Origin of the sequence: Pseudomonas sp. 2995-1, assembly GCF_002742505.1 — a bacterium.
Lineage (GTDB): Bacteria > Pseudomonadota > Gammaproteobacteria > Pseudomonadales > Pseudomonadaceae > Aquipseudomonas > Aquipseudomonas sivasensis.
Map to the genome: position 1 here is coordinate 113,992 of NZ_LJSA01000354.1, position 57,671 is coordinate 171,662.

At 61.1% G+C, this 57,671-nt stretch carries 48 protein-coding genes (2 of these 48 only partly in view); 15 read left to right on the forward strand and 33 right to left on the reverse strand.

Translation table 11 applies throughout. The features are described from left to right. The 3 genes in view from ureG to ureE are tightly spaced (at most 24 nt apart) and all read right to left on the reverse strand, a layout consistent with a single transcriptional unit that may run on beyond the window. Nucleotides 1–271: the start of an urease accessory protein UreG gene (ureG, locus tag AOA61_RS15310; RefSeq protein ID WP_032890544.1), read on the reverse strand. The gene continues 347 nt to the left of window position 1, outside the view; only the first 271 of its 618 coding nucleotides appear in the window; it begins with the start codon at nt 269–271; its stop codon lies off the left edge, out of view. Between the two features lie 24 nt (nt 272–295). Beyond that, a complete protein-coding gene (locus AOA61_RS15315) occupies nt 296–970 on the reverse strand; it encodes an urease accessory protein UreF (protein ID WP_099602069.1) in 675 nt (224 codons plus the stop codon). Then, nucleotides 967–1,467, reverse strand: coding sequence for an urease accessory protein UreE (gene ureE / locus AOA61_RS15320; RefSeq protein ID WP_032890547.1), 501 nt, complete (start codon nt 1,465–1,467; stop codon nt 967–969). The genes AOA61_RS15315 and ureE overlap by 4 nt, the downstream gene beginning before the upstream one ends. A 341-nt stretch (nt 1,468–1,808) precedes the next feature. Between ureE and AOA61_RS15325 the strand changes: the two genes are divergently transcribed. Continuing rightward, nucleotides 1,809–2,339 carry a C40 family peptidase gene (locus AOA61_RS15325; protein WP_099602070.1) on the forward strand — a complete coding sequence of 177 codons (531 nt, stop codon included), beginning with the start codon at nt 1,809–1,811 and terminating at the stop codon, nt 2,337–2,339. Nucleotides 2,340–2,344: 5 nt separating this feature from the next. Here the strand turns inward: AOA61_RS15325 and AOA61_RS15330 are convergent, their stop codons facing one another. After that, a complete protein-coding gene (locus tag AOA61_RS15330) occupies nt 2,345–2,977 on the reverse strand; it encodes a TetR family transcriptional regulator (protein ID WP_032890551.1) in 633 nt (210 codons plus the stop codon). A gap of 153 nt (nt 2,978–3,130) precedes the next feature. After that, nucleotides 3,131–3,502: a hypothetical protein gene (locus tag AOA61_RS15335; RefSeq protein WP_032890553.1), complete on the reverse strand. Its 372-nt coding sequence runs from the start codon at nt 3,500–3,502 to the stop codon at nt 3,131–3,133. Between the two features lie 345 nt (nt 3,503–3,847). On the opposite strand from AOA61_RS15335, the gene AOA61_RS15340 reads away from it, so the two are divergent. Further along, nucleotides 3,848–5,917, forward strand: a complete 2,070-nt coding sequence (locus AOA61_RS15340; RefSeq protein WP_032890555.1) for an AsmA family protein — start codon at nt 3,848–3,850, stop codon at nt 5,915–5,917. Between the two features lie 109 nt (nt 5,918–6,026). On the opposite strand, the gene AOA61_RS15345 is transcribed toward AOA61_RS15340, so the two are convergent. After that, entirely contained in the window at nt 6,027–6,557 is a 531-nt protein-coding gene (locus AOA61_RS15345) for a bacterioferritin (protein ID WP_032890557.1), read from the reverse strand. A 175-nt stretch (nt 6,558–6,732) separates the two neighbouring features. On the opposite strand from AOA61_RS15345, the gene AOA61_RS15350 reads away from it, so the two are divergent. Further along, complete coding sequence (locus tag AOA61_RS15350; protein WP_099602071.1) at nt 6,733–7,623, forward strand: triacylglycerol lipase; 891 nt, start codon at nt 6,733–6,735, stop codon at nt 7,621–7,623. Here the strand turns inward: AOA61_RS15350 and AOA61_RS15355 are convergent. Next, nucleotides 7,620–8,498: a DMT family transporter gene (locus tag AOA61_RS15355; protein ID WP_099602072.1), complete on the reverse strand. Its 879-nt coding sequence runs from the start codon at nt 8,496–8,498 to the stop codon at nt 7,620–7,622. The genes AOA61_RS15350 and AOA61_RS15355 overlap by 4 nt on opposite strands. A 97-nt stretch (nt 8,499–8,595) precedes the next feature. Here AOA61_RS15355 and AOA61_RS15360 point away from each other — a divergent pair, with 97 nt between their 5' ends. The 3 genes from AOA61_RS15360 (at nt 8,596) to AOA61_RS15370 (ending at nt 10,913) form a co-directional block, all read left to right on the forward strand. After that, on the forward strand, nt 8,596–9,384 hold the full coding sequence (locus AOA61_RS15360) for a helix-turn-helix transcriptional regulator (protein ID WP_032890562.1): 789 nt from the start codon (nt 8,596–8,598) through the stop codon (nt 9,382–9,384). Nucleotides 9,385–9,454: 70 nt separating this feature from the next. Then, on the forward strand, nt 9,455–9,754 hold the full coding sequence (locus tag AOA61_RS15365) for a PsiF family protein (protein ID WP_017849707.1): 300 nt from the start codon (nt 9,455–9,457) through the stop codon (nt 9,752–9,754). 145 nt (nt 9,755–9,899) lie between these two features. Then, the gene (locus AOA61_RS15370) at nt 9,900–10,913 is read left to right on the forward strand and encodes an AI-2E family transporter (protein WP_032890564.1); all 1,014 of its coding nucleotides are present in this window, start codon (nt 9,900–9,902) and stop codon (nt 10,911–10,913) included. Between the two features lie 139 nt (nt 10,914–11,052). Here the strand turns inward: AOA61_RS15370 and AOA61_RS15375 are convergent, their stop codons facing one another. Next, nucleotides 11,053–12,321: an Hsp70 family protein gene (locus tag AOA61_RS15375; RefSeq protein WP_095186047.1), complete on the reverse strand. Its 1,269-nt coding sequence runs from the start codon at nt 12,319–12,321 to the stop codon at nt 11,053–11,055. A gap of 238 nt (nt 12,322–12,559) precedes the next feature. Here AOA61_RS15375 and AOA61_RS15380 point away from each other — a divergent pair, with 238 nt between their 5' ends. Both AOA61_RS15380 and AOA61_RS15385 read left to right on the forward strand, forming a co-directional pair. Continuing rightward, nucleotides 12,560–13,498, forward strand: coding sequence for a DnaJ C-terminal domain-containing protein (locus AOA61_RS15380; RefSeq protein WP_032890568.1), 939 nt, complete (start codon nt 12,560–12,562; stop codon nt 13,496–13,498). A 99-nt stretch (nt 13,499–13,597) separates the two neighbouring features. Continuing rightward, complete coding sequence (locus AOA61_RS15385) at nt 13,598–18,715, forward strand: DUF6543 domain-containing protein (RefSeq protein ID WP_241150103.1); 5,118 nt, start codon at nt 13,598–13,600, stop codon at nt 18,713–18,715. A 20-nt stretch (nt 18,716–18,735) separates the two neighbouring features. On the opposite strand, the gene ureC is transcribed toward AOA61_RS15385, so the two are convergent. The 11 genes from ureC to urtA form a co-directional block, all read right to left on the reverse strand. Further along, nucleotides 18,736–20,436: an urease subunit alpha gene (gene ureC, locus AOA61_RS15390; protein ID WP_032890570.1), complete on the reverse strand. Its 1,701-nt coding sequence runs from the start codon at nt 20,434–20,436 to the stop codon at nt 18,736–18,738. A 117-nt stretch (nt 20,437–20,553) separates the two neighbouring features. Further along, nucleotides 20,554–20,859: an urease subunit beta gene (locus tag AOA61_RS15395; protein WP_032890572.1), complete on the reverse strand. Its 306-nt coding sequence runs from the start codon at nt 20,857–20,859 to the stop codon at nt 20,554–20,556. After that, the gene (locus AOA61_RS15400) at nt 20,856–21,389 is read right to left on the reverse strand and encodes an N-acetyltransferase (RefSeq protein WP_032890574.1); all 534 of its coding nucleotides are present in this window, start codon (nt 21,387–21,389) and stop codon (nt 20,856–20,858) included. Before AOA61_RS15400 ends, AOA61_RS15395 begins: the two co-directional genes overlap by 4 nt. 3 nt (nt 21,390–21,392) lie before the next feature. Further along, nucleotides 21,393–21,905, reverse strand: a complete 513-nt coding sequence (locus AOA61_RS15405) for a GNAT family N-acetyltransferase (RefSeq protein ID WP_095186046.1) — start codon at nt 21,903–21,905, stop codon at nt 21,393–21,395. Between the two features lie 9 nt (nt 21,906–21,914). Then, on the reverse strand, nt 21,915–22,217 hold the full coding sequence (ureA, locus tag AOA61_RS15410; RefSeq protein WP_003171437.1) for an urease subunit gamma: 303 nt from the start codon (nt 22,215–22,217) through the stop codon (nt 21,915–21,917). 144 nt (nt 22,218–22,361) lie between these two features. Beyond that, nucleotides 22,362–23,201 (reverse strand): urease accessory protein UreD, encoded by an 840-nt coding sequence (locus tag AOA61_RS15415; protein WP_032890578.1) that lies wholly within the window; start codon nt 23,199–23,201, stop codon nt 22,362–22,364. A 31-nt stretch (nt 23,202–23,232) separates the two neighbouring features. Further along, a complete protein-coding gene (gene urtE / locus AOA61_RS15420; RefSeq protein WP_032890580.1) occupies nt 23,233–23,931 on the reverse strand; it encodes an urea ABC transporter ATP-binding subunit UrtE in 699 nt (232 codons plus the stop codon). Nucleotides 23,932–24,287: 356 nt separating this feature from the next. After that, complete coding sequence (gene urtD, locus AOA61_RS15425; RefSeq protein WP_095186045.1) at nt 24,288–25,121, reverse strand: urea ABC transporter ATP-binding protein UrtD; 834 nt, start codon at nt 25,119–25,121, stop codon at nt 24,288–24,290. Next, on the reverse strand, nt 25,118–26,185 hold the full coding sequence (gene urtC / locus AOA61_RS15430) for an urea ABC transporter permease subunit UrtC (protein ID WP_032890586.1): 1,068 nt from the start codon (nt 26,183–26,185) through the stop codon (nt 25,118–25,120). The genes urtD and urtC overlap by 4 nt, the downstream gene beginning before the upstream one ends. Next, nucleotides 26,185–27,687 (reverse strand): urea ABC transporter permease subunit UrtB, encoded by a 1,503-nt coding sequence (urtB, locus tag AOA61_RS15435; protein WP_099602073.1) that lies wholly within the window; start codon nt 27,685–27,687, stop codon nt 26,185–26,187. The genes urtC and urtB overlap by 1 nt, the downstream gene beginning before the upstream one ends. A 137-nt stretch (nt 27,688–27,824) precedes the next feature. Then, nucleotides 27,825–29,090, reverse strand: a complete 1,266-nt coding sequence (urtA, locus tag AOA61_RS15440) for an urea ABC transporter substrate-binding protein (protein WP_032890589.1) — start codon at nt 29,088–29,090, stop codon at nt 27,825–27,827. 245 nt (nt 29,091–29,335) lie between these two features. On the opposite strand from urtA, the gene AOA61_RS15445 reads away from it, so the two are divergent. Beyond that, on the forward strand, nt 29,336–36,583 hold the full coding sequence (locus AOA61_RS15445) for a DUF4329 domain-containing protein (protein ID WP_158234806.1): 7,248 nt from the start codon (nt 29,336–29,338) through the stop codon (nt 36,581–36,583). 198 nt (nt 36,584–36,781) lie between these two features. Here AOA61_RS15445 and AOA61_RS15450 read toward each other — a convergent pair whose 3' ends face one another. The 7 genes from AOA61_RS15450 to AOA61_RS15480 form a co-directional block, all read right to left on the reverse strand. Then, nucleotides 36,782–38,164 carry a PepSY domain-containing protein gene (locus AOA61_RS15450; protein WP_099602075.1) on the reverse strand — a complete coding sequence of 461 codons (1,383 nt, stop codon included), beginning with the start codon at nt 38,162–38,164 and terminating at the stop codon, nt 36,782–36,784. An 88-nt stretch (nt 38,165–38,252) separates the two neighbouring features. Further along, nucleotides 38,253–40,319, reverse strand: a complete 2,067-nt coding sequence (locus tag AOA61_RS15455) for a TonB-dependent copper receptor (protein WP_099602076.1) — start codon at nt 40,317–40,319, stop codon at nt 38,253–38,255. Nucleotides 40,320–40,412: 93 nt separating this feature from the next. After that, nucleotides 40,413–40,826 carry a DUF2946 domain-containing protein gene (locus AOA61_RS15460; protein WP_099602077.1) on the reverse strand — a complete coding sequence of 138 codons (414 nt, stop codon included), beginning with the start codon at nt 40,824–40,826 and terminating at the stop codon, nt 40,413–40,415. Nucleotides 40,827–40,837: 11 nt separating this feature from the next. Beyond that, nucleotides 40,838–41,320 carry a copper chaperone PCu(A)C gene (locus AOA61_RS15465; RefSeq protein ID WP_032890598.1) on the reverse strand — a complete coding sequence of 161 codons (483 nt, stop codon included), beginning with the start codon at nt 41,318–41,320 and terminating at the stop codon, nt 40,838–40,840. A 47-nt stretch (nt 41,321–41,367) separates the two neighbouring features. Then, a complete protein-coding gene (locus AOA61_RS15470) occupies nt 41,368–41,763 on the reverse strand; it encodes a DUF2946 domain-containing protein (RefSeq protein WP_095186039.1) in 396 nt (131 codons plus the stop codon). 97 nt (nt 41,764–41,860) lie between these two features. Then, the gene (locus AOA61_RS15475) at nt 41,861–42,151 is read right to left on the reverse strand and encodes an addiction module antidote protein (protein WP_032890601.1); all 291 of its coding nucleotides are present in this window, start codon (nt 42,149–42,151) and stop codon (nt 41,861–41,863) included. Between the two features lie 3 nt (nt 42,152–42,154). Continuing rightward, nucleotides 42,155–42,454, reverse strand: coding sequence for a type II toxin-antitoxin system RelE/ParE family toxin (locus AOA61_RS15480; protein ID WP_032890654.1), 300 nt, complete (start codon nt 42,452–42,454; stop codon nt 42,155–42,157). Nucleotides 42,455–42,979: 525 nt separating this feature from the next. Between AOA61_RS15480 and AOA61_RS15485 the strand changes: the two genes are divergently transcribed. Continuing rightward, a complete protein-coding gene (locus AOA61_RS15485) occupies nt 42,980–43,231 on the forward strand; it encodes a DUF6124 family protein (protein ID WP_099602078.1) in 252 nt (83 codons plus the stop codon). 119 nt (nt 43,232–43,350) lie between these two features. Here AOA61_RS15485 and AOA61_RS15490 read toward each other — a convergent pair whose 3' ends face one another. After that, nucleotides 43,351–44,070, reverse strand: coding sequence for a cobalt-precorrin-6A reductase (locus tag AOA61_RS15490; RefSeq protein ID WP_099602079.1), 720 nt, complete (start codon nt 44,068–44,070; stop codon nt 43,351–43,353). Then, nucleotides 44,067–45,272 carry a precorrin-6y C5,15-methyltransferase (decarboxylating) subunit CbiE gene (cbiE, locus tag AOA61_RS15495; protein ID WP_099602080.1) on the reverse strand — a complete coding sequence of 402 codons (1,206 nt, stop codon included), beginning with the start codon at nt 45,270–45,272 and terminating at the stop codon, nt 44,067–44,069. The genes AOA61_RS15490 and cbiE overlap by 4 nt, the downstream gene beginning before the upstream one ends. Nucleotides 45,273–45,367: 95 nt before the next feature. Between cbiE and cobG the strand changes: the two genes are divergently transcribed. The 5 genes from cobG to AOA61_RS15520 all read left to right on the forward strand — a co-directional run bounded on the left by cobG (nt 45,368) and on the right by AOA61_RS15520 (nt 50,658). Then, nucleotides 45,368–46,657: a precorrin-3B synthase gene (gene cobG / locus AOA61_RS15500; RefSeq protein WP_277422596.1), complete on the forward strand. Its 1,290-nt coding sequence runs from the start codon at nt 45,368–45,370 to the stop codon at nt 46,655–46,657. Then, a complete protein-coding gene (locus AOA61_RS15505) occupies nt 46,650–47,276 on the forward strand; it encodes a precorrin-8X methylmutase (RefSeq protein WP_032890608.1) in 627 nt (208 codons plus the stop codon). Before cobG ends, AOA61_RS15505 begins: the two co-directional genes overlap by 8 nt. After that, entirely contained in the window at nt 47,276–48,007 is a 732-nt protein-coding gene (locus tag AOA61_RS15510) for a precorrin-2 C(20)-methyltransferase (RefSeq protein WP_032890609.1), read from the forward strand. Before AOA61_RS15505 ends, AOA61_RS15510 begins: the two co-directional genes overlap by 1 nt. Then, nucleotides 48,007–49,644 carry a precorrin-3B C(17)-methyltransferase gene (gene cobJ / locus AOA61_RS15515; protein WP_099602082.1) on the forward strand — a complete coding sequence of 546 codons (1,638 nt, stop codon included), beginning with the start codon at nt 48,007–48,009 and terminating at the stop codon, nt 49,642–49,644. Before AOA61_RS15510 ends, cobJ begins: the two co-directional genes overlap by 1 nt. A 234-nt stretch (nt 49,645–49,878) precedes the next feature. Beyond that, nucleotides 49,879–50,658 (forward strand): hypothetical protein, encoded by a 780-nt coding sequence (locus tag AOA61_RS15520; RefSeq protein ID WP_099602083.1) that lies wholly within the window; start codon nt 49,879–49,881, stop codon nt 50,656–50,658. Here the strand turns inward: AOA61_RS15520 and AOA61_RS15525 are convergent. From AOA61_RS15525 to fis, 5 genes are all read right to left on the reverse strand, one after another. Further along, a complete protein-coding gene (locus tag AOA61_RS15525; RefSeq protein WP_032890615.1) occupies nt 50,655–51,251 on the reverse strand; it encodes a MarC family protein in 597 nt (198 codons plus the stop codon). The two genes, AOA61_RS15520 and AOA61_RS15525, sit on opposite strands and share 4 nt — an antisense overlap. 165 nt (nt 51,252–51,416) lie before the next feature. Next, the gene (locus AOA61_RS15530) at nt 51,417–54,191 is read right to left on the reverse strand and encodes a hybrid sensor histidine kinase/response regulator (RefSeq protein ID WP_032890617.1); all 2,775 of its coding nucleotides are present in this window, start codon (nt 54,189–54,191) and stop codon (nt 51,417–51,419) included. A 101-nt stretch (nt 54,192–54,292) separates the two neighbouring features. Beyond that, entirely contained in the window at nt 54,293–55,585 is a 1,293-nt protein-coding gene (gene purD, locus AOA61_RS15535; RefSeq protein WP_095186033.1) for a phosphoribosylamine--glycine ligase, read from the reverse strand. Between the two features lie 177 nt (nt 55,586–55,762). Beyond that, complete coding sequence (gene purH, locus AOA61_RS15540) at nt 55,763–57,370, reverse strand: bifunctional phosphoribosylaminoimidazolecarboxamide formyltransferase/IMP cyclohydrolase (RefSeq protein ID WP_032890621.1); 1,608 nt, start codon at nt 57,368–57,370, stop codon at nt 55,763–55,765. An 81-nt stretch (nt 57,371–57,451) separates the two neighbouring features. Continuing rightward, a protein-coding gene (fis, locus tag AOA61_RS15545) for a DNA-binding transcriptional regulator Fis (protein WP_032890623.1) crosses the window boundary here: on the reverse strand, nt 57,452–57,671 show its 3' portion. 101 nt of this gene lie beyond the right edge of the window; the window shows 220 of its 321 coding nt (coding positions 102–321); the start codon falls outside the window, past its right edge; its stop codon occupies nt 57,452–57,454.

Consider the following 57,671-nt stretch of genomic DNA (forward strand, 5'->3'; position numbering starts at 1 on the left):
GGTTGAGTTGGTCCACCGCTTCCAGGTTGATCGAGGCGTCTTCACGGATGGCCGTATGCGGGCAGCCGCCGGTTTCCACACCGATGATGCGTTCGGGCGCCAGGGCCTCGTTACGTACCAGGAAGTCGGCGTCTTCGCGGGTGTAGATGTCGTTGGTGACCACTGCCAGGTTGTAGCGGTCGCGCAGTGCGAGGCACAGGGCAAGGGTCAGGGCGGTTTTGCCGGAGCCGACCGGGCCGCCGATGCCGACGCGCAGGGGTTGTGTGTTCATTTGCTTCTCCAAAATAAAGAGCTCCTAGGAACGGAACAGGCGGCTGTATTGGCGCTCGTGGGCCATGCACGCCAGTGACAGGCCGAACGCTGCGCTGCCGAAATGGTGGGGGTCGACGCGGCCCGCGTCCTGCTGGGCTTGTTGCAGCAGCGGCAGCAGTTCACTGGTCAGGCGCTGGGCGGCTTGTTGGCCCAAGGGCAGGGTTTTCATCAGCACCGCCAATTGGTTTTCCAACCAGCTCCACAGCCAGGCGGCGAGGGCGTCGTCGGGGTTGATGGTCCAGGCGCGTGCGGCCAGGGCCCAGCCCAGAGCCAGATGAGGTTCGCTGCGTTGCTCAAGAAAGGTGCGGGCCTGGCTGTCCAGTTCCGGCAGACCGTTGAGCAGTTGTTGCAGGGAGTAGCCCATCTGGCGGCTCTCTTGATATAGCTCGCGGGTCTCGCGGCTGGCTTGGTGCTCTTCGCACAGTTGCGAGAGTGTCGGCCAATCCTCTGCAGCAGCGGCGCGGCAATGGGCGAGCAGCAACGGTGCTTCGAAACGTGCCAGGTTCAGCAGCAACTGGTCGCTGATCCAACGGCGGGCGCTGGCCGCATCCTTCACGCGGCCGTTCTCCACGGCCATTTCCAGCCCTTGGGAATAGCTGTAGCCGCCAATCGGCAATTGCGGACTGGCCAGACGCAGCAACGCCCAGGCTGGGTTCATAAACGCACGCCGAACTGGTGCAGCTTGGGCGGGTAGTTGAAATCTTCATCGCCATGGCGCGAATGATGATGGCCGCCGCCATAGGCGCCGTGCTCCGGCTGGAATGGCGCTTCGAGGGTCTGCGTGGTGGCGCCCAGCTGTTCAAGCATGGCCTTGAGCACGTAGTCGTCGAGCAGGCGTAGCCAGCCATCCCCAACCTGCAACGCCACATGGCGGTTGCCGAGGTGATAGGCCGCGCGTGTCAGTTCAAAGGCATTGGCGCAGGTGACGTGCAGCAGTTGTTCAGGCCGTGCGCATACACGTACGACACGTCCGTCTTCAGCCTGTAGGCATTCGCCATCGTGCAACGGCGGCTGGCCGCGCTCCAGGAACAAGCCAACGTCTTCGCCGTCAGTACTGAAACAGCGCAGGCGGCTCTTGCTGCGCGCTTCGAAAGTCAGCAGCAACTCAGCGGCCCAGAGGGCTTGGGGGGCGATTCGGCGGTGGATCACCAGCATCAGGAAGCTTCCAGCTATGAGCGATGAAACAGCTAGAGCAAGTGGCTTGCCAATCACGGGTTGATGTAGGAAATCTCTGTCGGTACGCGGGGGAGTGCTACCGAATAGGGCGTTAGTGCTTGGTGGGAGTGTTTCAAATTGGTGCGTTGACACCTTTATAGCGCCAAAGAGGGGCGTTTTGGCGTCGAGGGCGATGCGGCGTGTATGAAGTTCCTTTCGTCCTTTTCGTTTCTGGGTGTTTTCGGATTAGTCCTACGGGAATTGAGGATTTGGAGTTCGTCGGCTTACGCGCAGGATCTTTAGGATTCGCCGCGTGCTAAACATTCACGACGGGTTCCATCATGTTTCGATCAATTTTGTGTTTATTCGTGTTCAGTCTTTATCTGGTTACGCCCTCATCCTCGGCCAATGTCCAAAAGCGTGCGGTGGCTCCGATGGCGGCCAGCACTCCCCTGCAAGCCCTACAGGCCTTGCCGTCCAAACCGTCCATCAACGATGTGATCGACCGCGCCCATGAGTTGCTGGGCACACCCTATAAGTGGGGAGGGAGCACGGTAGAGCAGGGGTTCGACTGCAGTAGCTTTCTGGTTTATCTGTTCAAGACCCAGGCCAATATCCGTATACCCCGCACCACGGCGGCAATGCACCGTTCAGATGCGATGACGATCAAGCGTCATGCGCTGAAACCTGGGGATGCCGTGTTTTTCAAAGGTAATGGGCGCGGTCAGGTCAGCCATGTCGGCCTCTATATAGGCGAGGGCAAATTCATTCACTCACCCCGTACCGGTAAGACGGTGCGTATCGATTCACTGAGCAATCGCTATTGGAGCAAAAACTACACCACCGCCAAGCGTTTCCATTCGGCCGGGTGACCGGTTTACTCGGTACTGCCCAAGCCCTGCCAGTGCTTGAGGCCGATGAAGATAAAGCGCAGTTGCTGGGTGATTTTCGCCTGGGGCGTGAGGTGAGCCGGCAACGCATGAGCCGGCGGGTCGATGATATCGGGCAGGGTGGCAAACACGCTTTTGACGATAAGGTCTGCCATCACGTGCAGGCCATCGGGGTCCAGGTGCTGCAACTTGGGCATCTGCGTCAGGTCCGCCGCTAGGTCGCGGGTGATGTCTTCGCGCAGGGCGCTGATGGCTTGGCGCACGGCCAGGCAGCCACCGTATTGCTCGCGGGCCAGGAACAAGAATTGCGAACGGTTGGCTGAGACCACATCGAGAAAGATCCGCACCGAGGCGTCGATAATGCCGCCCATCACGAATTCGTTGTGGCGCACCAGGCGGATGGTAGCGCGAAAGGTCTGGCCGACCTCACTCACCAAGACAAGTCCAAGCTGGTCCATATCGGCAAAATGGCGATAGAAACCAGTGGGAACGATGCCGGCCGTCTTGGCTACTTCACGCAGGCTCAGGCTGCCAAACCCACGGCCACACTCCATCAGATGGCGGGCAGCGTCCATCAAGGCAAGGCGGGTCTGTTGCTTCTGTTCGGCGCGGGGCAGCATGGGCGGGGGGCTTTGTCGGCAAGTACAGCGACGCACTCTAGCAAAACAGCTCTGTTGGCGTCGAACTTGGCGGGGGCGCGTTGCGTGACAGGTTCTACAAAAAGTCAAAAAGCCCGGTCGGGTGATCGGGCTTTTTTCTGGGCTACCACAGGGTTAGCTCTGTGCTTGGTTTTGTTCTTTCAGGCGATCAGAACCGTCTTCGGCAACACCTTCAGTGTAAGCGCGCTTGCTGATTTGATCGGCACCGTCTTCAACCAGACCTTTCTCTTGCAGGCGATCGCGACCGTTTTCGGTCAGGCCTTCGGCGTGAGCGCGTTTGCTGATCTGATCCGAACCGTTTTCTGCAACAGCGCCTTTGGCGTAGTCACGGCTATCTTCTTCTTGCGAACCGCTGCGGGCCAGAGTTTGGCTGGCGTGCACGGCGTCGGCTTTGACTTGTGGGGTCACTTGTTCGGCGGCTGGCAGGGCAAAGGCGCTGGAAGCCATGATGGACAACAGGACGGTAGCGAGTACTTGGCGTTTCATGATGGTTGCTCCTTGGGAGGGCGATAAAGTGGGTACAGGGCTAATGCTACTCTCGATATGTCGATATAAAAGTTCATAAACACAATGGTAATAATCAACAGAATTGATTGTTCCTCGCAGAGGCTCTAGACCGGACCTCTCAAGCACGCGGTTTTGCACCGTGGTGGGTATTTTCGACACGAACCTGGGTAACAATGGTGCGCCGTTGATGATTGGATTTGTCTGATCGATCAGGAAAATGGCTTTTTGCGACTAAATTGACCACTGGGTTAAACCCCCGGACGGTTTGCCAGTCGTACTCTTATGAGCTGTAGTTCAGCTATTCGTGTTGAGGAGTCCTGTGCAATGACGCGCACTCGTAAAATCGTCGCTTGGAGCTGCGCCAGCTTCGTTCTGTTAATCGCCGTTGCAGTCCTGGTCCTGGTGTTTTTTGACTGGAATCGCATCAAACCGCCCCTCAATGCCAAAGTCTCCGAAGAACTGCATCGCCCGTTTGCCATCAACGGCAACCTCGCCGTGGTGTGGCAGCGAGAGCCCGATGAAGGCGGCTGGCGTGCCTGGGTGCCATGGCCCCACGTGATTGCCGAAGACTTGACCCTGGGTAACCCGGACTGGTCGAAAAAACCGCAGATGGTTTCGTTGAAGAAAGTCGAGCTGCGTATTTCGCCCCTGGCTCTGCTGGCACAGCGTGTGGTTATCCCGCGTATCGATCTCACCGAACCGAGTGCAGAGTTACAGCGCCTAGCCGATGGTCGCGCCAACTGGACCTTCACGTTCGACCCTAAAGACCCCAATGCCGAACCCTCCAACTGGGTGGTGGACATCGGTGCCATCGGCTTTGACAAAGGCCACGTGACGCTGGATGACCAGACCCTCAAGACCCAGCTCGACGTGATCATTGACCCCTTGGGCAAACCGATTCCCTTTGGTGAAATCGTCGGCGATGCCGATGCCAAGAAGGCTCTGGAGAAAGGCTCGGCGCCCCAGGACTATGCGTTCGCCCTCAAGGTCAAAGGCCAGTATCACGGCCAGAAGCTCGATGGCACCGGCAAGATCGGCGGCCTGCTGGCCCTGCAGGATGCGGCCAAGCCGTTCCCGCTACAGGCCCAAGTCAAGATCGCTGACACCAACATCGCCTTGGCTGGCACCCTGACCGACCCGCTCAACCTCGGCGCTCTTGACCTGCGCCTGAAGCTGTCCGGCAGCAGCCTGGGCAACCTGTATCCACTGACCGGCGTCACGCTGCCGGACTCGCCGGCCTACGCCACCGACGGCCACTTGATCGCCAAGCTGCACGATGCCAGCGGCGCGTCCTTCCGCTACGACAACTTCAACGGCAAGATCGGCAACAGCGACATTCACGGCAACCTCGCTTACGTCGCCAGCCAGCCACGGCCCAAGCTCAGCGGCGCGCTGGTCTCCAACCAGTTGCTGATGACTGACCTTGCACCCTTGATCGGCGCCGACTCCAACGCCAAGCAAAAGGCCCGTGGCGGCGAAAGCAAACAGCCGGCGACCAAAGTGCTGCCGGTGGAAGAGTTCCGCACCGAACGCTGGCGCGACATGGATGCCGATGTGGAATTCACCGGTAAACGTATCGTGCACAGTGCCGAATTACCCTTTACCGATCTTTATACCCATCTGGTGCTCAACGACGGCGAGCTGAGCCTGGAACCACTGCGTTTCGGCGTCGCTGGTGGCAAGCTCGATGCGCAGATTCGCCTGAATGGCCGCATCACACCGATGGAAGGTCGCGCCAAATTGACCGCGCGCAATTTCAAGCTCAAGCAGCTGTTCCCGAGCTTCGAGCCGATGAAAACCAGCTTCGGTGAACTCAACGGCGATGCCGATATTGCCGGGCGAGGTAACTCCGTGGCGGCGCTGCTGGGCAGTTCCAATGGTGACCTGAAGATGCTGATCAACGACGGCGCCATCAGCCGTGGCCTGATGGAAATCGCCGGGCTCAACGTGGGCAACTACGTGGTGGGCCGCTTGTTCGGCGATAAGGAAGTGAAGATCAACTGTGCCGCCGCGGACTTCGGCATCAAGACCGGCTTGGCGACTACGCGGCTGTTTGTGTTCGATACCGAGAACGCCATCATCTACATCGATGGCACCGCGAACATGGCCACTGAGCAGTTGGACCTGACCGTCACCCCGGAATCCAAAGGCTTCCGTCTCTTCTCCCTGCGCTCGCCGCTGTATGTGAACGGGCCGTTTATCAAGCCGAATGCCGGGGTCAAGGCCATTCCATTAGCCCTACGCGGCGCGGGCATGGTGGCGCTGGGCGTGATCGCCGGTCCTGCTGCCGGCTTGCTTGCGTTGGTCGCCCCAAGTGGTGGCGAGCCCAATGAGTGCGCGCCGCTGCTGCAGCAGATGAAAGAAGGCAAGGCGCCGAAGACCGTTAAAGGCTAACCAAATGTGGGAGGGGGCTTGCCCCCGATAACGGTATGTCAGTCTGTACCTCTGAGACTGAATCACCGCTATCGGGAGCAAGCCCCCTCCCACATGGGATTTACGCTATTTAAAGACTTTCGAGGATGTCGGCCATATCGTCCGCATGCTCTTCTTCCTGAGCGAGGATCTCCTCAAACAGGCGGCGAGTGGTCGGGTCTTTGTCGCCGATGTACTGGATGATCTCGCGGTAGCTGTCCACCGCGATGCGCTCGGCGACCAGGTCTTCGTAGACCATTTCCTTCAAGCTGTTACCGGCCACGTACTGCGCGTGGGAGTTCTTCGACAACAGATCGGGGTTGAACTCCGGCTCGCCGCCCAGCTGCACGATTCGCTCGGCCAGTTTGTCGGCATGTTCGGCTTCCTGGGTGGCGTGCTCCAGAAATTCCTCTGCAGCGACGGCTGCTTTAACGCCGCTGGCCATGAAGTAGTGGCGTTTGTAGCGCAGCACGCACACCAGTTCGGTGGCCAGCGACGCGTTGAGCAGGCGGATAATTTCTTCGCGGTCGGCGTCGTAGCCTTCGGTCACGGCACCGTTTTCGACGTTCTGGCGGGCGCGGCTGCGCAGGGTCGCAACGTCGGTCAAGTTTGCTTCAGTCATCTCAATCTCCTGGGGCTAATCCGGGTTACGCCACGCTCTGTCGGCGTGATCGCTCCAAGTTGTGAGTGCCGGGCAGCGCAAAAAGTTTTATCGGATTTACCTCTCGCGTCACGAGCCCGACTTGCAACTGGGCTAGGCTGCATTGCATCAAACGCGCTGCGAGGATATTCGCTTCATGTCACAGTCGTTGGCCACACGCTATCCCCTGGTATTGGTGCCCGGCATGCTCGGATTTGTGCGCATCGGGTTTTTTCCCTACTGGTATGGCATCGTCCCGGCCTTGCGGGCTGGCGGGGCCCTGGTATTCCCGATACAGGTGGCACCGCTGGACTCCAGCGAGGTGCGTGGCGAGCAACTGCTGGTGCAGATCGAGCGCATACGCCGCGAGACTGGGGCGGAAAAGGTCAACTTGATCGGCCATAGCCAAGGCTCACTGACTGCGCGCTATGCAGCAGCCCTGCGCCCGGATTGGGTGGCGTCGGTGACTTCGGTGGCCGGGCCGAACCACGGTTCTGAGCTGGCGGACCATATCCACATCCATTACCCCATCGACGGCGCCAAGGGCCGGATCATGAGCTCGCTGTTTCACCTGGTCGCCTGGGTGATGGGTGTGCTGGAAACCGGTTATCGCGGGCCGCGCTTCAAGGCGGATCTGCAGGCGTCTCACCATTCCCTCACCAGTGAAGGTGTGGCTTTGTTCAATCGCCGGTATCCCCAAGGCTTACCCGAGACATGGGGCGGGCAGGGTGCGGAGGTGGTCAACGGCGTGCGCTATTACTCGTGGTCCGGCACGTTGCAGCCGGGCATCACGGATCGGGGCCGTAATTTGTTTGATGGTACCCACCGCAGTTGCCGCTTGTTCGCCCGCAGCTTTGTGCGGGAAAAGGGCCAGTGTGATGGCATGGTCGGGCGCTACAGCTCACACCTGGGCACGGTGATTGGTGATGATTTTGCCCTGGACCATTTTGATATCGTCAATCAGTCCATGGGGCTGGTGGGCAAGGGCGCCGAGCCGATCCGATTGTTTGTGGAGCATGCCCTGCGCTTGAAAGCGGCGGGTGTTTAAGCCCGTCGGCGCACCGGTGTGGTCCAGCGCTCCGACAAGATCACCCCGCCCAAGGTCAGCAAACCGCCCACCAGGTGATACAACGCCAGCTCCTCCTTCAATACCACCGCCGCAATCAACGCGGTAATCAACGGCAGCAGGTTGAAAAACAGCGTGGTACGGCTTGGTCCCAAGGTCTTCACCGAGTGCATCCACGCCAACGGCGCGAGCATCGACGCCAGTAAACACGCGTACAGCACCAGTGGGATATTTGCCCAGCTCAGGCCGGTTTTGGCCGAGAACAGGAACAGCGGAAACACCACCACCACCGCCACCAGTATCTGCAAATACAGCAACACCAACGGCGGCAGGCGCAGCTGCCATTTTTTCAGCAAGGTGCTGTAGACCGCGTAGGCCAGGGTGGCGACCAGCATCATGGCGTCGCCCAGGTTGACCCCGTGTTGCAACAGCGCGCCCAGGCTGCCGGACGACACCACCACGACCACACCGGCAAACGACAGCACAGCCCCGGTGAGTGCGCCGAAGGTCAGGCGTTGGCCGAGGCTGATGATCGCTGCTGTCAGGGCCATCAACGGCATCAGCGACAGGATGATGCCCATGTTGGTGGCGGTGGTCAGGGAGGCGGCGTAATACGCCAGGCTTTGGTACACGGCCATGCCCAGCACGCCGAGGATGACGATCTTGCCCAGATTCGGGCGGATCTGCGCCCAGTGAGCGATCACCGGCTTGAGCATGAACGGCGTGAACAGTAGCGCCGCCAGCAGCCAGCGGTAAAAACCGATCTCCGACGGGAAAATCGAGCCCACGGCCAGTTTGTTGACCACGGTGTTGCCGGCCCAGATAAAAATGGCCAGCAGGGGATACGCGTACTGCATCGAAAGAAACCAAGTGCGTTGATGAAGGGGGATTATCCCCTGTCTGGATCGAAGCCTATACTTCGATCCAGACAACTCACCTTTGCATCCAGACAATATGGCCCGACACACCGTACGCCTCGCCGATTTCCGTAGCTTGCCCAGCCCGGTCTACTTCCGTTATTCCGACTTTGCCCCTGACACCGAGTGCACGCCGCACCAGCACTTCTGGGGCTCGCTGGATTACTCCGCCAGCGGTGTGATGCGCATGGAAGTGGCCGGTAACCGCTTTATGTCGCCGCCGCAGTACGCGGTCTGGATCCCACCCAATACTGAGCACAGCTCCTACAACGCCCAGGCGATTGTCTATCACTCGGTCGGCCTGGCCCCCGAGCTCTGCGAGCAACTGCCACAACAGCCTTGCACACTGGCGATCAGCGACATTCTCAAGGCGATCCTGCGCGACTTCGCCCGGCGTGACGTGAATATTCCGCATTCCGAAGCCGATATCCGCCTGGCCCAAGTGTTGGTGGATCAACTGCGGCAGGCACCGATCCACGACGGTTTCCTGCCCTACGCCCGCCGCCCAGGGCTGCTTGGCGTCCTGGAAGGCATGCAGGCCGACCCCGGCGATAACCGCCCGCTGGCGCAATGGGCTGAACAGGTGCATGTGAGCGAACGCACCCTGGCGCGCCAGTTTGTGCGCGAGTTGGGCATGAGCTTCGGTGAATGGCGCCAGCGTCTGCGCTACCTGGCGGCCATCGAAGCCCTCGACAGCGAACGCAGCGTGCAGCAGGTGGCGTTCGACCTCGGCTACAGCACCGCCTCGGCGTTTATCGCGATGTTTCAGCGCCATGCTGGCTGCACGCCGGAGCAGTACCGCCGGACGAATATTCGCTGTGGATGAAGATGTAACAGGCTTTGACTACACTGCGGATAGGCCATGCCCATCGGCGTGGTAACAGGGAGAAAACTCCATGAAGATGCTGCGTATTCCGTTATTGATGATGGGCTTGCTGCTGTGTTCCCAAGGCTTTGCCGCCACTGCCCAGCAAAACAAAATGACCACCTGCAATGCTGAGGCCACCACCAAGACGCTCAAGGGCGACGAGCGCAAGGCGTTCATGAAAACCTGCCTGTCGGCCCCGGCTGCCAATGACGCCAAGACCCTGACGCCGCAGCAGCAGAAGATGAAGGATTGCAATGCGTCGGCGAAAACCAAAGCGCTGACCGGCGATGCGCGCAAGACGTTCATGAGCACCTGCCTCAAAGGTTGATCACGATTTCGTAGGTGCTGAAGATTAAATGTGGGAGGGGAGGTGCCCCTCTCACACTTGATCGCATTCACAACCTATCCACTCGCTTGATTCTCTGAAGGCTGGCAGACTGCCCATCCTTTAACGCCGTTCGTTTTGAGGCTGTATGCCAACGTTTTCTCAGCGTCATGTGTTGTTGCTGGCCAGCTACATCATCATTTTCGGCGGACTGCTGCTGGTGCTGCCGCTGAAATTGCTGCCCAGCCTGCTGGCCGGTTTGTTGGTCTATGAACTGGTCAACATGCTCACCCCCCAACTGCAACGGCTGATCGAAGGCCGCCGCGCGCGCTGGCTGGCAGTGGCGTTGCTCGGGACCCTGATTGTCAGCGTGCTTGCGCTGATCTTCGCCGGCGCCATTAGCTTCCTGCTCCACGAAGCGGAAAATCCCGGGGCTTCCCTCGACAAATTCATGGGCGTGGTCGACCGCGCGCGGGGCCAACTTCCGCCATTCCTCGACGCCTACTTGCCGGCCAGCGCCGCCGAATTCCGTGTGGCCATCGGTGAGTGGCTGAGCAAACACCTGAGCGAGCTGCAACTGGTGGGCAAAGACGCCGCGCACATGTTCGTCACTCTGCTGATCGGCATGGTGCTCGGCGCGATCATCGCCCTGCAGCGCGTGCCTGACCTGACCAAGCGCAAGCCCCTGGCGGCGGCGCTGTTCGACCGCCTGCACCTGCTGGTCCAGGCCTTTCGCAACATCGTCTTCGCTCAGATCAAGATCGCCGCGCTCAACACCGCCTTCACCGCCATATTCCTCGCCGTGGTGCTGCCGCTGTGTGGCATTCACCTGCCGCTGACCAAAACCCTGATCGTGCTGACCTTCCTGCTCGGCCTGCTGCCGGTGATCGGCAACCTGATGTCCAACACCCTGATCACCATCGTCGCGCTGTCGCTGTCGATCTGGGTGGCAGTGGCGGCGTTGGGCTATTTAATCGTGATCCACAAGGTCGAGTACTTCCTCAATGCGCGCATTGTTGGCGGGCAGATCAGTGCCAAGTCGTGGGAATTGCTGCTCGCGATGTTGGTGTTTGAAGCCGCATTCGGTCTGCCGGGCGTGGTGGCAGGGCCGATCTACTATGCGTATCTGAAGAGTGAGCTGAAACTCGGAGGGATGGTTTAAGGCGTGTTGTGCCTGGGTGGGCGCCATCGGGGGCAAGCCCCCTCCTATTTACTGTGTTTACACATATAGATTTGTGAATACAGTCAGTGTGGGAGGGGGCTTGCCCCCGATGAAGTCACCACCGTATTTCAGGTGAAACTCAGCAGCCGTACCGCTTGCTCGCCTCAATCGCCAGACCGCTGCCGATGCTGCCAAAGATATTGCCTTCCACATGCCGCGCATTCGGCAGCATCGCTGAGATGCTGTGGCGCAGCGCCGGAATGCCGCTGGAACCACCGGTAAAGAACACCGTGTCCACTTGCGCCACGGTCACGGAAGCGTCGTTGAGCAGTTGCGTCACGCTGCCGCGCACACGCTCCAGCAGGGCGTCGATGGACGATTCGAACAGCGCCCGGCTCAAGTCGACGCTCAGGCCCGCTTCGATACGGTCCAGCGCCACATGGCGGCTGTCTGCGTGGGTCAGCTGGATCTTGGTTTCTTCCACTTCCATCGCCAGCCAGTGCCCGGCGCGCTGTTCGATCAACTTGAACAGGCGGTCGATGCCGCCGGTGTCTTCGATGTCATAGCGCATGCTGCCCAAGGCCAGTTGGGATTTTTGCGAGTACACCGAGTTGATGGTGTGCCAGGTAGCCAGGTTCATGTGGTGACTGGTGGGCATGTAGGCGCCACTTTTCATACGACTGCCGTAGCCGAACAGCGGCATCATGCCTTGCAGGCTCAGTTGCTTATCGAAGTCGGTACCGCCGATATGCACGCCGCCGGTGGCGAGGATGTCGTCATGGCGGTTGTCGTTGTGACGGCGGTCGGGCGACAGGCGCACCAGGGAGAAGTCGGACGTACCCCCGCCGATGTCGACGATCAGCACCAACTCTTCTTTCTCGATGGTGGACTCGTAGTCGAACGCGGCCGCAATTGGTTCGTACTGGAACGAGATATCCTTGAAGCCGATCTTGCGCGCCACATCCACCAGAGTGTTTTCCGCTTCCTGGTCGGCCATCGGATCGTCATCGACGAAGAACACCGGGCGGCCCAGTACCACTTCTTCGAACTCGCGGCCGGCGTTGGCTTCGGCGCGGCTCTTGAGCTGGCCGATAAACAGTGCCAGCAGGTCGGTGAACGGCATTGCCGTACCCAGCACGCTGGTGTCGTGCTTGATCAGCTTGGAACCCAGCAGGCTCTTGAGCGAGCGCATCAGGCGGCCTTCGTAGTTTTCCAGGTACTCGTGCAGCGCCAGGCGACCGTATACCGGGCGGCGCTCCTCGAAGTTGAAGAACACCACCGACGGCAGGGTGATCTTGTCGTCCTCCAGCGCGATAAGCGTCTCCTCGCCGGGACGGATCCAGCCGACGGTGGAGTTGGACGTGCCAAAGTCGATACCACAAGCACGGGCTGGGGATGGGTTTTTCATGTCTATCGGGTTCCGGTCGAAAAACGGCCGCGCAGTGTATGCCAGTCGAAGGCGGATGCGTAGGCCGACCATCCGTTAAATCGTGCTTGAAAGTGTGGGATTTGCCCCCACATCTGGTGCATACGGCAAGTGCCGATAAAACTCTGACGTACCCCCAGGCCACAAGACTCAACAGGTGCAAAGCAGCGCACGTTGTGCCCAGGGCTGTGCGATCTCGATGAAGGATGGTGAACCGCCGATGGATTTCAAAGACTACTACAAGATATTGGGTGTCGAGCCGAGCGCCGATGACAAGGAAATCAAGGCCGCCTATCGCAAACTCGCGCGTAAATATCACCCCGATGTGAGCAAGGAAAAAGACGCCGAAGCCAAGTTCAAGGACGCGTCCGAAGCCTATGAAGCGCTCAAGAGCGCCGATAAGCGCGCCGAATACGATGAACTGCGCAAATACGGCCAGCACGGCCAGCCGTTCCAGGGGCCACCGGGCTGGCAGAGCCGTGGCGGCTTTGGCGGCGGCGGGCAGGGGGAGGACTTTTCGGACTTCTTCAGTTCGATCTTCGGTAACCGTGGCGATGCTTTCGGCGGCGGCCAGCGCCGTCCGGCCGGGCGCAAAGGCCAGGATGTCGAGATGCAACTGACGGTGTCGCTTGAAGAAACGCTGTCCACCGAGTCCAAGCAGATCAGCTTCCAGGTGCCGCAATACGACGCCTCGGGCCGGCATGTGAGCAACACCACCAAGAGCCTGAACGTGAAGATCCCCGCCGGTGTGACCGACGGCGAGCGCATCCGCCTCAAGGCTCAGGGCGCGCCGGGCATCGGCGGTGGGGCCAACGGCGATCTGTACCTGATCATCAAGTTTGCGCCCCACAGCAAGTTTGAAGTGGATGGCGAAAACCTGATCATCAACCTGCCGCTGGCGCCGTGGGAACTGGCGCTGGGCACTGAAGTGGCCGTACCGACGCTGACCGGCAAGATCAACCTCAAGGTGCCGGCGGGCAGCCAGAACGGCCAGCGCATGCGCGCCAAGGGCCACGGCTTGCTGAACAAGGCGGGCCAGCGCGGTTACCTGTTCGTGCAGCTCAAGGCTGTGATGCCCAAAGCTGCCGACGACGAGGTCAAGGCCTTGTGGCAGGCGCTGGCGGAGAAAGCCGCGTTCAACCCGCGCGAACAGTTCTGAACTGACGCAAAAGCGCCAAACGGCACAACTATATGTGCCTTTTGGCGCAAGGGCGTTCGATAGGCTGAGGGCTTAATTCCTGGCCACGGATGAGCCCAAATGCCAAACATACCTTCACCCGCTTCTTCCTCGCCCGGCTATAGCGGAGTGCATTACGACTTCCTGAAAAGCCGCGTCCCTTCCTGGTTTCTGCAGGCGCCCAAGCAGCGCCAGCAAGAGTTGGCCGACCACTCGCTGCAACTGCCGGATTGGTACCTGAAAGCCGACTCGGCAGGTCGAGCCAGCCTCGCGGTCGCTCACACCCGCTTTCGCGCCGCTCAGCGCGACCTCGAAGACAACCTTGCCCGCATTGACGACGTGCTCGATTTCGCCGAGCCGCTGCTTAAAGCGCAGATTCAGCAACGTTTCAACCTGGACCTGGATGTCAGGCAGGTGTACTTCGCCCGCAAGTACACTCCCGGAAAAGAGCAAGCTGCCTTTGGTGGATTTTTTACCGTCGATCAAACCAGCAGTCCGGATGCCAATTACCGTTATCGCGGCGTAACACTGCTTGAAGCCGCCTTGGCCAACTTCGAGCCTTCTGAAGAACAACCCTTGAGTTGCCGCGATTGCTCGATCATCACTCGATTCAGCGCGTTCGAAGGGGAGGTGATCCCGGGGTTCGACGTTCTGGAGGGTCAGGCCGTGGCCATCCTGCCTCACGAGTTTGCCCAGCTGTGTCGCTCGCTGAACGTGGGTAAGTTGTATCAGGAGCATCTCAAGGCGGTGCTTGAACCGCAGGATCAAACCCAGCGCACCGCACTGGAGAACCAATTGCATGCGCACCAACGCCAGCAATTTACCCTGAGTCTCGATATTGCCAGCCGGCAACGGTTGGCTGACGCCAACGGGAGAGCGGGTGTGAGTGCCAGCGCACGGCGGATGCTCGATCAGGTGCTCAGCGGCTCGCGCAACGCTTACCTCGATGGCAGCCCGGTCACGTTTGCGGCGTTGAAAATCTTCGGCATTGTGCTCGTCGGGCCATTGCTGATCGGGCCAGAGCGCCTGAGCAGTGTCGATGCCGAGCGGGTGGTGGTGTATATCCCCAACGATCCGCAGCAGCCGATGCGCGAATATGCCTCCGGCGACGCGTTCATGGCCGATTTGAGAGCGCGCCTGCACAGCATCGCCTACCGCCGTTTCTTCAGCCAGTTCATCCCCGTGCAGCATCAAGGTGAGTTCTTTCAGCAACTCAACAAGCTCTATCAACCAAAGGAAAGCGACGACACGCAGACGGATTTCGTACTGCAAGCCGAGCCCGCCAGATTGCCGATCGAAGCGTTCGAGATCACCGGTGACGTGTGGATCGAACAGCGTCAGGCCCATATGCGCAAGCTGCTCAGCTATGCCAGGGCGGTGGCCGTGCCCACCGGCGACGAGGACGCGCAGGCGCGGGCCAGGCGCATGGCAGGTTTCCTGGACGCGGTGCTCAATGTATTCAACCTGGCGGCGTTTGTGGTGCCGGGGCTTGGACCGATCATGCTGGCGGTGGGCGCTGGGCAGATGATGACTGACGTGTTCCATGGCATCGAGGCGTATGAACAGGGTGAAATCAAAGAGATGTGGCGCTGCTTTTCCTCGGTAGCGCTCAATGCTGCATTTTTTGCCGCGGGCGCTGCGGTATTGCCGCATGTTCAATGGTCGGGCCAGGTCGAAAGCCTGAGAAACGTACGCCTGCCCACAGGCGGGAAGACCCTTTGGCGTCCACGACTCGACGGTTATGAACTACCGGATTACGAGCCGCAGGGGCAAGCAGACGAGCACGGTGTGTACCGCCAGAATGGACAACCGGTGCTCGCTATTGAGGGCAAGCATTACCGTATTGTCGAGGACGCCACCACCGGGCATTACCGTATCCAGCACCCGACGCGAGCAGAGGCCTACCAGCCGTTGCTGCGCCACAACAACCAGGGCAGGTGGCTGCATGAGGCCGACCGGCCCCAGGAGTGGACAGGGGCGACGCTGATGCGGCGTATCGGCCCTGCGATGGAGGGCTTCAGCGACGAGGAGCTTGAGCAGATCCGTCAGGTCAGCGATGTCCACGAGGACCAGTTGCGTAGAGTGCACGCGCAAAGTGAGCCGGTACCGGCGGTGTTGCTGGACACCGCGCAGCAATTTCGCGCCTACGGGCAGGCGAAGGAACTCAACCGGCAGATCACGGCTGGACGTCTCTCTGCCGAGTTGACCGGTTATGCCGCCAGCCTGGTCACAGAGCTTGCCCATTGGCCGGCCAGCACGGGTATTGACGTGTTGGGAGAGGACGGGCTCGACACTTCGGCGGTGCGCTACGGCAACCGGCTGGCGACGGGGCGGGACCTGATCCGGATCAGCCGTGCCGAGCTGATGCAGGGCCAGCTGTCCAGGCGCATTGTCGAGCACCTCAGCCACGAACAGTTAACGCCACTGTTGGGTGAGCGTATAGGGCTCGACACCCCGTCGCGTGCGGCGGAATTGACTCGCCGCCTGGCGGAGTATGCGGCCACCCAGCACACCCGGCTTTTCAAAAGCCTGTACAGCGAACGCCTTGCGCCTAAAAGCCCCGCCGTGCAGGTTTTGCAGCGCGACTTCAAGCGCTTGCCGAGCCTGATCGCCCAGGAACTGCTGGACTCGGCTTCCCCCAAAGAGCTGGAATTCATCACTGCCAAGGGGCGACTCCCCTTACGGCTGGCCGAAGAGGCGCGCAAGCTGCAGGCGCAGATGCGTCTGTTGCACGCTTATGAAGGGTTGTATCTGGAGCGGTTGGACAACCCGGATACCGAAACCCTGGTGCTGCACTCCCTGGAAAACCTGCCCGGCTGGCACGACAACATCCGGCTTGAAGTGCGCGAGGGCTCGTTCGATGGCAGCTTGCGCGCGGTGTTTGGCCCCGAGGACGCAGGCCAGCGCAAAGTGCTGGCGCGTGTGGCTGATGGGCTTTATCAACCCTTCGATGAAGAGGGCAATGAACTACACGGTACCGACAGCTTGTATAGAGCGTTGCAGCACGCCTTGCCCGATGCCCATCGCAACGCGATCAGCCTGCCCCATGTCGGCCAAGGTGATCAGTTGCATGCGTTGGTCATTCAGCGGGCGCTGCCACGGGATGCCTTAAGCAACGTCTTGCGCATGGCGCCGCGGAACAAGCCGTTCTTCAGGTTCCCGCAGCGCGCACCGAGCGGCCAGCCGGGCTATCCGTTGAGCGGACGCGGGGTGGGCGGAGTTGAGGGCACTTTCCGTCGTCGGCTGCGAACGCTTTACCCCAGTTTGACGGAGGAGCAGGTTGAGGCCTTTCTGCAGGACCGCAGCCTCACCGACGACGCCTGGCTGCGTGCGTTGGAGCGTGATTTCGCAGACCTTGAAGAGACGTTTTACAACTGGCTTTTGAAGGGGCCGAGAACGCCGTCGATTTTGCGCGCACGGTATCGGATTGTGGATGCCATCATGAACGCCTGGAGAATGACCGGCGAGCCGGACATAGATCCCCTCGGTAACGTGCGAGGGCAGCGGATCAATCTGCGAGGCGGCGCTCGCGACCAGCAGCGGATGCTCGGGGCGCAGCTGGCAACCCTGCCAGAGCTGCCAGGCAACTTCGATCATGTCACCAACCTGCAGGTGACCCGGTGCGACCTGACCAACCAGGGCGCGCGTTTTCTGTCGGCGTTCCGCAGGGTGCGGCTGTTGGACCTGAGCGAAAATCGCTTGACTGTCCTGCCGCCCGCCCTTGCGAACATGCCGTTCATGGAGGGGCTGGACCTGGCCGATAACGCCTTGGTTCTGACGGCAGAGACCGCGCAGCACATCAACAATATGACCCGACTGATTTCGCTGACACTGGCCGGTAACCCCATCGGTGAGTGGTTGAACCTCAAGCGCCTGCGTTTTCTGCAATGGCTGGAACTGGCGGGCTGCGGTTTGAAGGCACTGCCGGCGGGCCTTTTCGCCCACCCCAGGCCGCGAGGTTTTGTTCTGGACCTGACCGGCAATCCAATCACTGAAATGCCTGATGTGGCGCCGGGCTCGGACAGGGCAGAGATCATCGCCAGAATCGTGGTGACCCGTGAGTTGCTGGCGCCTGAGGCACTCGATCGGCTCAAGCTCTATATAGAGTCCATCGGGATGGATGCGGGGCGACGTTTTCCCCCCAGGGGCGTGCAGGACAGCGCCCATTGGATGGCCGGCCTGACGCAACAGGAGTGGGTGGTGAAAGCCCGCTACTGGGACGCGGTCGAGGAGCTCGAAGGCAGCGAGCCGTTTTTCAATGAACTGCGCAAACTGAACGAATCTTCCGATGCGGGAACGCCTGAATACAGGAACGATTTGACAGCCAAGGTGTGGCGCATGATCGAGGCCATGCATGAAGACAGTGTGCTGTGTGACACCTTGTTCAAAATGGCCGCTGCACCTACCACGTGTGTCGACGCCGGGGCCCAGTTGTTCAATGCTATGGGCGGGGAGGTGCTGGTGTCCCAAGCCAACGCAATTCCCAATGTCGAGCTGAAAAAAATCGAACTGCTGGACCTGGCCAGGGGGCGCGCAAGGCTCCATGAGTTGGGCCGGATCGCTCAAGCGAGAGTCAACGAACTGCTCGCGCAGGGTCGCAATTTTCCTCAATATGACGCGCAGGGTGAGTTGGTGCGGCAGTACGACGCCCAGGGAAATGCGCTGCGCAGCATCGACGAAGTCGAGATATACCTGGCCTATGCCACACGGCTGGCCGGGCGTCTGGATTTACCCTGGCAGTCCAAGAGCATGATGTTCAACGAGCCGGATGTCACAAGCGCGATGGTGGACGAGGCTTACCTGCGTGTGCGGGCGTTGGAGGAAGGCGACCAGCTACGCAACCAGATCGTGGAGGAACCCTTTTGGGCCAACTTCGTCGAGTCGTTGAACCCGGAACCCTTCAAGGTGCTGCAGGTCAGGGGCGATGACTTGATCAGTTTGCAGGTCGCCCAACAGGAATGGGCGAATGACGGCGATCTTTCGCCGCAGCAAAAGCAAGCGCTGCGCGAGACGATCGATACCACGGTGCTGGCGCTGGGCAAATCGTCGGTGAACTCCGTGCCGGGGTACGTGATGAGTGACGAGGAGTATTTCTCCGACATCAGCGCCGTGCAAAAGGAGCGCTTGCAACTGCTCTACACCATGACCGATCAAATCATGGGCCGCAGCCCGCAACCCGCTCAGGGCAGCGAAGCTTGAGCCCATGAGCGGGTGACGATTCAGAACAGGAAGTAACGCTGTGCCATCGGCAGCACGTCCGCCGGTTCGCACCACAGCAGCACACCATCGGCCTTGACCTGATAGGTCTGCGGATCCACTTCGATTTCCGGTAGGTAATCGTTGTGGATCAGGTCGGTTTTTTGCACGTCGCGACAGCCCTTAACCACCGCGATCTGCTTCTTCAACCCCAGAGCGTCGGGCAATCCGGCGTCCAGCGCGGCCTGGCTGATAAAGGTCAGGCTGGTGGCGTGCAACGAGCTGCCAAAGCTGGCGAACATCGGGCGGTAGTGCACGGGTTGCGGGGTGGGGATTGACGCGTTGGCGTCGCCCATCAGGCTGGAGGCAATTGCGCCGCCCTTGAGAATCAGGGTCGGCTTGATGCCAAAGAACGCCGGCCGCCACAGCACCAGGTCAGCCCATTTCCCCACCTCGATGGAACCGACGATATGGCTGATGCCATGGGTGATCGCCGGGTTGATGGTGTACTTGGCGATGTACCGTTTGGCGCGGAAATTGTCGTTGCCGGCGCCATCGCCCGGCAGCGGGCCGCGCTGTTTTTTCATCTTGTCGGCGGTTTGCCAGGTGCGCGTGATCACTTCGCCCACGCGGCCCATGGCCTGGCTGTCGGAGCTGATCATCGAGAACGCGCCGAGGTCGTGCAGGATGTCTTCGGCGGCGATGGTCTCGCGGCGGATGCGGCTTTCAGCGAAGGCCACGTCTTCGGCAATGCTCGGGTCCAGGTGATGGCAGACCATCAACATGTCCAAGTGCTCATCGATGGTATTGCGCGTGAACGGCCGCGTCGGGTTGGTCGAACTTGGCAGTACGTTGGGGAAGCCGCAGGCCTTGATGATGTCCGGCGCATGGCCGCCACCGGCACCTTCGGTGTGGTAGGTGTGGATGGTGCGACCCTTGAGCGCGGCGAGGGTGGTTTCGACGAAGCCGGACTCGTTGAGGGTGTCGCTGTGGATCGCCACCTGCACGTCGTACTGGTCGGCGACGCTCAGGCAGTTGTCGATGCTGGCGGGCGTGGTGCCCCAATCTTCATGCAGCTTCAAACCGATGGCGCCGGCCTTGACCTGCTCGATCAACGGCTCCGGCAGGCTGGCGTTGCCCTTGCCGGTAAAACCGATGTTCATCGGGAATGAATCACTGGCCTGAAGCATGCGTGCCAGGTGCCACGGGCCCGACGTGCAGGTGGTGGCGTTGGTGCCGGTGGCCGGGCCGGTACCGCCGCCGATCATGGTGGTGACGCCGCTGGTCAGCGCTTCCTCGATCTGTTGCGGGCAAATGAAATGCACGTGGGAGTCAATGCCGCCGGCGGTGAGGATCATGCCTTCACCGGCGATCACTTCGGTGCTGGCGCCGATGGCCATGGTCACGCCGGGCTGGATGTCCGGGTTGCCGGCCTTGCCGATGGCGTGGATACGACCGTTCTTCAGGCCGACATCGGCTTTGACGATGCCCCAGTGATCGATGATCAGCGCGTTGGTGATCAGGGTGTCCACCACTTCATGGGCGAGCAACTGACTCTGGCCCTGGCCGTCGCGGATCACTTTGCCGCCGCCGAATTTGACTTCTTCGCCGTAGACGGTGAAGTCCTGTTCGACTTCGACGAACAGCTCGGTGTCGGCCAGGCGGACCTTGTCACCGACGGTGGGGCCGTACATGTCGGCGTAGGCTTGGCGGCTGATTTTCATGTGTGTGCCCTGAAATATTTGTGTTGAATGTGAAATCGCTATCGGGGGCAAGCCCCCTCCCACCTTTGATGTGTGAACACATTCAAATGTGGGAGGGGGCTTGCCCCCGATGAGGCCCTAAAGATCGCCCATGACCCGCCCGGCAAACCCGAATACCCGCCGTCCGCCGCTCAAATCGACCAACTCGATCTCACGGCTCTGCCCCGGCTCAAACCGTACCGCCGTGCCCGCCGGAATATTCAGGCGCATGCCGCGGCTTGCCGCACGGTCAAACGTCAGCGCGTCATTGGTTTCGAAAAAGTGATAGTGCGAGCCCACCTGGATCGGCCGGTCGCCGCTGTTGGCCACGCTGAGCGTGATGGTGCGACGGCCGACGTTGAGTTCGATCTCGCCGGGCTGGATCTGATATTCGCCAGGAATCATGCAGGTTGCCCCAGGGTCTTGAAGTAGATGGCGGTCGGACTGTAGCGCCCGTCCGGGCTTTGGCAGTAATCGGGCAGTTCGCCGATCTTGGTGTAGCGCAGCGCCTGGTAGAACGCTTCGGCCCCGGAGCCGGCTTCGGTGTCCAGGTACAGCAGGCCGCGCTTGTGCTGGCGCGCGGCAAGTTCCAGGGTGTGCATCAGTTGTTGGCCGAGGCCGTGGCGGCGCGCACTGCTGTGCACCAGCAGCTTTTGCACCTCGGCGCGGTTCAGGCCATTGGCTTTCTGGCACAGCGCCAATTGCACGCTGGCCTGCACCTGTTCGTCGCGCACCACCACCCACAGCAGCAGGCTGGCGTCTTCGATGCTCGACTGAACGCCGCGCAGATACTCGCGAGCCTGGGCTTCATCGAAGTCGGCCATAAAACCCACCGATGCGCCGTGCTTGACCGCGTCCAGCAACAGCTCAATCAGGCCCTCGCGGTAATGGGCAAAACTCTCTGCATTGACTCGACGCAGTTGCGCAGCGCTCATCGATCACTCCTTGGGCGGTTCGGCGCCCGGGTTCAAGGCCAGTTGCATAAAGGTCAGGTCGAGCCAGCGACCAAATTTGATACCCACCTGCGGCATTTGCCCGGTGGTGATAAATCCCAGGCGCTCATGCAGGCGGATCGAAGCCTGGTTGCCGCTTTCGATGGCGGCGACCATCACGTACTTGCCGCCTATGCGCGCGCGTTCGATCAAGGCCGCCATCAACTGCGGGCCAAGGCCTTTGCCACGCTGGTCGTTACGCACATACACCGAGTGCTCGACGCTGTAGCGAAAGCCTTCGAAAGGGCGCCAGTCGCCAAACGAGGCGTAGCCGGTGACTTCATCGTGCTCGACCGATACCAGGATCGGATACGCCTGGGCCTGACGCGCGTTAAACCATGCCAAGCGGTTGGCCAGGTCTACCGGTTGTTCGTTCCAGATCGCCGTGGTGTTGCGTACCGCATCGTTGTAGATGTCGCGGATGGCTGGCAGGTCGCTTTCAATTGCATCACGAATCATGACCGGGCCTCAGGCGATGGGTTGGTGGACGGTGACCAGTTTGGTGCCGTCCGGGAAGGTCGCTTCCACCTGGATATCCGGGATCATTTCCGGGATGCCTTCCATCACCTGTTCACGGCTGAGCAGGGTGGTGCCGTAGTGCATCAAGTCGGCAACGGTGCGGCCATCGCGGGCGCCTTCCATCAAGGCGGCGGAGATATAGGCGATGGTTTCCGGGTAGTTGAGCTTCACACCGCGCGCCAGGCGGCGCTCGGCCACTAAGCCTGCGGTGAAGATCAGCAGTTTGTCTTTTTCCCGTGGGGTCAGGTCCATGGTTCAAGGTCCTTCAAACATCATTCATAAAAACACCGCAGATCCCCTGTGGGAGGGGGCTTGCCCCCGATGGGGAATGCCAGGCAATACATCTGTCACTGACCCACCGCTATCGGGAGCAAGCCCCCTCCCACATGTTGATCTTCATGTGCTCCAGATTCGTGGTGCGACCGCCTCTCGCCCAAACAGAGCGGGACGTAACAATTTCCATAAATCAATCAACCATCCCCGCGCCAGCAGCGCTTCACTGGCCAGGCAGCGGGCGACCAGCAAGCCGGGTAATTGGGTCAGGTCGCCGCGTACTGCATTCGGCAGAGCGCGGCATTGCTCAAGCAATTCAGGGGTGATTTCGCCAGTCACCAACAGGGTGGCAAATACCGGCTGCCCGTCCAGGCCGATGGGCGAGTCGAGCAACCCATCGGCGCCGACAATGCGCTGGCGTTCATGCCAGAGCAACTGGCCGTCGCGGCGGATATCCAGGTGCGATTGAAAGTGCCCCAAGTCGAAGCGCTCGCCACTGGCCGGACGGCCCAGGGCGATCACGTCCCAGTAGAACAATCGGGCATCGCCTTGTAGGTCGATGCGCGTGGTGAGTTCGGCCTGGGCGGCGCTGAATACGATGGTTTCCTGGGGCAGCCATTCCAGGGTGGCGCCGGCTTCGACAGTCAGTTCGAGTTGCTGGAAGGCCGGGCCGCTGGCGCGGTACCACTTGGCCGCGCCAGGGCTGGTCAATTGGGCCCAGGCGCCCTCGGCGACGTGGGCGCTGATGTCCAGGCGATCCCCACCGGCAATCCCGCCGGGCGGGTGCACGATGATGTGCTGGCACACCTCGGGGCCTTCGGCATACAGGTGCTTTTGCACCCGCAGCGGGCCGAGGTGGCGGCGCATCACCGGGCGCGTGGTGTCGCCGAAACGCGCATAGCCGAGTTCCAGCTCGGCGTGCCAGCTGGGGGTGAACAGGGCAGGGGTAACGGGCAGGTTCATGTCTTTATGCTTATCGTTAGGACGCTACAGATTAGATGGTTACGAGACCGCGTACACCCTCGCTTTCCATATTTTCTCCACGGCCCTGCTGCACGATTTCGCCCCGTGACATCACCAGGTACTGGTCGGCCAGTTCAGCGGCGAAGTCGTAGAACTGTTCCACCAACAGAATCGCCATATCGCCCTGCGCTGCAAGCTTTTTGATCACGGCGCCGATCTCTTTGATCACCGACGGTTGGATGCCTTCGGTGGGCTCATCGAGAATCAACAGGCGCGGACGGCTGGCGAGGGCTCTCCCGATAGCAAGCTGTTGCTGCTGGCCGCCGGATAAGTCACCGCCGCGCCGATGCTTCATTTGCAGTAATACCGGGAACAGTTCGTAGATAAACGCCGGCACTTCCTTGGCCTCGGAACCCGGGAAGCGCGACAGGCCCATCAACAAGTTTTCTTCCACTGTCAGCCGCCCGAAAATCTCCCGGCCTTGAGGCACGTAGGCGATACCGGCGTGCACGCGCTGGTGCGGTTTGAAACCGGTGATGGCCTTGCCTTCCCAGTTCACCGCACCCTCTTTGGCGGGCAGCAACCCCATCAAACACTTGAGTAGGGTGGTCTTGCCCACGCCATTACGGCCGAGCAGGCAGGTGACTTCGCCGATCTTCACGTCAAACGAGAGCCCGCGCAGGATGTGGCTACCGCCGTAATACTGGTGCAGCTTGTCGACTTGCAGCATGTTCAAACCCTCCTCAAATCGTGCCGGTGGCTGGCTTTTATGGTGAATCGACTTCTGTGATGAATCGACTTTTATGGTGAGCTGGCTTTTATGGTGAACCGACTTTTGTGGTGAGCGGGCTTTTTGTGGTGAGCGGGCTTGCCCCGCGCTGGGCCGCGAAGCGGCCCCTTTCCCATTCACCGCGTTCTATCAGGTAAAACTCATTGCCTGGTTCTGGGGCCGCTTCGCGACCCAGCGCGGGGCAAGCCCGCTCACCACATAGTCCTGCTCAGCAAATAGTCCTGCTAACCACAAAGTCCTACTCAGCACATAGTCAGTCCTGCGCAACACACATTTTCGCATCCGCCTGAAGCTGTTCAGCGACCGAGATACACCTCGATCACCCGCTCATTTTCCTGCACCTGTTCCAGCGACCCTTCGGCCAGCACGCTGCCCTGGTGCAACACCGTCACATGGTCGGCAATCGAGCCGACAAAGCCCATGTCGTGCTCCACCACCATCAGCGAATGCTTGCCCGCCAGGCGCTTGAACAGTTCGGCAGTAAATTCGGTTTCGGCGTCGGTCATGCCCGCCACCGGTTCGTCCAGCAGCAACAGTTGCGGGTCTTGCATCAGCAGCATGCCGATTTCCAGGAACTGCTTCTGGCCGTGGGACAGCAACCCGGCGGGGCGATGCACCGAGGCAGTGAGGCGGATGGTATCGAGCACTTCATCAATCCGGTCTTTCTGCTCGCCACTCAAGCGTGCACGCAAGCTGGCCCACACCGACTTGTCGGTCTTCTGCGCCAGCTCCAGGTTTTCGAACACGCTCAAGGCTTCGAACACCGTTGGCTTCTGGAACTTGCGGCCGATACCAGCTTGGGCGATTTGCACTTCGCTCATGCTGGTCAGGTCCAGGGTTTCGCCGAACCAGGCATTGCCGTGGCTGGGCCGGGTCTTGCCGGTGATCACGTCCATCATCGTGGTCTTGCCCGCGCCGTTGGGGCCGATGATGCAGCGCAGTTCACCGACGCCGATGTAGAGATTCAAGTCGTTGAGTGCCTTGAAACCGTCGAAGCTGACGCTGATGTCTTCCAGGGTCAGGATGGTGCCATGGCGGGTGTTGAGGCCCTTGCCCGCGGCCTGGCCGATGCCGATGGCATCGCGGCCGCTGCCCGCGTCAAAAATAGGTTCGAGCATGACGTTCCTCATTTCTTCAGCAAGCCGATAACGCCCTTGGGCAGGTACAGGGTGACGATGATGAACAGCGCCCCGAGGAAGAACAGCCAGTATTCCGGAAAGGCCACGGTGAACCAGCTCTTCATGCCATTGACCACACCGGCGCCGAGCAGCGGGCCGATCAAGGTGCCGCGCCCGCCCAAGGCCACCCACACGGCGGCTTCGATGGAGTTGGTCGGCGACATTTCACTCGGGTTGATGATGCCCACTTGTGGCACGTACAAGGCGCCGGCCAAACCGCACAGCACCGCACTCAACACCCACACAAACAGCTTGAAACCACGCGGGTCGTAGCCACAGAACATCAGGCGGTTCTCCGCGTCGCGCAGGGCGGTCAGCACCCGGCCGAACTTGCTCTGGGCCAGGCGCCAGCCGATGTACAGGCTGGCGACCAACAGCAGCACCGTGGCCAGGAACAACGCTGCCCGTGTGCCCGGCTCGGTAATGCCAAAACCCAGGATGCTGCGAAAGTTGGTAAAGCCGTTGTTGCCGCCGAACCCGGTTTCGTTGCGAAAGAACAACAGCATCCCGGCGAAGGTCAGGGCCTGGGTCATGATCGAGAAATACACGCCCTTGATCCGCGAACGGAAAGCGAAGAAACCGAACACCAAAGCGAGCACACCCGGGGCCAATACCACCAGGCACAGCGCCCAGAGGAAGTGATCGGTGCCAGCCCAATACCAGGGCAATTCGGTCCACGACAGGAAGGTCATGAACGCCGGCAGCTCATCGCCGGACGCCTGGCGCATCAGGTACATGCCCATTGCATAACCGCCGAGGGCGAAGAACAAACCGTGACCGAGGGACAGCATCCCGGCGTAACCCCACACCAGATCCAGGGCCAGGGCAACGATGGCGTAGCAGAGGATCTTGCCCACCAGCGTCAGGGTGTAGGCCGAGACATGCAGCGGGTTTTCCGGCGAGAGCAGCGAGCACAGCGGCAAGGCCAGCAGCAGGATCAGGATGATCACACCGGTGGCAATCGTCGCCTTGGGGCCGGCCTTTTGCGCGGCCGTAAGCATCAATGGCTGGTTCATCAGTCGATCACCCGTCCTTTCAGTGCGAAGAGTCCTTGCGGGCGTTTCTGGATAAACAGAATGATCAGCGCGAGGATCAGGATCTTGCCGAGCACGGCGCCGATCTGCGGTTCCAGAATCTTGTTGGCGATACCCAGGCCGAAGGCCGCCGTGACGCTACCGGCCAACTGGCCGACACCGCCCAATACCACCACCAGGAACGAGTCGATGATGTAGCTCTGGCCCAAGTCCGGGCCAACGTTGCCGATCTGGCTCAGCGCGACGCCGCCTAACCCGGCGATGCCCGAGCCCAGGCCAAAGGCGAGCATGTCCACGCGCCCGGTGGGCACGCCGCAGCAGGCGGCCATGTTGCGGTTCTGGGTGACGGCGCGCACGTTGAGGCCCAGGCGCGTCTTGTTGAGCAGCAGCCAAGTGAGGACGACGACAAACAGTGCGAAGGCGATGATCACGATGCGGTTGTAAGGCAGCACCAGGTTGGGCAGCACTTGGATACCGCCGGACAACCATTCAGGGTTGGCCACTTCGACGTTCTGCGCGCCGAACACCAGGCGCACGGCCTGGATCAGCATCAGGCTGATGCCCCAGGTGGCGAGCAGGGTTTCCAATGGCCGGCCGTACAGGTGACGAATCACCGTGCGCTCGAGGGCCATGCCGATCGCGGCGGTGACGAAAAACGCCACCGGCAGCGCGATCAGCGGGTAGAACTCGATGGCCGCAGGCACGTAGCGCTGCATCAGCAGTTGCACCACGTAGGTGGAATAGGCGCCGAGCATCAGCATCTCGCCGTGGGCCATGTTGATCACGCCGAGCAGGCCGAAGGTGATCGCCAGCCCCAGGGCCGCGAGCAGCAGGATCGAGCCCAGGGACATGCCGCTGAAGGCCTGGCCGAGGATTTCGCCAAACATCAATTTGCGTTTGACCTGGGCCAGGCTGGTTTCGGCGGCGGTGTGCACGGCGGCATCGGTTTCGACGCCAGGTGCGAGCAGGGCTTCAAGGCGCGTGCGGGCCAGCGGGTCGCCGGTGCTGCCAAGCAAGCGCACGGCAGCCAGGCGCACGGCCGGGTCGGTGTCGACCAGTTGCAGGTTGGCCAGGGCCAGGCTCAGGGCGGTGTGCACGCCTTCGTCGGTTTCGGCGGCAACTTGCTGGTCGAGGAATTTGAGCTGCGCAGGTTGCGCGGTTTTTTGCAGCGTTTGCGCAGCCGCCAAGCGCACCTTGGGGTCGGCGGCGAGCAGTTGCTGGCTGGCTTGCACGTTATCGATCAAGCCGCGCAGGCGGTTGTTCAGGCGCACGGTTTTGGTTTCGCCATTGACCGTAATCTGACCTTGTTGCAGGGCGTCCACCAACTCGATGCGCGCCGGGTCAGGCTTTGCAGCCCAGTCCTGGAGTAGCTTGGCTTGTTGCGTCGGGTTGGCGGCCTGGAAGTCTTCGGCGTCGCTGGCGTGTGCGGCCAGGGGCAGCAACAGCAGCAGCGTCAGGAAGTAGCGTGTGAGGGCAGTGGGCATAAACAAATGTCCTGATCATGCGTGGACAGTGTGGGAGGGGGCTTGCCCCCGATAGCAGAGTGTCAGGTGATACTTCTGTCACTGACTTACCGCCGTCGGGGGCAAGCCCCCTCCCACATTTAACTTGTGGTACGGCTTTAGTTGCTCTTCACAGCGTGATCCGGTTTTTTGTCATTGCCAGGAATGTACGGGCTCCACGGCTGGGCGCGGATCGGCTCCTGGGTCTGCCACACCACCGAGAACTGCCCGTCCGCCTGGATCTCACCGATCATCACCGGCTTGTGCAGGTGGTGGTTGGTCTTATCCATGGTCAGGGTAAAGCCGGACGGCGCGGCGAAGGTCTGGCCGGCCAGGGCTTCACGTACTTTGTCGACGTCGGTGGACTTGGCTTTCTCTGCTGCCTGGGCCCACATATGGATGCCCACATAGGTGGCTTCCATCGGGTCGTTGGTCACGGCTTTGTCCGCGCCCGGCAGGTTGTGTTTCTTGGCGTAGGCTTTCCAGTCTGCGACGAATTTCTGGTTGACCGGGTTCTCCACCGACTGGAAGTAGTTCCACGCGGCGAGGTTGCCCACCAACGGCTTGGTGTCGATGCCGCGCAGTTCTTCTTCGCCCACGGAGAACGCCACGACCGGTACGTCGGTGGCTTTCAGGCCCTGGTTGGCCAGCTCCTTGTAGAACGGCACGTTGGAGTCGCCATTCACGGTGGAGATCACAGCGGTCTTGCCGCCGGCGGAGAATTTTTTGATGTTGGCAACGATGGTCTGGTAGTCGGCGTGGCCGAACGGGGTGTAGACCTCTTCGATGTCTTTATCCGCTACGCCTTTGGAATGCAGGAACGAGCGCAGGATCTTGTTGGTGGTGCGCGGGTACACGTAGTCGGTGCCCAGCAGGAAGAAGCGCTTGGCGCTGCCGCCTTCTTCGCTCATCAGGTATTCCACCGCCGGGATCGCTTGCTGATTCGGCGCCGCACCGGTGTAGAACACGTTGGGCGACATCTCTTCACCTTCGTATTGCACCGGGTAGAACAGCAGGCCATTGAGTTCTTCGAACACTGGCAACACCGATTTACGCGACACCGACGTCCAGCAACCGAACACCACCGCGACCTTGTCCTGGGTCAGCAACTGGCGGCCTTTTTCAGCGAACAGCGGCCAGTTCGAGGCTGGGTCCACGACCACCGGTTCAAGCATCTTGCCGTTCACCCCACCCTTTGCGTTGATCTCGTCGATGGTCATCAGCGCCATGTCCTTGAGGGACGTTTCCGAGATGGCCATGGTCCCGGACAGCGAATGCAGGATGCCGACCTTAATGGTCTCGGCGGCCTGGATAGTCCAGGTCATGCCCATGGCGGCAATGGATGCCGACAGGGTGAAAGCCTTGATCAAGCTGCGACGCTTCATGGTGCGGTCTCCATAGGTCAATGTTGTTATGGGGGAGCAACTGCAAGGGCTGTGCCTATCAGTGCTGACGCGATGCATTCACGCGTGCTTGACGTTTTGCCCAGGATTTCGCGCACCAGATCGGGGCTTTGAGCCGGATGATGTGCGCGCTGGCGCACGCTAACGGTGCGGGCTAACTACTTACCGCTCGACGCCTTCCCAGAGGTACAAGAATGGCCGCCAACACTCAGTCAAAAGGAATGTGTATGGCTATTCGATTATCACGCCAGGAACGCGCTGCCGGTGCCGGGAGGGGAGCGTCGCGCTTGCCGCCGTTAAGCCCGGCGTTTGTGCATGAGGCCGACGCCGCCTACTGGGCCCATCGGAAAATCGGCGACCGCCGTGACCGCGAGTACGGCGGCGTCATCCTGAAAAACCCCGCCGGTAAATACTTCGCCACCGATCCGGTGCCAGGGGATGGCATGCAGTTCGATCTGCTCAACGTTCTGGGCATCAGCGCCCAAGGTTATTACCAGCAACCCAGGGGCTACACCTGCGTCGCCAGTTACCATTCGCACCCGGCCCAGCACGCGTTGATCCGCGAGCGCAATCCGTCGTTCGACGAGCGAATGGCCAAGGCGTTTCTCGGTTTTTTTTCCAGTTCGGATTTCAGCCACGATGTGGATGATCGCGAATTCTTTCCGGCGGCGTATCTATCGGGGCCGGACGGCTCACTGATTCGCTACGCGCCCAGCGGTTCGTCCCCGGAGCGCAGCTTCGCACTGTGGCTGCGGGCGGGAAAACCGGCCGGCAGTCGGGTGGGGGTGTATGGGCCCTTCAATGAGTTTGTGAAAAAGGTCTCCACGCTGGGCGAGCTGAGCCTGATTGTGCCTACTGCACTGTGGGGCGGTTCTTTCGGTAAGGTGCCGGCGAACTGGGTGGTGTTCGAACCCTTCAGTTCCTCCACGTTGACCGAGTTGCCCTTGTTTACCGCCGTCTTCGATCAAGCTACCAAGGCCATTCGCTCGGCCCTCGCCGGCGGTGGTGCTGGCGGCGTGTTGCTCAAGGCTCGCGACAAGGAGGCCTATATCGCCACTGTCGGTAGGACCCTCGACCCTCACCAGCCTTTCTTGCGGCAACTGTTCCCCAGTCGCGAGGGCAAGTTCGCATTGCCCGCCGATTATGGGGTAGCGGGTTTCTACCTGGGGCCAACGCCACCGGCGACCGTGCTCCCCGTCCAGGAGCCAGAGCTCTACCAGGCATTCTTCGCGCCACGGGCGCTGGCGCTCGGCATCTACCAGGCGCACACGCTGGAGACGGTGGATCAGGCCTTGGGCGTGTCGATTTATTACCGTACCCAGGGGCGAGCGTTGCTCAAATACCGCTGCTCCCTGACCAGTGCCGAAGCGGCACTGTTCAAGGTTGAGGCGGATGGCTCTGTCGTGGATGACGGTTTGGACGCCGCGCTGTTGAGCGGCCAGATGAGCCCGCGCGACTTTGTACGGCGGGTGGCGAGCACCGGGCAACTGAGCGTGGAGCAGACCAGCGCATTGTGGAGTGTGGCCGGTGTCGTCGATGAGAACTGGGTGCCGGACAAGACCGTTACACAGCCCACATCTACCACCACGCCGGGCTCCGGCGGCACATCGGTGACGCTGCCCGCATTGAGCCCGGCCTTTATTCATGCCGATGACGCAGCGTTGTGGGCGCACCGGCGTATTGGTGCACGGCGTGATCGTGAGTACGGCGGTGTTATTCTGCGCAACCTGCAAGGGTATTTTTTTGCCACAGAGCCGGTCAGTGGTCAGGGGCTTGAGTTTGACATCCGCGACGTCCTCAGCACCCGCGAGGATGGCAGTTTCTTGCCGATTGCTGGTTACCGCCGCGCCGGGCTTTATCATTCCCATCCGGCGGATTACGAACAGGTTGCCAGTGCCAACCCGAAGATGTCCGAGCATCAGGTGAAGGCCTATCTGAATTTCTTTTCTCCATGGGATGCCGCTGGGGATATCACCTATCAGCACAACTTTGCATTGTCTTACTTGTCGGGTCCCGATGATTCTCTGGTGCGCTATCGCCCCAGTGGGTCGTTCGCTGAGGCGCAATACGCCAAGTGGATTTTGGGCAAGGTCAGCGAGGCAGCGTGGGGGACGGATGGTTCGATAGAAGGTCACGTTAAAAAAATGCTCGCGGTGGGTGAGTTGAGCTTTGTCACCAGCAACCCGTTGTGGGGCGGCTCTCGGGGGGTGGTTCCGCAGAGCTGGCAGCCCTATCAGGCGTTCGCTGCGCCAGCGCCGGGTTTGTTGCCGCTGTTGTCCCACGTCTGCGCCACGGTCAGCGATGCCATTCAAGCGGGCGTGGCGCTCGGCAGCGGCGCCAAGACGTCCTGGCGCCTTGGGCTGGTGCTCAAGCGCGATGGCAAGGATGAATTCGTCGCGACCCAGGCCCACCTCCTCGACGAGCCACGCTTTTATGTGAGCCACCTGTTATCGACGGATGCGGACGGCAATTACCTGTTGCCGGACGAGCACCACATTGTTGGTTTTTACTGCGACCCTCCTGCCGAACACGGCCGCGTGGCGGTGAACCAACCCTGGTTGTACCGCAGCTTTTTTCCGCCGTTGGGTTTGGGAAGCGCGGCACAGCAGGCTGGTCTTATCGCTAACCTGCAGGTGCCGGATCAGCCGCTTGGGCTCTTTCAGCAAACCGCAGATGGGGCGCTGTTGCGCTACCGATTTAACTTCTCGCCCGCAGAAATCGAACTCCTCGGTAGCAGCCCTGAGGCCGATAACGCGCTGCTCACAGGCAGCCTCACACCCCAGGACTATGTCCGGCAGGTCGCGGCCGTCGGTGAGCTGACCGTGCTCGCCACCAACCGCATGTGGGACCGCGCGGGTGTGGTCACCGCAGCGTGGCGACCGTTTGCCGGTGTCCCGGAGGTGAAGGTGGGGCCGGCCTTCATTCAGCCCGATGACGCTGCGCGCTGGGCACACAACCAGATCGGCACACGGCGTGACAAAGAGTATGGCGGGCTCATTCTCAAACGCGGCAACCGCTACTTCGCCACGCATCCGGCCAGCGGTGAGCAGGTGCTGTTCGATTTCAGCACGATCCTGGCAGTGGACGATGAGGGCAACTTTATCGCGCCCCATCCCTACGAGTGCCATGCGCTCTACCATTCCCATCCCGCCGACGAAGGCTCGATAAGACAATTCAACCCCGGTTTCACCGTGGATCAGGTTGAGCTGTTCAACAGTTTTTATTCCAACGCCGACCAGGTGTTTGTCATCACCCATCGTAACTTTGCGCGCGTGCATTACCTGTCTGGGACGGTCAACTCGCTGCTCAAATATGTGAGCAGCGGCTCGGCCGAGGAGACAAGCCTCAAGGCTCAACTGACAGGCACCGAGCCGGTCGTGCCATTCTCCGCGTTCGAAGGTGCTGTCTGGCGGTTGGCAAAAGCCGGTGAGTTACACGTGCTGGTGCCCTCGCCCGTGTGGGGCGGTGTACGCGGCAAGGTGCCTCTGGATTGGACCTTGCGCAGTCCAGTGAGCAGCGACGGGGTTGCGCAGGCACAACCGTTCTTCACCCCGATCGTCAGTACCGCGCAAGCGGCGGTGTTGGTGGCCTTGAGCTTTTCGGCGGGTTTGCCCCGGACCGGCTATCAGGGGGTTGTCCTCAAGCACCTGACGGCTTCGACCTATGTCGCCACCGAACCCACGGCCCTGGGCGCTGCGTTGACCGGGCTGTTCCCGGTACGCAACAACGGCCAGCCCCGGCTGCCCTCCAATCATCGCGTGGTGGGCTTCTATTATTCCCCGGCGCCTTTGGCCGACACGCCGTTACCCGCCACGGAACCCTGGCTGTACAAGCGTTTCGTCAGCCCTCAACTGCTGGTCACGGCGATGAATCAGGCGGCCGCCACGAAGAGCCTGCAGATTGCCGAGATGGGCTTGAAGCTGTTTTTGCACACCGACGACGGGGCGCTGTTGCAATGGCAAGCGCCCGAAGCCAAGGCGGCCACTGAACTGTTCAATGTGGCCATTGACGGCACGGTGACGGATAACGGTAACCAGGCAGCGTTGATGGACGGTTCGTTGTCTCCCCGGGCGTTTGTGCGTCGTGTTATTCGTGCGGGCGAGCTGACGGTACGCCAGACAGGCCAGCTTTGGACCGAGCGAGGGGTGGTGTATGACAGTGAAGTCCTGCCATTGGGTACGGCCAAGCGTGATCGCGTCGATGCAACCTTCCTGAGTGCCGACGATGCCGCGCGGCACGCCCACGAGCGCATCGGCATACGGCGTGATGCGGGGTATGGCGGCTACATCCTGCGGCGTCCCGACCAGCGCTTCACGTTCACCGAACCGGTACGTTTCCAGGGCAATGGCTTTGCCGCAGACTTGCTGCTGTCATCGTCCGACAATGGGTTAGTCGTACCGCCCGCCGAGCATGTCATTTGTGGGCGCTACAGTTCCCATCCACCGCTGTCCCAAGCTGACCTGGAACGTTGGCGCCGTCTGGGTTGGACACTGACCGATCTTGAGATCACCGTCACGATGTTCGCCGATCAGGAAATCCGTTCGGTGATCCAGTCCGGGCTTCCGGCGTACTTGAGCGGAACGCCCAACAACCTGATCTGTTACATCCCCAGCGGCTCACAAAAGGAAGCGTTGGTACTGGCCAATACCCGTCAAACGCCGGGGGTTGATAGCTACCGTCTTCGCCTGGAACGCGGTGCGCTCAAGCCGCAAGATATCGTGATCCGCCTGGCGGACGCAGGCGAACTGCGGGTGCTCAGCCATACACGGTTGTGGGGGCCGCGCCTGCGAGTCTATGACGACTGGACGCCAAATTTCGAATACGCCCAGGTAGCCCCGCAAACGCCGTCGTTGAGCGCCATTTTCACCACCCTGGACGCTGCGGCGATCAATGCCCATAAGCGCGGCCATGGGCGCAGCCTGGAGGCTCAGGGGTATACGGCTTACTTGCTCAAGCACCCGCAAAAAAATGAATACGTGGTCAGCGAGCTGGCGCCGCAGGCGTCTGAGGGGCGGTTAAGTAACGCATCGCTTGGCGCGCCTTATCTTGAGGGAGGGGATTTCGCTCATGGTTTCGTGGTGGCCGGGATGCTCTATTCCCAGCAATGGTTGCCCAGCGGCGTGAGTTCTTCTGAAGCCTGGCTGACCCGCTTTTTCGCGACTCCGCAATTGCTGCAACGGGCCGAGAAAGATGCCCGTCATTTGCCGGGCGCGGATACCGGCGACGTGTTACCGGTTTATCTGTCGACGCTTGAAGGCGCGCTATTGCGCTATCAGCCGGCCAAGACCTCGCTGTTCAGTGGCGGCGAGAATGGCGGCGAAGTCAGCGTGCAGGGGATGAGCCTGCGCAGCGGCACTTTGGATATTCGCCGCTATGTGACGTTGATGGCGCAAACCGGTGATTTGACGGTGCTGTACTCCAGTCAATGCTGGGACCGCCGGGGCACGGTGAGCAAGGAATCTTCGCGCTGGCGACCCTACGCCCACTTTATCCGCCGCCGTCTGGGGCCAGTGTTCAACGAGCAGGATGACGCGGCGCGGTATGCCCATTCTCGCATTCAGGCTGTCAATGGAAGGCGGCTGTTCGGCGGCCTGATTCTCAAGCGTCCTGACGGTCTGTTCGTTGCCACTGAACCGGTCAGCGTGCCCCGTGAAGACTTCGAGCACACCTGGATTTTCCCTGATGAGATGGTAGCGGTTGGCGGCTTTCCCGCGGCCCATACCCTGGTGGCGCGCTACCGTTCAAGCCCGGGGCGCGAACTGCCGTTTACCCTGGATGCCACGCAACGTGACATCTACCGCAATATGCTCTCGACCCGGGTGATCAGTGCTGTGCTGACCACTGCCCATGCCACCCTGAGCCGTGAGTACCTGTTCGGCGCCGACGGCAGCATCATCAGTTACAGCCGCAGCAACTCGTTGCTGGAAGCGACGTTGAAAGACGATTTGGCGCCCCTGAATCTGGTGCGGGAGGACCGCCTGGAGAACACGCTTGAGCAACAGATCCGCGCAGGAGAGCTCACGCCAGAAGCGTTTGTCCAGCGCTTGAGCAAGGCGGGGCGCTTGCGCGTTGTGGAAGGCAGCGAGGTTTGGGGGCCGCCGCGTTTACTTCAGGGGTTTGTTCCCAAAGCGTTTCGCTTGCCTGGGGCTCAGATCGAAAACGCCCTGGCGGATCCTGCCTTCAGTCCGGTGTTTGCCCAAGAGCGGGCGGCTGTGCGTTATGCCCATGAACGCTGTCAGTACGGGCCCGCGTTGCAGTTCGGCTACGTGTTCAAGGACGCGCGCAAAGAGCAGTACATGGTGACGATGCCGCTGGTGCGTAGCAGTTATTGGAAGTTCGAGCAGGTGTTTCCAAGCGGCCTGCTGCCCCAGGGTTATGTCCTGGAAGGTATCTATCTATGTGCGGCCCTTGAAACACTGACACCGGGGCACGACCCCCATGGGCAAATGATTCATTCGCCCATGGTCATCGACAATGGCATTCGCTTCGCCCGCCATGGTGTGAAGGGCAAGCAGCTATCGTTGTACCTGTCCTGCCCGGAGGGGGCGTTGCTCAGGTATCAATACCTGCAAACGGACGAGGCGCTGGACGATCGCAGCCATTTCCCGACGCTTCGCCAGCAACTGCACGAGGGCAAGATCACGCTGCTTGACTATGTGCATGAGCTGGCTGGACTCGGCAACCTTGATGTCCTGGTCGAGGGATCGGTCTGGGCGGGTACGCGACGAATCACGCCCGGCTGGCAGCCGGGAACGGGAGAAGGATTCTTCGATTACCCGATGGGTTGCGGTCCGTTGTTTTCCCATCCAGACGATGCCGCCCGCTACGTTCAACGTCGGCTGTCGGCAATCCAGGGCCATAACTATGTCGCCGCGGTCCTGGCCAACCCGAACGACTCATCGTTCATCACCACCTTGCCGCTGTGGCCGGGACTGGATGCGACGCGCCTGTTCCGCCTGTTTTACACCGGGCCTTCGGGGCCTGTGCAGCCGATGTCGCCGCCAGCGAGCGGGCCGGTACCTTACCCGGATTTTCCGGACTTGTACCGGGTGGTGGGTGCGCAGTTGGCCTACCGGGACACGGCGCCCGTCGAGAGTGCGGCGTCCGAGGATGATTCGCTGAACAGCAACTTTATCGAACCGACATTCCTGGCTTATTTCATCCGCGTTCTCAAGGCTCAGTCACGCTCTACGACGAACTTTTACCTGATGACTCGGGGGGGCGCGCTGTTGAAATACGTGTTGGGGCTTTCATCCCCGGAAAATGAGCTGATGACGTCTGCGGCCAGTCTCACGCCTGTTGAGTTTTTCAGGCGATTGGCTGGAGTCGGTCAACTGTCGGTACTCGATCGGGATGGCTACTGGCATAACGAGGGGCTGATTTCCGAGGTGCTAAAGGACCGTCGCAAAGAGGTGGGAAACAACGAACCCTTGGTCGACGAACCGCTTCAACTGCGTGACCGTGATGAGCTGTAACGCAGTACTCAGCACTTGTGCATCAGGCCGCTGGCAAGGTACTGGGTGATCGGTCGTTTGTTTTGCTTGGAGGGTTGCTCGCCGCGATGAGCGGCGAGCAACGATGACGCAGAACGTGTGATGAGCTAGCGCTTATCCGCTGCGGGACAAGGGGCGAGCAAGGCTACAGAAGGCCTTTGTCTTGGGTCCTCGCCGGGTTCATGCAGAACCTGGGGCGGACTCACGCGGCCCAAAAAAACGCGACAGCACCAGACGATCCAAGGCCCATACGACGATCAGCGAAGTGCCCACCAGCGGGAAAATGATCGCCAGCCCAAGCATGATCACCATCGCGGTTTTCCACTTCGGCAGGTCGTGGCGCAACGGCGGCACCCCCAGGCCGCCCTGGGGCCTGCGCTTCCACCAAATCACCACGCCACTGACGGCGCTCAGCAAAATCATCAGGCAGATCACCAGCACGATCAGTTGGTTGACCCAGCCGAACATCTTGCCTTCGTGCAGCATCACGCCGGTCTCGGTGGTCCGCGCTACCCAGTTGTAGTGCTCCCAGCGCACATCGGCGAGGACTTTGCCGGTGTATTGGTCCACATGCAGAGTGGCGTCGTTGCGCGGGTCGTTGGCGAACACCGCGACGGTGAACACGCCGGTGGCGGTGGTGGGGAAGGTGATGCTGTAGCCTGGCTCGACCTTGCGTGCGGAGGCCAAATCCACCACCTGTTGCAGGCGGATGGTCGGCGCGGCCGGGCCTGCGTGCATGGCGCCGTGGTTCATGTGTTCGGCGTGGTCGCCGGACATGGGCATCGGCGTATTTTCCATGGCCCAGGGCACGGTCTGTTGGGTCGCAGTGTTGAGCACTCGCGCCTGCTGGTCGGACTGCGGCACGTTGTTCCACATCGCCGCTGGGAAGGTATTCCACAGCCCCGCGTACTGCTTGCCCCAGAAGCCTGTCCACGTCATGCCGCTGAGCAGCATCACCAGCAAAAATGCCGCGCCCCAGAACCCGGCGACCGCATGCAGGTCGCGCCAGAACACCCGGCCGCGACTGCCCAGGCGTGGCCACAGCACCCCCGCTGAAGACTTGCCACGCGGCCACCACAGATACACACCGGACACGACCAACATCACGCCCCACCCGGCGGCGAGTTCTATGAGGCGGTCGCCGGTGGTGCCGATCATCAGTTCACCGTGCAGCGCACGAGCGATGGCTTGCAGGTTGTAGGTTGCGTCCTGCTCACCGAGTACGGTGCCGCGATAAGGGTCGACGAACACCGTCACTTCGCGACCCTCGTTGTGCATCACAAACTGCGCGCTGCTGGTGGCGTCGGCCGGCGGCAGGTATTTGCTGATCGCGCCTTTGGGGTAAGCGCGTTGGGCGCGCATCAATTGTTCGTCGGCGCTCAAGGCGTGTTCGGCTGCGGGTACGGTCAGCAGGTTGCCGTACATCAGCGGGTCGAGTTGGGGTTTGAACAGGTAGATGATGCCGGTCACGGCCAGCAGCACCATGAAGGGGGCGACAAAGAGGCCAGCGTAGAAATGCCAGCGCCAGGCCAGGTTGTAGAAAGAGATTTTTTGAGTCTTCATCAGGTAGTGCTCCGCAAGGCTATGGATCTTAGGTGTGGGGCTGCCAGGCAACCCCGCTGTCGGTAAGGCCGACTCCTACTGCGGTGCTTTAGAAACTCATGTCGACTTTAGTCCAGAGGGTTCGCCCCGGCTCCTTGATAGCTTGCGGGTCGTTGGCCGGGTAGCCGAAGCCGGCATTGCCCGCAAGGTTCAAATGCTCGGCGTAGGCCTTGCCGAACAGGTTGTCGACGCCGGTGCTGACCTTGACGTTTTTTGTGATGCGATAGGCGCCGTTCAGCGAGAACACGCCAAAGCCGCTGCTCTTGTCGTAGTCCTTGCCGACCACGTTGCCCTTGTTCTGATCGATACGGTTCTGCGCGGCGACCACTCGCCACAGCGCGCCCGCACTCCAGTCGTCTTCGCTGTAGGTCAGGCCCACGCGTGCATCCAGGGGCGGCATTTGTGGCAGGGCCTTGCCGTCGCTGCTGTTCTTGCCCCAGGCGTAGGCGAGGGTCGCGTCGGCTTTCCAATGACGGGTCAGCTTGTACGCCGCGCCCACTTCACCGCCCATGATGCGAGCATCGACGTTGCGGGCCTGGGAGGTGGTGCCCATCATGCCCGGCCGGTAGTCGAACAGGATGAAGTCACGCACTTGCCCGATGTAGCCAGAAGCCCAGGCTTCAAGGTCGTCTGCTTTGTATTGCGCGCCGAAGTCGAGTTGGGTGGTCTTCTCCGGTTTCACGCCGTCGAAGGCATTCACCGAACCGACCGCGCCGGTGTTGGGAGAGAATAACTCCCAGTAATCCGGGAAGCGTTGCGAGTGGCCCAGGCCGGCGTAGAGGGTGGTGGGGCTGTCGGCCAGGTCGTGCTCGTAGCGCACAAAGCCCGAGGGCAGGGTATCGGCGCGGGTGTCGTCGGCGGTCGGGTTGGCGCGTGCACTCATCCCGGAGCCGGTGGTTTGCCGGAAGTCCTTGGCCGAGGCGCGGTCCAGACGTGCGCCGGTGATCAGTCGATCGCGGTCGGCGGCGTACCAGGTCAGTTCGCCGAACACGCCGTAGTTGTGGAAGTTGGCGTCCTTGACCTTGGGCAACTCTTTGTAGGTGTCGATGCCCATGCTGCTGCGTTGGCGGTGTTCATTGGTCTGCGCTTCCAGGCCGCCGATCAACTGCAGATCGGCCCAGCGCCAAGTGGCCTTGATCCGCGCACCGAGGGTTCGACGGTCAACGTTGGAGGCCATCGGCCCGGCCATCATCCCGGTGCCCGACGGCGTGCGCAGGCTGTAGTTGTCCATCACATGGTCGGCGTAGTTGTAGTAGACCTGCGCCTCGACCTTATCCAGCACCTCACCGATATTGGACTTCTCGAAACGCAGCCCGAGGCTTTCGCGCAGGAACTGTGAACCGTCCATGCCGCGTCCGGCGTAGCGCGCCTCGCCGTCGCCACGGCCGGCGGTGAGTTCTAGCAGGGTGTCGGCGTCGGGGGTGAAACCCACGGCCACGTCGCCGTTCCACTTGTCGTAGCGCGAAGCAACGGTGTCGTGGTTGCCGTCTTTGTAATCGTCGGCATGGGCCTGGTTGCCGATCACCCGCACATAGCCCAGAGGCCCACCGGCAGCGGCATCGATGACCTTGTCGAAACGCCCATTGGAGCCTGCCAGCACACTCGCGTTGAGCCGTGTGCCCAATGCGCCGAAGTGCTCGGGCTCGCGGTCGAACAAGATGGTACCGGCCGAGGCGCCTGGCCCCCAGAGTACGGTTTGCGGGCCTTTGATCACCGTGAGGGTGTCGTAGGTTTCCGGGGAAATATACGACGTGGGTGCGTCCATGCGGCCTGGGCAGGCGCCGAGCATCATGCTGCCGTTGGTGAGGATATTCAGGCGCGAGCCGAACATGCCACGCAGCACCGGGTCGCCATTGGTGCCGCCATTGCGCACCAGGGCGAAGCCGGGGATGGTCTTGAGGTAGTCGCCACCATCGCTGGCGGGCACCGGTTGGCGCGGGTCTTTCGGGTTCGTGACTACGGTCAGGGGGGAGCTGGGCGCAATCGCGGTGATCACAGTGGGGCTCAGTTCATGTTCATGCTCTTCGGCATGGGCCTGAGGCGTCAGCAGGGCGCCGCATAAAACAGCGAGCACAGGGGTACATCCCAAACGGGTGTCAGCAGAAAACCTGGACATGACAAATTCCATCAATCAATCGTAAACAACACGGCCAGCAGCCTGCGGCTGTCTGTCTAAAGTCGGCCGGGGTGAAGTAACGGTGCTTAGGGTTTACGAGGCGATGGGCGGCGCACGGCTGCGGGCGCCGGGGAAGATGCTCTGCCGGGCATGACCCAGGCGCGTAGCGGGGGTGAGCGCATTGGCCGGCGGCGGGGTGTTGAGGGTGACGTAGGAGACGCTGCCGGGCAGGGCGGGGCAACTGAACAGCAGGTCGCAGTAACCGCACTTGGCCCAGAGCGCGTGATGTTCGTCGGGGGCTTTAGGGTGATGGAATTCGCCATGCTCGCCCGGCATGTCCATGGACATGCTCATTGGCATCGACATCGACACACCGGCGTGATGATCCATCGGCATCGCTTGGGAAATCAGCGGACCGATAAAGATCATCAGCATGGCAAACAGGCTGATCCAACTGCCGCGCTTCACGCGGTGGTGTGGAGAGAGCCTGGCGCGAGGGGCGCCCATCGAGTGTTGGCCTATTGAGCGTGCTTATGCTCGTGGCCGGCCATCGGCGGTACTTTCTGTACGGACACTTCCACCTCGACCTTGCCGGCTTTTTCAAAGGTCAGGATCAGGGGGAATTGCTTGCCATCGGCCAACAGGCTGCGGTCTTTGAGACCCAGCAGCATCACGTGATAGGCCATGGGCGCGAAGGTCAGGTCACCTTTGGCTGGCACGGTGACGCTCGGTACTTGTTGCATCTTCATCAAGTCACCCTGCATCACATGCTCATGCAACTCGGCCTTCTCGGCCACCGGCGTGGCGACGCCGACCAGGCGATCCGGCTCAGCACCGGTGTTGTGAATCACGAAATACGCAGCGACGGTGGGTGCATTGGGTGGCAATTCCTGGGACCAGGGATCGCTGACCAGCAAGTCGCCGGCTTTGTAGTCCTCGGCATTGGCGGCACTGAACACCGGCAGCAACAACGCGGCCAGAAGCAGGGAAGATTTGAGCATGGCAGTTCTCCAGAACGGTTCTAAACGCAGTTCACTTGCGAAGACAATCAGACCGTTGGAGACGCGCGGGGGTTGAGGCTCGGCCATTGCTGGCGCGGGGTGGGTTGCTGGGGCGAAGACGACGGCAGATTCTGGAACGCATCGAACCGCGTGACATACAACTGGGGCACATGCCCTGGCAAGGCCACCAACGGCGCCGAACCTGAGCAACACCAGCAATGCTGCATGGTGGAGTGATCATCCTGCTGCGGCGCCGGAATCTCCAGCTTGCCCAGGGCGATGGTCTTGAGACTCGCACCATTGGAAGAACAGAAACTGCCCCAGAGCAATTGCTTGACCGGGTCATCCGCCTGCTGCATCGCACTGGCCATCGGCATGGCAAACGCATTGAACAGCACTGCAAGGCAGGCGATCCAGGCAATTGCAAAGCGTTGACGGGCCATGGCGGACAATCCGTAGGGTTAAACGATCAGGCGGGTATTTAGCCTGATCGGGGGGGATAAGTAAAAAGCGGTGGTGTGGTTTGGTGTCGCAGTGCTATCAGATCGCTGTGGCGTGAAGCTTGAGGCCCAAAGCCTTCATGACTTTCATGATAGTCGCGAACTCGGGATTGCCATTGCTGGAGAGGGCTTTGTACAAACTTTCTCTTCCGAGGCCGGCGTCGCGGGCTACCTGAGTCATGCCTTGGGCGCGGGCGATATCGTTGAGAGCGGTACGAATCAATAGACCATCACCAGCATCATCCTCAAAGCAGGTCTCTAAATATGCAGCCATCTCCAGAGGGGTTTTCAGATATTTTGCCGCATCGAAGCGGGTAAAGGACTCGCTCATAATTTATTCCTCGCTACCAAAATTTATTGCGATTTGCTTTGCACGTTTGATGTCTCTGCTCTGTGTTGATTTGTCACCGCCGATTAGTAACAGATAAACCACCTCGTCTCGGCGGGTGAAGTAAACGCGATACCCTGGGCCGTAATGGATCCGCATTTCAAACACGCTATCCCCCACTGACTCGCAGTCACCAAAATTTCCGGCTTCAGCCATTCGCACTCTCTTGATCACGCGAACTTTTACGAACGGGTCCCGAACTGCTTCCAACCATTTGACAAACTCAGTGGTTTCATTGAACTCAATTGTCACGGATCGTATTCCTCAGGATACAAAATGGCAAGCTGTGACACGTTGTCGAAACGGCGTGCCCCCTCGCGGGGAGTTAACCCAAAACCGCGAGGGTGGAGGTTAGGGCGGGGGCTTTTGGCTGAGCCAGCCAGCTGGTTCGGAAGTGTTTGTAGGGGGAATCGACTTTTTGGAGGGAGGCCAAATAGCTAGTCGTTTGGCTGGTTATTCGTACAAGCAGAAATTTCCGACAGGGATTTGAGGTTGTCCCTAGGACACTCGGTCTCTAGTCTTCGCGCACCGCTGCAAACGCAGCGGACGGGCGTCGCGGCCCGGATTTCTTCAGACGCAAAAGCGTCATTGTCTCCTTTCAGTTGGCGCTTTTTTATCGTCTACTGTGCGGCGCTATGGCGGCTGTGCGTGGGATACCTTCGGGTATGCCGGTGTTCTGGAGAATCGGTCCGCGAACCTGCGTACAGCTGCCACCCCCATCGCGTCGCGGCGATCAATGGCAGCTCCTTTTACTTCTCCGGAGCTTCACAAATGATCAAGCCCACCCCAAATCCCCCCGTCCGGCTCTTCACCGTGGCCGATGGCATCAGCACCGAAGACCTGTTGGTCAACCTCAGCGAAACACTCGCCTCGGCTAACGCGCTGAGTTGTGACTTGGCGTTTGATCTGGAAGGTCGAAAACGAGAGGAGTTGCTGGGCGTTGCGCAGTTGATTGAGCTGGCGCAGTTGTTGGCTGATCGTGTACGCAGCGGCGTTGGGCAGGTGTCCGCCGCAAGCAGCTAACAAAGCAGTTCAAAATGTGGGAGGGGGCTTGCTCCCGATGGCGGTGTGTCAGTCACTGATTTATTGGCAGATCTACTGCAATCGGGAGCAAGCCCCCTCCCACATTTGAACTTCGGTGTTCAAGGCGAGTGGATTGCCTGCAGTACCGCCGCCACCGTTGGGAACTCCCGGTCCACCGCCGCCAATACCGGCCGCTTCAACACCAACACCGGCACTCCACGCTCGCGCGCCACTTCCAACTTCGGCTCGGTGGCTGTGCTGCCACTGTTCTTGCTGATCAGCACATCAGTCCCACGCCGTTCAAACAACACCCGCTCGTCTTCAATCAAAAACGGTCCACGGGCGCCGATCACTTCACACCGCTCATTGCCCGGATACACATCCAGCGCGCGCAGCGTCCAGAACTGGTCGGCGGGGATTTCATCAAGATGCTGCAACGGCTCGCGGCCCAAAGTGAACAGCGGGCGCTTGAAGGGTTTCAACGCCGTAATCAACTCGGCCCAGTCACTCACCTCACGCCAATCGTCACCGGCCTGCGGTTGCCACGCCGGGCGACGTAATGCCCAGCACGGCACACAGCACACCTTTGCCGCCTCGGCGGCATTGCGGCTGATCTGCGCCGCATACGGATGGGTCGCGTCGAGGATCAGGCTGATCTGTTCGTCGCGAACAAATTGCGCCAATCCTTCGGCGCCGCCATAACCGCCGACACGCACTTGGCAGGTGAGATCCGTTGGCACACGGCCCACGCCCGCCAGGCTGTAGATATGCTCCGGGCCCAACGTGCGAGCGATGGCGAGCGCTTCGGTCACGCCACCCAACAGCAGAATCCGTTTCATCGCGGCTTGACCACTTCCAGCAAGGTGATCGGAAGCGCCTGCCGCCACGTATCGAATTCACCCAGCGGCTGGGCCTGAGCGACGTGGATGCGCGTCAGTTCGCCGCCATGTTGAGCGCGCCAGTTCATCAGGGTCATTTCACTTTGCAGGGTCACGGCGTTGGCGACGAGCCGACCGCCGGGGCGCAGGTGTTGCCAGCAGGTGTCGAGCACGCGGTCGCGGGTGACACCGCCGCCGATGAAGATGGCGTCCGGTGCCTCCAGACCATGCAAGGCGTCCGGCGCTTTGCCGCGAATCAGTTGCAGACCCGGCACGCCGAGGGCGTCGCGGTTGTGTTCTATCAGGCCCTGGCGGCCTGCGTCGGCTTCAATCGCCAATGCGCGGCAGCTCGGGTGAGCGCGCATCCATTCGATACCGATGGAGCCGCTGCCCGCGCCCACGTCCCACAGCAGTTCGCCGGGCATCGGGGCGAGGCGGGCGAGGGTCATGGCGCGCACATCGCGTTTGGTCAGTTGGCCGTCGTGGTGGAAGGCGGAATCGGGCAGGCCAGCGATGCGCGACAGGCGCGGTGTGTCGCTGCAGGCCAGGCAGTCGATGGCGATCAGGTTCAAATCAGCGACGCGCGCGTGTTGCCAATCATCAGCCAAGCCATCGATGCGCCGCTCGTCGACACCGCCCAGGTGTTCAAACACGCTCAACCGGCTGGGCCCAAACCCGGACTCAGCCAGCAACGAAGCAATCAACGCAGGACTGCTGCCGTCATTGCTCAACACCAGCAACCGCACCCCCGTGGCCAGATGCGCATTGATCGCCGCCAACGGTCGGGCCACCACGGATAACGTCACCACTTCCTGCAACGGCCAGCCCAGCCGCGCTGCCGCCAACGACACCGACGACGGCGCCGGTAAAATCAGCAGTTCTTCAGCCGCGACCTGCCGCGCCAGACTGGCCCCCACGCCATAGAACATCGGATCGCCGCTGGCCAGCACACACACAGGCGTACCGCGCTGCGTCAGCACCGGCTCAAGGGAAAACGGGCTCGGCCACACTTGGCGCTCGCCGCGAATACACACCGGCAACAGGTCCAACTGGCGCTGAGCACCTATAATCCGCGTGGCGCGCAGCAGGGCATGCCGGGCATTTCTGCCCAGGCCCTTGAAGCCGTCTTCACCGATGCCTACAACCGTCAGCCAGGGCGACATATCCATTCCTTGAGCGACATCCGACGGGCAGGCTTTTCATGCCGCCGGACAAAGCAGGCATAATACCGCGCCTTTACCTGTGAACCGGTAGCCCCGTGAACCCAACGCCCGCTCTGAATACCTTGCGCCCCTCGGCTTGTCCGGGGTTGCTGCGTATCGTCCAGGCCTTGGATGGCGGTATCTGCCGGATCAAATTGGCCGGTGGTTCGATCACCTCAGCCCAAGCCGACGCTGTGGCCGATGCCGCCCAGGCCTATGCCGGCGGGGTGATCGAGGCGACCAACCGCGCCAATCTGCAAATACGCGGGATCGGCGCCGAGCAGGATGCGCTGATTGCCACGCTGCTGGCCGCAGGCCTCGGCCCGAGCAACGCCGCCGGTGACGATGTGCGCAATCTGATGCTCAGCCCCAGCGCCGGCATCGACCCGCAGATGCTGTTCGACACCCGCCCGCTGGCCGAGCAGATCCTCGCCACCCTGCAAAACCACCCGCGTTTCCATGAGTTGTCGGCCAAGTTCGCCGTGCAGTTGGATGGCGGTGAGGATCTGGCGATGCTCGAACATCATCACGATCTGTGGCTGTCGGCGTTCCTACGCGATGGCGAGACGCTGCTCGCGTTCGGTCTGGCCGGCTGTCCGGGCCTGGATGCGCCATTGGCAGCTGTGCCATTGGATCAGGGCCACGCGCTGGTGGTGGCCGTGCTGGAAGCCTTTCTCGACCTGGCCACCCCAGAACAAACACGCATGCGCCATTTGCCTGTGGATAACTTACTGAGCCATCTGCGCCTGCCGCTGCTGCCGATCGATGGCTTCAAACGCCCGCCCAGTGGCGCTTTACTGCACCTTGGCACTTATCCACAGCCTCAAAAAAATCAGTTCTATGTCGCTGCCATCGCCCCCTTGGGTCGCCTGGATTCGACGATGCTCAAGGGCGCCGCACAACTCGCCCGCGACTATGGCGACGGCACCTTGCGCTTCACCCCCTGGCAAGGCGTGCTGTTGCCCAACGTCGAAAAACCTCACGCCGTGACCGAGCGCTTGGCGCAGTTGGGCTTTCTTTGCACCATCGACCAACCGCTGGCGCGCCTGACCGCCTGCACCGGTTCCAGCGGCTGCGCCAAGGCCCTGGCCGATACCAAGGCCGATGCCCTGCAACTGGCTGCGCAGCAACTCGACCATGACGTGCACCTGACCGGCTGCCCGCGCTCCTGCGCCGCCGCGCACACTGCGCCGGTCACCTTGCTGGCGGTGAGCCCCGGCCACTACGACCTCTATTTTCGCGATGCAGCCCACCCAGGTTTCGGCCGGCTGCACGCGCGCACTCTTTCCATTGAAGCGGCGAGCGCCCTGTTGCGCGCTCGTCCACGGAGCAACATCGATGATTGATTACATCCGCGACGGTCAGGAGATCTATCGCAACTCCTTCGCCATTATTCGCGCGGAAGCCAAGTTGGACCGTATCCCGGCTGATTTGGAAAAACTCGCGGTGCGGGTGATTCATGCCTGCGGCATGGTCGACGCCATCGACGGCCTGCAATTCTCCGAAGGCGCCGGCAAGGCCGGGCGCGATGCGCTGGCCGCTGGCGCACCGATTCTGTGTGATGCGCGGATGGTCTCCGAAGGCGTGACCCGCGCGCGCCTGCCGGCCAACAACGAGGTGATCTGCACCCTACGCGATGACAGCGTGCCGCAGCTGGCGCGCGAGCTGGGCAACACCCGTTCCGCCGCTGCCCTGGAGCTGTGGCGCCCGCACCTGGAAGGCAGCGTGGTGGTGATCGGCAACGCGCCGACCGCGTTGTTCTACCTGCTGGAAATGCTCGACGCCGGCGCACCGAAACCGGCGTTGATCCTCGGTTTCCCCGTGGGCTTTGTCGGTGCTGCCGAATCCAAGGCGATGCTGGCCGCTGACAGCCGTGGTGTGCCGTTCGTGATCATGCAAGGCCGCCTGGGCGGCAGCGCCATGGCCGCTGCGGCGGTCAATGCACTCGCCACGGAGGTCGAATAATGCAGGCACGCGGACGTTTGATCGGCCTGGGCGTCGGCCCCGGCGACCCGGAGCTGATCACCCTCAAGGCCCTGCGACTGCTGCGTGAATCGCCAGTGGTGGCGTACTTCGTCGCCAAGGGCAAGAAGGGCAACGCGTTCGGCATCATCGAGGACCACTTGGTGCCGCAACAGACCCTGATGCCGCTGGTGTATCCGGTGACCACCGAGGCACTGCCGGCGCCGCTGTCCTACGAGCAAGTGATCAGCGACTTCTACGACACCGCCAGCATCGACGTGGCCGCGCACCTGGACGCCGGCCGCGATGTGGCGGTGATCTGCGAAGGCGATCCGTTCTTCTACGGCTCCTACATGTACCTGCACGACCGTTTGGCCGAGCGCTACGAAGCGCAGGTCATTCCGGGGGTGTGCTCGATGCTCGGTGGCGCGTCCGTGCTGGGCGCGCCGTTGGTGTACCGCAACCAGAGCCTGTCGGTGCTCTCGGGTGTGCTGCCCCATGAAGACCTCAAGCGCCGCCTGGCGGATGCCGACGCGGCGGTGATCATGAAACTGGGCCGCAACTTCCCCAAGGTGCGCCAAGTGTTGGAAGAACTCGGCCTGGCCGAGCGCGCGTTGTATGTGGAGCGCGCCACCATGGCCAACCAGAAAATCGTGCCACTGGATCAGGTTGACCCGTCGTCCTCACCGTACTTCTCGCTGATCATCGTGCCCGGTGAACGGTGGCAAGGGTGATGAATCCGGCAATTGTCATCCTCGGCCAGGGCAGCCTGGCGACCGCGCGCAAGATCCAGCAGGTGTACCCCGGCGCAGTGATCCACGGCTTGGCCGGACGGGTTGAAGGTGCGGACCAGGCTTACAGCGAATTCGGCGCCACCTTGCGTCAGTTGTATCAGCAAGGCACGCCGCTGATTGCCCTGTGCGCCGCCGGTATCGTGATCCGCACCCTGGCGCCGCTACTGCTGGAAAAAGGCGAAGAACCTGCCGTGCTGACCGTGGCGGAAGATGGCAGCGCCGTGGTGCCGTTGCTCGGTGGCCTGGGCGGTGTGAACGTAATGGCGCGGGACATCGCGGCCGCACTCAACGTGGCGGCTGCGATCACCACCAGTGGTGAGCTGCGTTTCGGCACTTGTTTGCTCAACCCACCTGCGGGTTATGAACTGGCGGATCTGGAGCTGGGCAAGCGCTTCGTGTCCGACCTGCTGGCCGGCGAACGCGTGCGTATCGAAGGCGCGGCGCCGTGGCTGGATCAAGCGAATTTGCCGCAAGACCAGCAAGCGCGTTTGGCGATTCACGTGGGCACTGCCGAGCGCGTGCCGGCGGCCAATGAATTGCTGATCTATCCGAAGATGGTATCTGTCACCTGCAAGCCGGGTGCGGATTTGGCTGCGCGAGTGCGAGGGGCTTTGCATGATGCCGGCATCGCCGTGCAATCCCTGGCGTGCCTGCTGGCCAGCGACACGCAGATGGCCGAGGCGTCGCTGCATGAAGCCGCATCGGCATTGGGAGTGCCGTTGCGTTTCACCAGGGTTATCCAGGATGCCGACATCGTGATTGACGTTGCCGAGCAGCCGTTAGACCTGTCGCGCGTTGGCCGCCCGCGTGGCCGCCTTGCCGTGATCGGCCTGGGCCCCGGCGCCGCCGAATTGATGGTGCCGGCGGTGAAAGCCGAACTGGCACGTTGCACCGATGTGCTGGGCTATGAAACTTACGTGCGCATGGCCGGGCCATTTCGCGCCGATCAGGTTCAGCACTGCACCGACAATCGCGAAGAAATGCAGCGCGCGCGCCATGCCTTCGAGCTGGCCGCCCAAGGGCGTTCGGTGGTGGTGGTGTCGTCCGGTGACCCTGGCGTGTTCGCCATGGCGGCGGCGGTGATCGAGGCGTTGCACGAGTCCAGCGATCCGGCCTGGCATCAGGTCGACCTGGAGATCCTGCCCGGTGTCTCGGCCTCTCTGGCCACCGCAGCTCAGGCGGGTGCGCCGTTGGGCCATGATTTCTGCGTCATGTCGCTGTCGGACAACCTCAAGCCGTGGTCGATTATCGAGAAGCGCCTGGATCTGGCTTCCCAGGCCGACCTGGCCCTGGCGTTCTATAACCCGATCTCGCGGTCACGCCCGTGGCAGTTGGGCCGCGCCCTGGAAATCGTCGCGCTGCACCGTACGCCGCAAACACCGGTGGTGCTGGGCCGCGATATCGGCCGGCCGGGCCAGACATTGCGTGTCACCACCCTTGGGCAACTCACGCCTGACCAAGTGGACATGCGCACCATGGTGCTGATCGGCTCGTCCACCACCTGCACATTCCCCCGTGCCGGTGGTGGTGAGTGGGTATATACGCCTCGCTGGTACGGCGAAAAACCCGTCTCCTGAAACGGCCTGTTGGCTGCTGGAAAGCTCCGAATGACGCAGTGATTGTCCTGCTGTTGTTCGGGGCTTTTTCTTTTTTACACGAGGAAAAACCGAGCGCTCACGGGGCCACCGCGTGATTGCTGGGGTGGGTTGGTTGGCGTGTCTGGCCAAGGGATGTTTGTCGTATGGAAAGGCCATCGCCCCCTGGACTAGTGTTCAAGCAAGCCCCATGTGGGGTGCTTGTGGAGAACTGAAATGGAGCGACAACACAAAAGGATCAACAGTACGAAAAGGCGCAAGTTGATCGCCGCCTACAAACTGCCGGGTGCGCCGGGCAAGCAGCCGTCCCTGGCGATCAATGCCGAGGATGATTGCAACGCTGCCGTGGTGAACAACAGCGTCATGTCGTTTGCCGAGGGGCTGTCCGGCCTGAGCCGGGAATACATCCGCAAAAGCTATTTGTTGGCCAGCAGCTATGTCAGCGATGTATTGAAGATTCACCGAGGTACCGAGGCCTGGTACGACGAATTTATCAAGGTGATGATCAGCCTGGGTTGGCTGCCGATGCGCAGCCGTTTCGAGCGGGTCTCACATTCGGGCAAGGGCTTGTCGGTGCAGTTGGCGGCCCTGAATATCATCGCCACGATGCTGGCATCGATGTCGGTTTCGGGACCATTGATCACGGCGCTGCCTAAACTGGCGGCCGATGCGTTGGAGGCCATGAAGCAACAACCGGCGTCCTTTGAGCTGTTCAAACGCAACAGTACGGTGCACCAGGGCGGTGATTTCGGCCTGGCGTCCTGCGTAGAAGCGGACGGCGAATTGACAATGGTGCTGGTGACTTACAGCACTCAAAGCGTGAGTAAGCAGGTGGGGTTGCCGTTCCTTGAATGGGACAGCTCCTCGGTCGAGGCCTTCAGCGGGCAAACCTGCCTGGTGCTGAATACCTCGGTGGTCAACGAAAAAACCATCCAATTGATGCGCGAGAGTGCGGGCGACAAAGTGCAGTTGGCAATTGCCAAGTACCGGATTTAGGGCACCAGATAACCACGCACGCCGGTAAAGATAATTTGCGCGGCGAGGGCGCACACGAACAACCCCATCAACCGGCTGACAATCTGCAAGCCCTGGTCACCGAGAATGCGTTCAATACGGTTGGACAGGTACAGCACCACGCCAACGGTGAAGCTGGCCAGGGCGATGCTGAGGATGGCAGTGATCTTGTCATCCCAATGGGGCTGGCTGACGCCCATCACCAGCAACGCACCTATAGTGCCGGGGCCGACGGTGAGGGGAATGGTCAGCGGCACGATGGTCACGTCCTGCTGCACGTTATCGGTCTGCACCGCTGACTTGCCTTGGGCCATGCCCAGGGCCGAAATAAACAACACACTGCCGGCGCCGATGCGAAACGCATCCACGGTGATGCCGAACACACTGAAAATCACCCGGCCGAACAGATAGAGCAATACGCTCGACACCAGGGTCGCCAGCGCCACTTTCCAGGCCAGGCGTCGGCGTTCTTTGCTGGAGTAGCCACGGGTCAGGCTGATAAAGCAGGACAGCACGAAGAACGGGCTGTAGAGCACCAGCATTTTCAGGTAGACGCTGAATAACACGTGGAGCATGGGGAGTGGCTCGCGGCAGGAAAAGTGGGGGAGAGTCTATCAGGCGATAGGCTTCAAATGTGGGAGGGGGCTTGCTCCCGATGGCGGTGTAACAGTCAGATTACCTGTCACTGAACCACCGCCATCGGGGGCAAGCCCCCACCTACATTGGCATTGCATTCCAGATCATGAAACCGTGCTGTGTTCCGCCCGCTGCTGACGCTGTGCCACCCAAAACTCCACCAGCTCACGCAGCTGCGACAATTCCACCGGCTTGGCCATATGCCCATCCATCCCTGCCTGGCGTGCGCGTTCTTTGTGTTCCGAGAGGATATGCGCCGTGAGCGCCACTACCGGTGTGCGAATGCGCTGGTGGCTGACTTCCCACGCACGCAGCTGCTGGGTGGCCGAGAAGCCATCGAGGACCGGCATTTCACAGTCCATCAACACCAGGTCGTAGCGCTGGGCCTTCATCGCTTCCAGCGCTTCTTCGCCGTTGCTGGCGGTGTCCGGGTTGAGGTTGAGTTTGCCGAGCATGCCGCGAATCACTTTGGTTGAGATGCTGTTGTCTTCGGCCACCAGGATTTTGAAATCGCTCGGTACGATCACCGCAGCCGGGGCGTTCAACACTGGGCGAGGCTGCACGCCGCCTTTGCTGCGTTGAGTCAGTTCATCGGCCAGGGTGGTCTTGAGCGTGTAGCCGGCGACCGGCTTGGCGAGGATGCGTTTGATCCCACAGTTGCGCGCGATGACCTTGCTTGGCGCGTTGCTGATGCCGGTGAGCATAATCAGCAGAATGTCGTGATTCAGGCTCGGGTCTTCCTTGATCTTCGCCGCCAGTTGCATGCCGGTCATGCCGGGCATGTTCTGGTCCAGCAGCACCACGTCGAAGTAATCACGCAGGTGCGCCTTGGTGCGCAGCAATGCCAGGGCTTCCTTGCCCGATGGCACCGCGCTGACGTTCAGGCCCCAGGCCGTGCACTGCTGCACCAGCACTTTGCGGCAGGTGTCGTTGTCGTCCACCACCAACACGCGCGCGCCCTTGAGCGGGCCATCGAGGTCGGAGGTAGGGTGTTCCAGGCGTTCCGGGTCCAGCGGCAGGGTCAGCCACAACGTGCTGCCTTGATGGCTGCCACTCTTGATGCCGAACTCGCCGTTCATCAGCATGATCAGTTGGCGTGCGATCACCAGGCCCAAGTGGCCGCTCAGGCGAGTGGCCGAGAGGAAGTTCTTGCTGTGCAGTTCGCTGTGCAGCAGCGCGTCGCGCTCGGCGGCCTCCATCGGCAGGCCGCTGTCCTGCACGGCAATGCGCAGGCGTGGCTTGGTGCTGCGGTCGTCCAGGGCAACGACGATCAGCACTTCGCCTTCATCGGTCTTGTGCAGGGCGTTTTCCAGCAGGCTCAGCAGCGCCTGGCGCAGGCGTGTGGGGTCACCGCTGATGACGCGCGGCACTTGGGGCTGGATAAAGCTGATCAACTCGACATTCTGCTGCTCGGCCTTGGCGCGGAAGATGCTCAGGCAGTCATCAATCAGGGCATTGAGATCGAACTGCACGTCATCCAACTCGATCTGGCCGGATTCGAGCTTGGAGATATCGAGGATTTCGTTGATCAGTGTGAGCAACTCGTTGCCGGCGCTGTGGATGGTCTGCACGTAGTCGCGCTGCTTCACCGACAACGGCGTGCCCAGCAGCAACTCGGTCATGCCCAGCACGCCGTTCATGGGGGTACGGATTTCGTGGCTGATCTTGGCCAGGAACTCGGCCTTGGCGGCAATCTCGGCGTTGCTGGCGGCCAGGTCGCGACTGAGGCTGAAGCGAGCCTCAACAATCGCGCGCTGGCGCTCGCCCATGGCCAGGCTCATCAACAGACCGCTGAGGCAGATGAACGCCAGCAGCGTGATGATCAACCCCTGAGGCGACACCATAGTCAGGCCCAGCAACGCGGGGAGGATGATCAGCGTGCCGATGTTGAACACCACCATGCCGGCTACGAACAAGCGTGCCGGGCGGTAGCCTTTCTGCCAGTGATATGACGAGACAAACAGCATGCTCAGGCCCGCCAGCGCCACCAGCGCGTAGGTCATGATGTTCAGCGGCAGGGTGTTGACGAACAACAACAGCAGGCCACACAGCACGATAAACAGAATATCGGCCATCAACAATTTGTTCAGCGGGTGTGGACCCAGGGGCATGAAGAAACGATAGGCGAACATCAGCCCGCACGGTGCGGTCAGCAGCAGGGCCAGGTAGGCGCCAGGGGTCTGAATCCCGTGCCAATTCGGCAGCCATGGGCCCACCAGGTTGAGCAGCAGCGCCAGGCTGAGCATCAACAACAGTTCGGATGCTGCCAGCCATAGACTGCTGCGCGAGCGGTGGTAAGCGAAGCGTGTGAGGTTGTGCAGGATCAGCATCAACAGACAGCCGAACAGCAGGCCGTAGATCAGCGTCTGGGTCTGGTCGGCGGCGACCAGCACGGCCGGTTCCAAGGTGATATAGGGGCGAAGTTCGTGTTCCGACACCAGACGCAGGTAGACCTCAAGAGGTTTCTGGCTCTGGGGCATCGGTAGCATGAAGTCGCTGCTGGGTAACGGGCGTTCCGACTGGGGCTGGCGGGTGCCGGTGCTCTGTTGCTCGACCAGTGTGTCGCCGTCCAGCACGTAGAGGCTCAGGTGCGACAGGTCCGGAGCGAATATCCGCAGCACTTGTTCGTGCTTGCCGGGTTGCAGCTTGAACCGCACCCACAACGCACCGTCCGGCTGCGCAGCAGTAACGCGGTCCAGTTCGATGGGGCTGAATTGATTGGTGTAGCGGGGCGAACGGATGTCGCTCAGTTGCAGGTCGGCCTGTTCATCAAGCAATACTGCCCAGCCACTGCCTTGCGCGGCGGCCTGGGCCGGGAGCAAGCAGAGCAGCGTCAGCAGACTGACAGTGAAACCTATGGCGATCCTGAGCCAGCGCACGGCGAAATCCCTTCGTAGGTTGATGCACGGTTAACTATGCGCGGGGCAGCCTTATACGGCAAGGGCCTTGGGCCCTTGCCTAACCGAACGGATAGCTAGTGTTACTGGGTTTCGCCACGCTCGCGGGCAATGGCGCGGTAGCCGATGTCCGTGCGATAGAAGCAACCTTTCCAGTCGATCTTCTTGGCCAGTGCATAAGCCTGTTGCTGCGCAGCGTCGACACTGGCACCCATTGCCGTGGCGCACAGTACACGGCCACCGGCGGTCACAACCTTGCCATCCTTGAGCGCGGTGCCCGCATGGAACACCTTGCCTTCCAGCGTAGCGGCAGCGTCGAGGCCTTCAATCACATCGCCCTTGGCGTAGTCGGCAGGGTAACCGCCGGCCGCCAGCACAATGCCAACGCTCGGGCGTGGATCCCATTGTGCTTCAACCTTGTCCAGGGCTTGAGCCAGGGCGGCTTCCACCAGCAGCACCAGGCTCGATTGCAGGCGCAGCATCACCGGTTGGGTTTCCGGATCGCCGAAGCGGCAGTTGAACTCGATGACTTTCGGGTTACCGGCCTTGTCGATCATCAGACCGGCGTAGAGGAAACCGGTGTAGACATTGCCTTCATCGGCCATGCCACGCACGGTCGGCCAGATCACCAGGTCCATCACGCGTTGATGCACTTCGCTGGTGACCACCGGGGCAGGGGAGTAGGCGCCCATGCCGCCGGTGTTTGGACCGCTGTCGCCGTCGCCGACGCGCTTGTGATCCTGGCTGGTGGCCATCGGCAGTACGTTCTTGCCATCGACCATCACGATAAAGCTGGCTTCTTCGCCATCAAGGAATTCCTCGATGACAACGCGCGAACCGGCGTCACCAAAGGCATTGCCGGCGAGCATGTCGCGCACGGCGTCTTCGGCTTCCTGCAGGGTCATGGCGACAATCACGCCTTTACCGGCGGCCAGGCCATCGGCCTTGATCACGATTGGCGCACCTTTTTCACGCAGGTAAGCCAGGGCCGGCTCGATCTCGGTGAAGTTCTGGTAGTCGGCGGTCGGGATTTTGTGGCGTGCCAGGAAATCCTTGGTGAAAGCCTTGGAACCTTCCAACTGGGCAGCGCCAGCGGTAGGGCCGAAGCAGTCCAGGCCACGGCTGCGGAACAGGTCCACAACACCGGCGACCAGAGGGACTTCCGGACCGACGATGGTCAGGGAGACGTTTTTCTCGGCGAAGTCGGCCAGTTGCTCAAGGGCCAGCACGTCGATGGCGACGTTTTCGCACTTGGCTTCAATGGCGGTACCGGCGTTGCCGGGTGCTACGAAAACTTTCTGGACACGTGGGTCCTGGGCAACTTTCCAGGCCAGGGCGTGTTCACGGCCACCGCTGCCAATGATCAAAACATTCATTTCAAAAACCTCTGTGAAACGCTGTGCTTTCTGTAGGAGCGAGGGTGACGCTTAGTTCTTGCTCGCGAAGATCGTCAACGATAACGGGGGGCATCTGACTCCCCGTGGCGTTCTCGGGCTTTTCGCGAGCAAGAACTAGGCGTCCCGCTCGCTCCTACAGTAGGAAAGCAGTGGTGTTTAGTGACGGAAGTGGCGCATGCCGGTGAAGACCATGGCGATGCCAGCTTCATCAGCAGCGGCGATAACCTCTGCGTCGCGCATCGAGCCGCCCGGTTGGATAACGGCGGTTACGCCGGCCTTGGCTGCATTGTCCAAGCCGTCACGGAACGGGAAGAACGCATCGGATGCCATCACCGAACCTACAACCTGCAAACCAGCGTGCTCAGCCTTGATTGCGGCGATACGCGCCGAGTTCACGCGGCTCATCTGGCCAGCGCCGACACCGATGGTCTGACGGTTCTTGGCGTAGACGATGGCGTTGGATTTAACGTATTTGGCGACTTTCCAGGCGAAGATCAGGTCGTTGATCTCTTGCTCGGTAGGGGCGCGCTTGGTCACCACTTTCAGGTCTTCGCTGCCGATCATGCCGATGTCGCGGCTCTGAACCAGCAAGCCGCCATTGACGCGCTTGTAGTCCCAGGCTGCGGCGCGGTCAGCCGACCATTCACCGCAGGCCAACAGACGCACGTTAGCTTTGGCAGCCACAATGGCGCGGGCTTCTTCGCTGACGGAAGGGGCGATGATGACTTCAACGAACTGACGCTCGACGATGGCCTTGGCGGTCTCGGCGTCCAGCTCACGGTTGAAGGCAATGATGCCGCCGAACGCCGACTCGGTGTCGGTGGCGTAGGCCAGTTCGTACGCCTGGCGGATGCCGCCTTCGGCGTCCGGGCTCACGGCCACGCCACATGGGTTGGCGTGCTTGACGATCACGCAGGCCGGCTTGACGAAGCTCTTCACGCATTCCAGCGCGGCGTCGGTGTCGGCCACGTTGTTGTAGGACAGTTCTTTGCCTTGCAGTTGGGTCGCAGTGGCGATACCCACCTCGGCAGGTTTGGCTTCCACGTAGAACGCCGCGCTCTGGTGCGGGTTCTCGCCGTAGCGCATTTCCTGGGCCTTGATGAACTGGCTGTTGAAGGTGCGCGGGAACTGGCTGCGGCCTTCTGTGCTCAAGGTCTCGGCGGCCTGGTTCACGGTGCCCATGTAGTTGGCGATCATGCCGTCGTAGGCGGCGGTGTGTTCGAACGCCTTGAGCATCAGGTCGAAGCGCTGGGCGTAGGTCAGGCCGCCGGCTTTCAGGCTTTCCAGTACTTGGGCGTAGTCACCGGCGTTCACCACGATGGCCACGTCTTTGTGGTTCTTGGCTGCCGAACGAACCATGGTCGGGCCGCCGATATCGATGTTCTCGATGGCGGTCGGCAGGTCGCAGCCTGGCTTGTTGATGGTGGCTTCGAACGGGTAGAGGTTAACCGCTACCAGGTCAATCGGCTTGATGCCGTGCTCGGTCATGATGGCGTCGTCGATGCCGCGACGGCCGAGGATGCCGCCGTGGATTTTCGGATGCAGGGTCTTGACCCGACCGTCCATCATTTCTGCGAAACCGGTGTAGTCCGCGACTTCTACTGCGGCCACGCCGTTGTCCTGCAGCAGTTTGAAGGTCCCGCCTGTGGAGAGGATTTCCACGCCCAGGGCTTCCAGCTCCCGGGCAAATTCGAGGATCCCGGTCTTGTCGGAGACACTGATCAAGGCGCGGCGGATCGGCAGGCGGGTAGTCTGGTCGGTCATTTCAATTTCCATCAAAAGCAAAGGAGTCAGCAAAAAAGGCGACCGGTTTTACGCGGGCGCCTTTCTGGTTGGATTGAATGCTTACAGCAAATCGTATTGTTTGAGCTTTTTACGCAGGGTGCCACGGTTGAGGCCCAGCAGCTCACTGGCTTTGGTCTGGTTGCCCTTGACGTAGTTCATCACGCATTCGAGCAAGGGCGCCTCGACTTCGGAGAGCACCAGGTTGTACACATCCGTGACGGAAGCGCCCTCAAGGTGGGCGAAATAATTATGCAGCGCCTTCTCGACACTCCCGCGAAGG

Excerpts from the sequence above, each read along its gene's own strand:
- AOA61_RS15385 (WP_241150103.1), top strand. The coding sequence starts at position 13,598 with ATGCCAAACATACCTTCACCCGCTTCTTCCTCGCCCGGCTATAGCGGA.
- AOA61_RS15350 (WP_099602071.1), top strand. The coding sequence starts at position 6,733 with ATGTCACAGTCGTTGGCCACACGCTATCCCCTGGTATTGGTGCCCGGC.
- AOA61_RS15315 (WP_099602069.1), bottom strand. The coding sequence starts at position 970 with ATGAACCCAGCCTGGGCGTTGCTGCGTCTGGCCAGTCCGCAATTGCCG.
- ureC (WP_032890570.1), bottom strand. The coding sequence starts at position 20,436 with ATGAAAATCAGCCGCCAAGCCTACGCCGACATGTACGGCCCCACCGTC.
- AOA61_RS15335 (WP_032890553.1), bottom strand. The coding sequence starts at position 3,502 with ATGAAACGCCAAGTACTCGCTACCGTCCTGTTGTCCATCATGGCTTCC.
- AOA61_RS15450 (WP_099602075.1), bottom strand. The coding sequence starts at position 38,164 with ATGAAGACTCAAAAAATCTCTTTCTACAACCTGGCCTGGCGCTGGCAT.
- AOA61_RS15525 (WP_032890615.1), bottom strand. The coding sequence starts at position 51,251 with ATGCTCCACGTGTTATTCAGCGTCTACCTGAAAATGCTGGTGCTCTAC.
- AOA61_RS15415 (WP_032890578.1), bottom strand. The coding sequence starts at position 23,201 with ATGAACCTGCCCGTTACCCCTGCCCTGTTCACCCCCAGCTGGCACGCC.
- AOA61_RS15395 (WP_032890572.1), bottom strand. The coding sequence starts at position 20,859 with ATGATTCCTGGCGAATATCAGATCCAGCCCGGCGAGATCGAACTCAAC.
- AOA61_RS15405 (WP_095186046.1), bottom strand. The coding sequence starts at position 21,905 with ATGATTCGTGATGCAATTGAAAGCGACCTGCCAGCCATCCGCGACATC.
- urtD (WP_095186045.1), bottom strand. The coding sequence starts at position 25,121 with ATGAGGAACGTCATGCTCGAACCTATTTTTGACGCGGGCAGCGGCCGC.
- cobJ (WP_099602082.1), top strand. The coding sequence starts at position 48,007 with ATGAATCCGGCAATTGTCATCCTCGGCCAGGGCAGCCTGGCGACCGCG.
- AOA61_RS15465 (WP_032890598.1), bottom strand. The coding sequence starts at position 41,320 with ATGCTCAAATCTTCCCTGCTTCTGGCCGCGTTGTTGCTGCCGGTGTTC.
- purD (WP_095186033.1), bottom strand. The coding sequence starts at position 55,585 with ATGAATGTTTTGATCATTGGCAGCGGTGGCCGTGAACACGCCCTGGCC.
- AOA61_RS15455 (WP_099602076.1), bottom strand. The coding sequence starts at position 40,319 with ATGTCCAGGTTTTCTGCTGACACCCGTTTGGGATGTACCCCTGTGCTC.
- AOA61_RS15380 (WP_032890568.1), top strand. The coding sequence starts at position 12,560 with ATGGATTTCAAAGACTACTACAAGATATTGGGTGTCGAGCCGAGCGCC.
- AOA61_RS15360 (WP_032890562.1), top strand. The coding sequence starts at position 8,596 with ATGGCCCGACACACCGTACGCCTCGCCGATTTCCGTAGCTTGCCCAGC.
- AOA61_RS15375 (WP_095186047.1), bottom strand. The coding sequence starts at position 12,321 with ATGAAAAACCCATCCCCAGCCCGTGCTTGTGGTATCGACTTTGGCACG.
- AOA61_RS15325 (WP_099602070.1), top strand. The coding sequence starts at position 1,809 with ATGTTTCGATCAATTTTGTGTTTATTCGTGTTCAGTCTTTATCTGGTT.
- AOA61_RS15400 (WP_032890574.1), bottom strand. The coding sequence starts at position 21,389 with ATGAGCGCTGCGCAACTGCGTCGAGTCAATGCAGAGAGTTTTGCCCAT.
- AOA61_RS15330 (WP_032890551.1), bottom strand. The coding sequence starts at position 2,977 with ATGCTGCCCCGCGCCGAACAGAAGCAACAGACCCGCCTTGCCTTGATG.
- AOA61_RS15340 (WP_032890555.1), top strand. The coding sequence starts at position 3,848 with ATGACGCGCACTCGTAAAATCGTCGCTTGGAGCTGCGCCAGCTTCGTT.
- AOA61_RS15445 (WP_158234806.1), top strand. The coding sequence starts at position 29,336 with ATGGCTATTCGATTATCACGCCAGGAACGCGCTGCCGGTGCCGGGAGG.
- AOA61_RS15490 (WP_099602079.1), bottom strand. The coding sequence starts at position 44,070 with ATGAAACGGATTCTGCTGTTGGGTGGCGTGACCGAAGCGCTCGCCATC.
- AOA61_RS15475 (WP_032890601.1), bottom strand. The coding sequence starts at position 42,151 with ATGAGCGAGTCCTTTACCCGCTTCGATGCGGCAAAATATCTGAAAACC.
- ureA (WP_003171437.1), bottom strand. The coding sequence starts at position 22,217 with ATGGACCTGACCCCACGGGAAAAAGACAAACTGCTGATCTTCACCGCA.
- cbiE (WP_099602080.1), bottom strand. The coding sequence starts at position 45,272 with ATGTCGCCCTGGCTGACGGTTGTAGGCATCGGTGAAGACGGCTTCAAG.
- urtA (WP_032890589.1), bottom strand. The coding sequence starts at position 29,090 with ATGAAGCGTCGCAGCTTGATCAAGGCTTTCACCCTGTCGGCATCCATT.
- AOA61_RS15510 (WP_032890609.1), top strand. The coding sequence starts at position 47,276 with ATGCAGGCACGCGGACGTTTGATCGGCCTGGGCGTCGGCCCCGGCGAC.
- AOA61_RS15505 (WP_032890608.1), top strand. The coding sequence starts at position 46,650 with ATGATTGATTACATCCGCGACGGTCAGGAGATCTATCGCAACTCCTTC.
- AOA61_RS15520 (WP_099602083.1), top strand. The coding sequence starts at position 49,879 with ATGGAGCGACAACACAAAAGGATCAACAGTACGAAAAGGCGCAAGTTG.
- AOA61_RS15370 (WP_032890564.1), top strand. The coding sequence starts at position 9,900 with ATGCCAACGTTTTCTCAGCGTCATGTGTTGTTGCTGGCCAGCTACATC.
- AOA61_RS15345 (WP_032890557.1), bottom strand. The coding sequence starts at position 6,557 with ATGACTGAAGCAAACTTGACCGACGTTGCGACCCTGCGCAGCCGCGCC.
- urtE (WP_032890580.1), bottom strand. The coding sequence starts at position 23,931 with ATGCTGCAAGTCGACAAGCTGCACCAGTATTACGGCGGTAGCCACATC.
- AOA61_RS15460 (WP_099602077.1), bottom strand. The coding sequence starts at position 40,826 with ATGGGCGCCCCTCGCGCCAGGCTCTCTCCACACCACCGCGTGAAGCGC.
- AOA61_RS15355 (WP_099602072.1), bottom strand. The coding sequence starts at position 8,498 with ATGCAGTACGCGTATCCCCTGCTGGCCATTTTTATCTGGGCCGGCAAC.
- AOA61_RS15485 (WP_099602078.1), top strand. The coding sequence starts at position 42,980 with ATGATCAAGCCCACCCCAAATCCCCCCGTCCGGCTCTTCACCGTGGCC.
- AOA61_RS15365 (WP_017849707.1), top strand. The coding sequence starts at position 9,455 with ATGAAGATGCTGCGTATTCCGTTATTGATGATGGGCTTGCTGCTGTGT.
- urtB (WP_099602073.1), bottom strand. The coding sequence starts at position 27,687 with ATGCCCACTGCCCTCACACGCTACTTCCTGACGCTGCTGCTGTTGCTG.
- purH (WP_032890621.1), bottom strand. The coding sequence starts at position 57,370 with ATGACCGACCAGACTACCCGCCTGCCGATCCGCCGCGCCTTGATCAGT.
- urtC (WP_032890586.1), bottom strand. The coding sequence starts at position 26,185 with ATGAACCAGCCATTGATGCTTACGGCCGCGCAAAAGGCCGGCCCCAAG.
- AOA61_RS15470 (WP_095186039.1), bottom strand. The coding sequence starts at position 41,763 with ATGGCCCGTCAACGCTTTGCAATTGCCTGGATCGCCTGCCTTGCAGTG.
- ureE (WP_032890547.1), bottom strand. The coding sequence starts at position 1,467 with ATGCTGGTGATCCACCGCCGAATCGCCCCCCAAGCCCTCTGGGCCGCT.